This is a genomic window from Arthrobacter sp. C152, from assembly GCF_054890965.1.
On sequence record NZ_JBTZSU010000035.1, the window covers coordinates 1 to 44,160 of the forward strand.

Annotated in this window: 42 protein-coding genes, 1 tRNA gene, 1 pseudogene and 2 riboswitches; of the genes and pseudogenes, 19 read left to right on the forward strand and 25 right to left on the reverse strand. The window is 67.8% G+C overall.

Going from position 1 to position 44,160, the window contains the following annotated elements:
- Window positions 1–256 (forward strand): annotated as a pseudogene (locus ACYSM9_RS18070) (HNH endonuclease); the annotation flags it as partial.
- Between the two features lie 43 nt (window positions 257–299).
- Here the strand turns inward: ACYSM9_RS18070 and ACYSM9_RS18075 are convergent.
- Complete coding sequence (locus ACYSM9_RS18075; protein WP_461858335.1) at window positions 300–1,130, reverse strand: inositol monophosphatase family protein; 831 nt, start codon at window positions 1,128–1,130, stop codon at window positions 300–302.
- Between the two features lie 32 nt (window positions 1,131–1,162).
- On the opposite strand from ACYSM9_RS18075, the gene ACYSM9_RS18080 reads away from it, so the two are divergent.
- Window positions 1,163–1,783: a hypothetical protein gene (locus ACYSM9_RS18080; protein WP_461858336.1), complete on the forward strand. Its 621-nt coding sequence runs from the start codon at window positions 1,163–1,165 to the stop codon at window positions 1,781–1,783.
- On the opposite strand, the gene ACYSM9_RS18085 is transcribed toward ACYSM9_RS18080, so the two are convergent.
- Window positions 1,780–2,547 (reverse strand): DUF998 domain-containing protein, encoded by a 768-nt coding sequence (locus tag ACYSM9_RS18085; RefSeq protein ID WP_461858337.1) that lies wholly within the window; start codon window positions 2,545–2,547, stop codon window positions 1,780–1,782. The two genes, ACYSM9_RS18080 and ACYSM9_RS18085, sit on opposite strands and share 4 nt — an antisense overlap.
- A gap of 82 nt (window positions 2,548–2,629) precedes the next feature.
- Here ACYSM9_RS18085 and ACYSM9_RS18090 point away from each other — a divergent pair.
- The 3 genes from ACYSM9_RS18090 to ACYSM9_RS18100 all read left to right on the forward strand — a co-directional run bounded on the left by ACYSM9_RS18090 (window position 2,630) and on the right by ACYSM9_RS18100 (window position 3,611).
- Window positions 2,630–2,702: transfer RNA gene (locus ACYSM9_RS18090), tRNA-Arg, on the forward strand.
- Between the two features lies 1 nt (window position 2,703).
- Complete coding sequence (locus tag ACYSM9_RS18095) at window positions 2,704–3,189, forward strand: DUF6314 family protein (protein WP_461858338.1); 486 nt, start codon at window positions 2,704–2,706, stop codon at window positions 3,187–3,189.
- Window positions 3,186–3,611, forward strand: a complete 426-nt coding sequence (locus ACYSM9_RS18100; protein ID WP_461858339.1) for an NUDIX hydrolase — start codon at window positions 3,186–3,188, stop codon at window positions 3,609–3,611. Before ACYSM9_RS18095 ends, ACYSM9_RS18100 begins: the two co-directional genes overlap by 4 nt.
- On the opposite strand, the gene ACYSM9_RS18105 is transcribed toward ACYSM9_RS18100, so the two are convergent.
- Entirely contained in the window at window positions 3,608–5,521 is a 1,914-nt protein-coding gene (locus tag ACYSM9_RS18105; protein ID WP_461858340.1) for an ABC transporter ATP-binding protein, read from the reverse strand. The two genes, ACYSM9_RS18100 and ACYSM9_RS18105, sit on opposite strands and share 4 nt — an antisense overlap.
- Window positions 5,518–7,185, reverse strand: a complete 1,668-nt coding sequence (locus ACYSM9_RS18110; protein ID WP_461858341.1) for an ABC-F family ATP-binding cassette domain-containing protein — start codon at window positions 7,183–7,185, stop codon at window positions 5,518–5,520. Before ACYSM9_RS18110 ends, ACYSM9_RS18105 begins: the two co-directional genes overlap by 4 nt.
- A gap of 187 nt (window positions 7,186–7,372) precedes the next feature.
- On the opposite strand from ACYSM9_RS18110, the gene ACYSM9_RS18115 reads away from it, so the two are divergent.
- Together ACYSM9_RS18115 and ACYSM9_RS18120 are read left to right on the forward strand one after the other, a co-directional pair.
- Complete coding sequence (locus tag ACYSM9_RS18115) at window positions 7,373–8,107, forward strand: hypothetical protein (RefSeq protein ID WP_461858342.1); 735 nt, start codon at window positions 7,373–7,375, stop codon at window positions 8,105–8,107.
- Window positions 8,104–8,841 carry a hypothetical protein gene (locus ACYSM9_RS18120; protein WP_461858343.1) on the forward strand — a complete coding sequence of 246 codons (738 nt, stop codon included), beginning with the start codon at window positions 8,104–8,106 and terminating at the stop codon, window positions 8,839–8,841. Before ACYSM9_RS18115 ends, ACYSM9_RS18120 begins: the two co-directional genes overlap by 4 nt.
- A gap of 199 nt (window positions 8,842–9,040) precedes the next feature.
- Here the strand turns inward: ACYSM9_RS18120 and ACYSM9_RS18125 are convergent, their stop codons facing one another.
- The 10 genes from ACYSM9_RS18125 to ACYSM9_RS18170 all read right to left on the reverse strand — a co-directional run bounded on the left by ACYSM9_RS18125 (window position 9,041) and on the right by ACYSM9_RS18170 (window position 20,128).
- Window positions 9,041–12,073 (reverse strand): alpha-mannosidase, encoded by a 3,033-nt coding sequence (locus ACYSM9_RS18125; protein WP_461858344.1) that lies wholly within the window; start codon window positions 12,071–12,073, stop codon window positions 9,041–9,043.
- 113 nt (window positions 12,074–12,186) lie between these two features.
- Entirely contained in the window at window positions 12,187–13,065 is an 879-nt protein-coding gene (gene fdhD / locus ACYSM9_RS18130; RefSeq protein ID WP_461858345.1) for a formate dehydrogenase accessory sulfurtransferase FdhD, read from the reverse strand.
- A 51-nt stretch (window positions 13,066–13,116) separates the two neighbouring features.
- The gene (locus ACYSM9_RS18135) at window positions 13,117–14,499 is read right to left on the reverse strand and encodes a molybdopterin molybdotransferase MoeA (protein WP_461858346.1); all 1,383 of its coding nucleotides are present in this window, start codon (window positions 14,497–14,499) and stop codon (window positions 13,117–13,119) included.
- Window positions 14,496–14,789: a DUF6457 domain-containing protein gene (locus ACYSM9_RS18140; RefSeq protein WP_461858347.1), complete on the reverse strand. Its 294-nt coding sequence runs from the start codon at window positions 14,787–14,789 to the stop codon at window positions 14,496–14,498. The genes ACYSM9_RS18135 and ACYSM9_RS18140 overlap by 4 nt, the downstream gene beginning before the upstream one ends.
- Complete coding sequence (gene mobA, locus ACYSM9_RS18145; RefSeq protein ID WP_461858348.1) at window positions 14,786–15,460, reverse strand: molybdenum cofactor guanylyltransferase; 675 nt, start codon at window positions 15,458–15,460, stop codon at window positions 14,786–14,788. The genes ACYSM9_RS18140 and mobA overlap by 4 nt, the downstream gene beginning before the upstream one ends.
- A 59-nt stretch (window positions 15,461–15,519) precedes the next feature.
- The gene (locus ACYSM9_RS18150) at window positions 15,520–16,020 is read right to left on the reverse strand and encodes an HNH endonuclease (protein WP_461858349.1); all 501 of its coding nucleotides are present in this window, start codon (window positions 16,018–16,020) and stop codon (window positions 15,520–15,522) included.
- Window positions 16,021–16,288: 268 nt separating this feature from the next.
- Window positions 16,289–17,041 carry an NlpC/P60 family protein gene (locus ACYSM9_RS18155; protein WP_461858350.1) on the reverse strand — a complete coding sequence of 251 codons (753 nt, stop codon included), beginning with the start codon at window positions 17,039–17,041 and terminating at the stop codon, window positions 16,289–16,291.
- 161 nt (window positions 17,042–17,202) lie between these two features.
- Window positions 17,203–17,868: a C40 family peptidase gene (locus ACYSM9_RS18160; RefSeq protein ID WP_461858351.1), complete on the reverse strand. Its 666-nt coding sequence runs from the start codon at window positions 17,866–17,868 to the stop codon at window positions 17,203–17,205.
- Between the two features lie 70 nt (window positions 17,869–17,938).
- Window positions 17,939–18,115: riboswitch (cyclic di-AMP (ydaO/yuaA leader) on the reverse strand.
- A 143-nt stretch (window positions 18,116–18,258) separates the two neighbouring features.
- Window positions 18,259–19,074 carry a M23 family metallopeptidase gene (locus ACYSM9_RS18165; protein WP_461858376.1) on the reverse strand — a complete coding sequence of 272 codons (816 nt, stop codon included), beginning with the start codon at window positions 19,072–19,074 and terminating at the stop codon, window positions 18,259–18,261.
- A gap of 10 nt (window positions 19,075–19,084) precedes the next feature.
- Window positions 19,085–19,297: riboswitch (cyclic di-AMP (ydaO/yuaA leader) on the reverse strand.
- 135 nt (window positions 19,298–19,432) lie between these two features.
- Complete coding sequence (locus ACYSM9_RS18170) at window positions 19,433–20,128, reverse strand: metal-dependent transcriptional regulator (RefSeq protein WP_461858352.1); 696 nt, start codon at window positions 20,126–20,128, stop codon at window positions 19,433–19,435.
- 269 nt (window positions 20,129–20,397) lie between these two features.
- On the opposite strand from ACYSM9_RS18170, the gene serC reads away from it, so the two are divergent.
- Window positions 20,398–21,528 (forward strand): phosphoserine transaminase, encoded by a 1,131-nt coding sequence (serC, locus tag ACYSM9_RS18175; protein ID WP_461858353.1) that lies wholly within the window; start codon window positions 20,398–20,400, stop codon window positions 21,526–21,528.
- A 65-nt stretch (window positions 21,529–21,593) separates the two neighbouring features.
- On the opposite strand, the gene ACYSM9_RS18180 is transcribed toward serC, so the two are convergent.
- Entirely contained in the window at window positions 21,594–22,175 is a 582-nt protein-coding gene (locus ACYSM9_RS18180; RefSeq protein ID WP_461858354.1) for a DUF3027 domain-containing protein, read from the reverse strand.
- Between the two features lie 6 nt (window positions 22,176–22,181).
- Window positions 22,182–22,565: a cold-shock protein gene (locus tag ACYSM9_RS18185; protein WP_461858355.1), complete on the reverse strand. Its 384-nt coding sequence runs from the start codon at window positions 22,563–22,565 to the stop codon at window positions 22,182–22,184.
- A 215-nt stretch (window positions 22,566–22,780) separates the two neighbouring features.
- Between ACYSM9_RS18185 and ACYSM9_RS18190 the strand changes: the two genes are divergently transcribed.
- The 7 genes from ACYSM9_RS18190 to ACYSM9_RS18220 all read left to right on the forward strand — a co-directional run bounded on the left by ACYSM9_RS18190 (window position 22,781) and on the right by ACYSM9_RS18220 (window position 30,398).
- Complete coding sequence (locus ACYSM9_RS18190) at window positions 22,781–23,014, forward strand: hypothetical protein (protein WP_461858356.1); 234 nt, start codon at window positions 22,781–22,783, stop codon at window positions 23,012–23,014.
- 10 nt (window positions 23,015–23,024) lie between these two features.
- Window positions 23,025–25,499 carry a helicase-associated domain-containing protein gene (locus tag ACYSM9_RS18195; RefSeq protein ID WP_461858357.1) on the forward strand — a complete coding sequence of 825 codons (2,475 nt, stop codon included), beginning with the start codon at window positions 23,025–23,027 and terminating at the stop codon, window positions 25,497–25,499.
- 13 nt (window positions 25,500–25,512) lie between these two features.
- Window positions 25,513–27,156, forward strand: a complete 1,644-nt coding sequence (locus ACYSM9_RS18200; protein WP_461858358.1) for a DNA repair helicase XPB — start codon at window positions 25,513–25,515, stop codon at window positions 27,154–27,156.
- 30 nt (window positions 27,157–27,186) lie between these two features.
- Complete coding sequence (locus ACYSM9_RS18205; protein ID WP_461858359.1) at window positions 27,187–27,687, forward strand: DUF427 domain-containing protein; 501 nt, start codon at window positions 27,187–27,189, stop codon at window positions 27,685–27,687.
- Between the two features lie 90 nt (window positions 27,688–27,777).
- The gene (locus tag ACYSM9_RS18210) at window positions 27,778–28,491 is read left to right on the forward strand and encodes a response regulator transcription factor (RefSeq protein WP_461858360.1); all 714 of its coding nucleotides are present in this window, start codon (window positions 27,778–27,780) and stop codon (window positions 28,489–28,491) included.
- Window positions 28,492–28,493: 2 nt separating this feature from the next.
- Complete coding sequence (locus ACYSM9_RS18215) at window positions 28,494–30,005, forward strand: sensor histidine kinase (RefSeq protein ID WP_461858361.1); 1,512 nt, start codon at window positions 28,494–28,496, stop codon at window positions 30,003–30,005.
- Window positions 30,006–30,110: 105 nt separating this feature from the next.
- Window positions 30,111–30,398, forward strand: coding sequence for a WXG100 family type VII secretion target (locus ACYSM9_RS18220; RefSeq protein WP_461858362.1), 288 nt, complete (start codon window positions 30,111–30,113; stop codon window positions 30,396–30,398).
- A 7-nt stretch (window positions 30,399–30,405) separates the two neighbouring features.
- Here ACYSM9_RS18220 and ACYSM9_RS18225 read toward each other — a convergent pair whose 3' ends face one another.
- Entirely contained in the window at window positions 30,406–31,380 is a 975-nt protein-coding gene (locus tag ACYSM9_RS18225; RefSeq protein WP_461858363.1) for an RNase H family protein, read from the reverse strand.
- 231 nt (window positions 31,381–31,611) lie between these two features.
- Between ACYSM9_RS18225 and ACYSM9_RS18230 the strand changes: the two genes are divergently transcribed.
- The gene (locus ACYSM9_RS18230; protein ID WP_461858364.1) at window positions 31,612–32,922 is read left to right on the forward strand and encodes an ABC transporter substrate-binding protein; all 1,311 of its coding nucleotides are present in this window, start codon (window positions 31,612–31,614) and stop codon (window positions 32,920–32,922) included.
- 82 nt (window positions 32,923–33,004) lie between these two features.
- On the opposite strand, the gene groL is transcribed toward ACYSM9_RS18230, so the two are convergent.
- From groL to ACYSM9_RS18255, 5 genes are all read right to left on the reverse strand, one after another.
- Window positions 33,005–34,639: a chaperonin GroEL gene (groL, locus tag ACYSM9_RS18235; RefSeq protein WP_461858365.1), complete on the reverse strand. Its 1,635-nt coding sequence runs from the start codon at window positions 34,637–34,639 to the stop codon at window positions 33,005–33,007.
- 288 nt (window positions 34,640–34,927) lie between these two features.
- Complete coding sequence (locus tag ACYSM9_RS18240; RefSeq protein WP_461858366.1) at window positions 34,928–36,217, reverse strand: ABC transporter substrate-binding protein; 1,290 nt, start codon at window positions 36,215–36,217, stop codon at window positions 34,928–34,930.
- Window positions 36,214–36,420 carry a cold-shock protein gene (locus ACYSM9_RS18245; protein WP_461858367.1) on the reverse strand — a complete coding sequence of 69 codons (207 nt, stop codon included), beginning with the start codon at window positions 36,418–36,420 and terminating at the stop codon, window positions 36,214–36,216. Before ACYSM9_RS18245 ends, ACYSM9_RS18240 begins: the two co-directional genes overlap by 4 nt.
- Before the next feature lie 157 nt (window positions 36,421–36,577).
- Window positions 36,578–37,219: a LytR C-terminal domain-containing protein gene (locus ACYSM9_RS18250; protein ID WP_461858368.1), complete on the reverse strand. Its 642-nt coding sequence runs from the start codon at window positions 37,217–37,219 to the stop codon at window positions 36,578–36,580.
- 44 nt (window positions 37,220–37,263) lie between these two features.
- Window positions 37,264–37,593, reverse strand: a complete 330-nt coding sequence (locus ACYSM9_RS18255) for a DUF3263 domain-containing protein (RefSeq protein WP_461858369.1) — start codon at window positions 37,591–37,593, stop codon at window positions 37,264–37,266.
- 93 nt (window positions 37,594–37,686) lie between these two features.
- Here ACYSM9_RS18255 and ACYSM9_RS18260 point away from each other — a divergent pair, with 93 nt between their 5' ends.
- Together ACYSM9_RS18260 and ACYSM9_RS18265 are read left to right on the forward strand one after the other, a co-directional pair.
- Entirely contained in the window at window positions 37,687–38,457 is a 771-nt protein-coding gene (locus tag ACYSM9_RS18260; protein ID WP_461858370.1) for a uracil-DNA glycosylase, read from the forward strand.
- A 14-nt stretch (window positions 38,458–38,471) separates the two neighbouring features.
- Entirely contained in the window at window positions 38,472–39,311 is an 840-nt protein-coding gene (locus ACYSM9_RS18265; protein ID WP_461858371.1) for a siderophore-interacting protein, read from the forward strand.
- On the opposite strand, the gene ACYSM9_RS18270 is transcribed toward ACYSM9_RS18265, so the two are convergent.
- The 3 genes from ACYSM9_RS18270 to ACYSM9_RS18280 all read right to left on the reverse strand — a co-directional run bounded on the left by ACYSM9_RS18270 (window position 39,308) and on the right by ACYSM9_RS18280 (window position 43,412).
- Window positions 39,308–40,798: a threonine/serine exporter family protein gene (locus tag ACYSM9_RS18270; RefSeq protein WP_461858372.1), complete on the reverse strand. Its 1,491-nt coding sequence runs from the start codon at window positions 40,796–40,798 to the stop codon at window positions 39,308–39,310. The genes ACYSM9_RS18265 and ACYSM9_RS18270 overlap by 4 nt on opposite strands.
- A 35-nt stretch (window positions 40,799–40,833) precedes the next feature.
- Window positions 40,834–42,150: a peptidoglycan bridge formation glycyltransferase FemA/FemB family protein gene (locus ACYSM9_RS18275; protein WP_461858373.1), complete on the reverse strand. Its 1,317-nt coding sequence runs from the start codon at window positions 42,148–42,150 to the stop codon at window positions 40,834–40,836.
- A 128-nt stretch (window positions 42,151–42,278) separates the two neighbouring features.
- Complete coding sequence (locus tag ACYSM9_RS18280) at window positions 42,279–43,412, reverse strand: lipid II:glycine glycyltransferase FemX (RefSeq protein ID WP_461858374.1); 1,134 nt, start codon at window positions 43,410–43,412, stop codon at window positions 42,279–42,281.
- Window positions 43,413–43,533: 121 nt separating this feature from the next.
- Between ACYSM9_RS18280 and ACYSM9_RS18285 the strand changes: the two genes are divergently transcribed.
- The gene (locus ACYSM9_RS18285) at window positions 43,534–44,070 is read left to right on the forward strand and encodes a TspO/MBR family protein (RefSeq protein WP_461858375.1); all 537 of its coding nucleotides are present in this window, start codon (window positions 43,534–43,536) and stop codon (window positions 44,068–44,070) included.
- Window positions 44,071–44,160: the final 90 nt, after the last annotated feature.

Consider the following 44,160-nt stretch of genomic DNA (forward strand, 5'->3'; position numbering starts at 1 on the left):
CACCAAAGAAACCCCCGGCTGGACCGCCAAGCCCGTTCCCGGCCTGCGCCACACCGTAGAAACCACCACCACAACCGGACACACCTACCACTCGATGTCGCCGCCCCTGCCGGGAACAGCACCGACTGTCACACGGTCATTCGCCAGCACATCACCACTACCCGGCACCGCTCCGGCCATCGGATTCGACAGGGTAAGTACGGTCAGAAAAGGGATCCGCAAACGGTCCCGCGTCCAGCAGCCGCTGTTGTGGTGACGCAGCCGGTGTTGTGGGGCCGCTCCGGGGAGTGCGGTGCTGCCTACGCCACGGACGCAGACTGCAAGGCTGCACGCAGCTGGCTTACCGCCGCCGTGCCTCCTGCGATAAACCACTCAAGCCCGTTGACGGTGACTGTATCCACCGCGCCGCCAGCCGCAGTGACGATGGCCTTGCCCGGCAGCCAGTCCCACTCCGGGCAGCTGTGCTGGAACCAGCAGCCCAGCTGCCCGTCCGCCACACGGCCCAGGTCACAGGACCCGGATCCGAGCATTCGCAAGGAGGCGGCGGAGGTGGCTGCCGCGTGCCAGGGCATGGCGCACATGGGATCCCTGAGCCAGGTGGGGTGGATGTAGGTGGCTGCGCCGAGCTCGGCAACATCGGTGGCGTTCCGCTTGCCGTCATCGTCTGTGAAGACTTTGAGCTGTTCGCCATTGAGCGTCGCCGGCCTGCCCCGGCCTCCGATCCAGAGCTTGTCCTCCTCCGGCTGGAAGATGGCGCCCAGTACCACACCGCCGGCGTCCTTCAGGGCAATGGCCGAGCACCAGTACGTGGAGCCGTGCAGGAAGTTGTAGGTGCCATCCACTGGATCGATCACCCACGTGCGGCCGCTGGTGCCCGCGATGGAGGCGCCTTCCTCCCCCAGGATGCCGTCGTCCGGCCGGCACCGCCGCAGCTGGGACAACACGTAGGCCTCGGCGGCATGGTCTGCGGCGGTGACAACATCGGAGACGGAGGTCTTCTGTTCCGCCTGGAGGCCGGCCATCCGCATGAGGAGGGCCAGCTGTCCGGCCTCCTTCACCAGCGCCGCGGCGAGCTGGTAGTCGTCCAAAGCAGGGTCAAGTTCAACGGCGCTGTGCCGGCCAATGGTCATGGCTTCAGTGTATGGGGCGGGATAATGGTGCCATGGCCAAAACCCCTGCCCAGCGGATCAAGAAGCACGGCGCCAACGCGGCTGTGCCGCAGCACCACCTGCCACCGGTAGTGAATCCCACCACGGAGCGCACGCCGGAGAAGGCGCAGGGCAACAGCAACCTGATCGTGATTGCGGGCGTGGTGGCCAGCCTGTTCCTGTTCTGGTACCTGCACCTGTTGACCCTCGTCCAGCTCACCCAGCTCTCCCAGGGGATGGCCATGCCGGATTCGCTGGTGGGCGGTTTCGATACCGGCTACATCGGCCGGCTGCAGGCCGTGATGAACGGCGACGCGCTGGGCCAGCTGAACTACGTCCACAAGACCGCCGGAACGCTGTTCCCGCTGATCTTCGGGTTCACATGGCTGCTGCTCATCGGCACCAACGTGGCCCGCAAGGCGCTCCGCTGGGCACTGTGGGCGCTTCCGCTGCTGTTCGTCGTGGTGCGGCTCTGGGGCAATGTCGCCATCGACACCATGATGTCCACGAGCGGTCCCGACGCCGGCCAGGTGGTCCTGGCGTCCGGCCTCACCGTCGCTGGCTGGGTGCTGTTCGTCCTGAGCCTGCTCGCGGGCGCGGCGGCGGTTCTGCTGCGGGGCCGGAAAGGCAACTAACGGCTGGCCGCCCCGGCATCGGCGCGGGCCAATGCCCTCCGTTCCTTACGGTGCCGGTGCACCCGGCTGGCCACCACGAGCCCGGCCGCGGCCATCCCCACCGTCACCGGATAACCCATCAGCCGCTCCAGCGTGCCCGGTTCCGGCACCTGCATGCGGGTCAGGCCGCCGGTGGCGAGGGCGGCCAGTGATACCGAGCCGCACGCGAGGATCAGCCATGCCATGCCGGTCTTCCGCAGCCACAGCAAGCCCAGCACCAGCAGGGCGGCCGCGCCGGCAAGGAAGTACATGACGGCGCCGGTGTAGTGCCACGGGGAGCCCACATCTTCGGGAACGAGCCCCACAATCACGGTCCCCGCCCCCGCGGCGCCGGTCAGCAGCCGTACCCATGCGGCGGCGATCCAAGGTTTTCGCCGGCCCCGTTCCACCCGGGCGCCGGGCCGGGCGGCCACGCACAGCAGCCCCGAGGTCAGCAGCACCGCACCCAGCAGCATGCCCAGGCCCTGCACCACGAACGAGGTGTTCATCAGCCAGTGCAACGGCGAGCATACGTCCCGGCCGGAGTACACACCGCAGTGGAGGGCGCCGAGATCGCTGATGTAGCCCGTCCGGAGGTCGTAGGGACGCGCACCGCCCCAAGCCATCGCCACAGCCGCCTCGGCGGCAAAATACTGCAGCACGCTCAGCGTCGACCAGGCACCGATGTAGTGCCGGGTGGACGCGGTGTCCGGAATGTAGGCGGCGGCAGTCGGGACTGGGCTCATGGGTTGAGCGTAGTACGCCCCCGCACCTTGTATGCTTGTAACCGTGTCCGGACGGACCGGTCCCGCCGGCCCCCGGATGCGCGCCCTCGTAGCTCAGTGGATAGAGCACGGCTCTCCTAAAGCCGGTGTCGTTGGTTCGATTCCAATCGAGGGCACTTGAACCTTCGTTCCCCGGAGCCCGATCTCCGCGCCTACCTCCTCGGCAGCGCCCCGGACGGTCCTGCGCCCGAACGGCCGGGCCGCTGGCAGGTGGAACGCGACCTGCTGGACCGGACGGACGGCACCCGCGGAACCTTTTCCGGCGTCGTACTTTTCACGCCAACGGACGACGGCGGCCTGGTCCTTTCCGAGGAAGGCACCATGCGCTGGCCTGCTTTCACCGGCCCGGCCTCACGGACCTACGTGCTGCAGCCCTCGGGACAGCCGGACGCGCTGGACGTGTACTTTCCGGACGGCCGGCCGTTCCACCGGATGAGCTTCGCCCCGGACGCCAACCTGGACACCCACTGGTGCGACCCCGACACCTACCGCGTGCTGTACACGTGGGAGGGACCAGACGCGTTCAGCTACAGCTGGGACGTGTCCGGACCGCGCAAGGACCTGCTGCTGGTCTCGTGGCTCCTGCGGAGGAAGGACACATGAAGCACCGGATCGTGGTGTCCGCCGTCTGCGTCTTCGACGCCGCCGGCCGGCTCCTGACCGTGCGGAAGCGCGGCACGGACATGTTCATGCACCCCGGCGGCAAACCGGAGCCGGGCGAAACTGCCGTCCAGGCAGCCGCCCGCGAGCTCGCCGAGGAGGTGGGCATCGTCGTCGATCCCCGGGACCTGACCCTGATGGGGGTTTGGATCGCGGACGCTGCCAACGAGGCCGCCACAGACATCGAGGCAACGGTCTTCCTGGCCCCGGGCACGTGGGAGGCCCGGCCTGCCGCCGAGATCGCGGAGGTCCGCTGGCTGGACCTCGGCCTTCTTGCCCGCGGCGCATCGCTCCCCCAGGACCTGGCGCCGCTGCTGACAGACCACATCCTGCCGGTACTGGCCGCGCGGCCGCCCCGCCGCTAGAACTCGGGGACGGCTTCCTGCGCCACAGCGGTGGCCTCGGCGAACTGCGTCCGGTACAGCTCCGCGTAGCGTCCGTCGGCGGCCAGGAGCTCCGTGTGGGTTCCGCGCTCGACGATCCGGCCGCCCTCCACCACCAGGATGGCGTCGGCGGCCCGGACGGTGGACAGCCGGTGGGCGATCACGACGGCGGTCCTGCCCTCGAGTGCCGCGCCGAGGGCTGCCTGGACGGCGGCTTCGTTCGTCGAGTCGAGTGCGGCGGTGGCCTCGTCCAGGATGACGACCCTCGGCTGGGCGATGAGCAGGCGGGCGATGGTGAGCCGTTGGCGTTCACCGCCGGAAAGCCGGTAGCCGCGCTCCCCCACCACCGTCTCCAGGCCGTCGGGCAGGGACCGGATCATGGCCTCGAGGCGGGCCTGCCGCAGGACGTCCCACATGTCCTCGTCCGTGGCGTCGGGCCGTGCCAGGCGCAGGTTGGAGGCGATGGTCTCGTGGAAGAGGTGCCCGTCCTGGGTGACCATTCCCAGGGTGTCCCGCAGCGAATCGAACGTGGTGTCGCGGACGTCGAGGCCGGTCCCCGGCCTGGTGCCGCCCAGGCGCACGGCGCCCGAGTCGACGTCGTACAGCCGCGACAAAAGCTGGGCGATGGTGGACTTGCCGGCGCCGGAGGAGCCAACCAGCGCCACGGTCTGGCCCGGTTCCACCCGGAAGCTGACGCCGTGCAGCACTTCCTCGCCGCCGCGGGTGTCCAGGGTGGAGACTTCCTCCAGCGATGCCAGGGAGACTTTGTCCGCGGACGGGTAGGCGAACCGGACGCTGTCGAACTCCACGGACACGGGCCCGGGGGGAACGGGCACGGCGTCCGGTTTCTGCTGGATTAGGGGTTTCAGGTCCAGGATCTCAAAGACCCGTTCGAAGCTGACCAGGGCGCTCATGACTTCCACCCGGGCATTGGACAGCGCCGTGAGCGGGGCATACAGGCGGGTCAGGAGGAGCGCCAGGACCACCACGTCGCCGGGCGCCAGCTGGCCACCCAGCGCGAGCCAACCGCCCAGCCCGTAGACCAGCGCGAGTGCGAGCGCCGAGACCAGGGTCAGGGCCGTGACAAACGTGAACTGCAGCATGGCCATGCGGACGCCGATATCGCGGACGCGGCCCGCGCGGGCAGCGAATTCCCTGGATTCCTCATCCGGGCGGCCGAACAGCTTCACCAGCGTGGCGCCGGGGGCGGAGAACCGCTCCGTCATCTGGGTGCCCATGGCGGCGTTGTGCGCGGCGGCTTCGCGGCGCAGGTCCGCCAGTTTGGAGCCCATGCGGCGGGCCGGGATCAGGAAGATCGGCAGCAGGACCATGGCGAGCACGGTGACCAGCCAGGACTTGTTGAGCATCACCACCAGGGTCAGGGCCAGCGCCACCGAGTTGCTCACCACGCCGGAGAGCGTGCCGGCAAAGGCGGACTGCGCTCCGATGACGTCGTTGTTGAGGCGGCTGACCAGGGCTCCGGTCCGGGTGCGTGTGAAAAAGGCGATGGGCATGCGCTGCACGTGGTCGAAGACCCTGGTGCGCAGGTCAACGATCACGCCTTCGCCGATCGTCGAGGACAGCCAGCGGGTCAACAGCCCCACGCCCGCTTCGCCCAGCGCCACGATGGCGATCAGCACCGCCAGCCAGATCACGGTACCGGCATCCGTCTTGGCGATGATGGCGTCAACCACCTGGCCGGCAAGCACCGGGGTGGCGACCGCCAGGAAGGCCGCCGCGATGGATGAGAGGACAAAGGCGATGAGCTTGCCCTTGTGCGGAGCGGCGAACCCCAGCACCCGCTTCAGGGTTTCCTTGGAGAACGGCTTGGAGCCGCTCTTGGCGGTGCTGATGTTGTACAGCGAGCTCCAGGCCACGCGGTCCATGCTCATGGTTGGTTCTCCTGGCTTGCAGTGTGGTGGAGTTCCTGGACGTTGCCGTCCTCCAGGTGCCACCGTGAGTCGAGTCGGACATTTTCCAGCAGCCGGCGGTCGTGGGTGACCAGCAGCAGCGCGCCGTCGTAGCTTTCCAAAGCCTCCTCCAGCTGCTCAATGGCGGGCAGGTCGAGGTGGTTGGTGGGTTCGTCCAGCACCAGCAGGTTCACCCCGCGGGCCTGCAGGAGCGCCAGGGCAGCCCGGGTCCGCTCCCCCGGTGACAGCGAATCCACGGTCCGCGAGGTGTGGTCCGCCTTGAGCCCGAACTTGGCCAGCAGCGTGCGGACGTCGGCGCCGGTCCAGTCGGCCAGCACCGCTTCCACGGCATCGCCCAGCGCCCTGGGCCCTTCCAGGAGCCCGCGCGCCTGGTCGATTTCGCCGACGGCGACCGAGGCACCCATGGAGGCCTCACCGTCGTCCGGTTCCTGCGTCCCCAGCAGCAGGCGAAGGAGGGTGGATTTGCCGGCGCCGTTGGGTCCGGTGATGCCGATGCGTTCACCGCCGTTGAGCTGGAGGTTGACCGGTCCCAGCGTGAAGTCACCCTGGCGGGCGACGGCGTTGCGCAGGGTTGCGACGACGGCGCTGGACCGGGGCGCGGCACCGATGGAGAACTGGAGCTGCCATTCCTTCCGGGGTTCCTCCACCACATCGAGCCGGGCGATGCGCGATTCCATCTGCCGGACCTTTTGCGCCTGCTTTTCGGAGGATTCCGTGCTGGCCGCGCGCCGGATCTTGTCGTTGTCGGGGTTCTTCTTCATCGCGTTCCGGACGCCCTGCGAGCTCCATTCCCGCTGGGTGCGTGCCCTGGACACCAGGTCCGCCTTGGTGGCGGCGAACTCCTCGTATTTCTCGCGTGCGTGCCGCCGGGCCACGGCACGTTCCTCGAGGAAGGCGTCGTAGCCGCCGTCGTAAACGGCCACGCTGTTCTGCGCCAGGTCCAGTTCGACCACCCGGGTGACGCAGCGGGCCAGGAATTCGCGGTCGTGGCTGACCAGCACCACGCCGCCGCGCAGTCCCTTGACGAAGGCTTCCAGCGTGGCCAGGCCGGCAAGGTCCAGGTCGTTGGTGGGTTCGTCCAGCAACACCACGTCGAACCGGCTCAGCAGGAGGGCAGCCAGGGCCGCGCGGGCGGCCTGGCCGCCGGAGAGGCCGGTCATCAGCGCGTTCGGGCCCGCCTCGAAGCCCAGGTCGGCCAGGACTGCGGGCATGCGGTCCTCCAGGTCCGCCGCCCCGGAGGCCATCCAGCGGTCGAAAGCACGCGAGTACGCGTCGTCGGCACCGGGGGCTCCTGAACCAAGGGCCTCCGCTGTGGCCTCCATCTCGGCGGTCGCTTCCGCACAGCCTGTCCGGCGGGCGATGTAGCCGGCTACGGTCTCGCCGGGAATGCGGTCGTGCTCCTGCGGCAGCCATCCCACGAACGCGTCGGCGGGAGCCAGGCTGACAGTGCCGCCCTGCGGCTGGTCCACGCCGGCCAGCAGGCGAAGCAGTGTGGACTTTCCGGCGCCGTTCGCGCCGACCACGCCCACCACGTCGCCGGGAGCGACGGTCAGCGAAAGCGCGGAGAAGAGCACGCGGTGGCCGTGGCCGCCGGAGACATCCTTGGCAACAAGGGTCGCAGTCATCGATGTGGTCCTTTCGCGAACCGCCCCGGGCTGCAGGGCATGAAAGAACCCGCTGGTCCGGACTTGGGGGGTGTACGGACCAACGGGCTCGACCATCAACTATAGACGAACCGTCCGGCATGGGCAAAATCACGCGGTCGCGGACGCGGTAAAATTGACTGACCACCCGTTCTGCAGAGAGCCCTTCATGACCATCCCCGCCAAGGCGTTCCAGCGCTGGCTGCAAGGCATTGCCCCGGATGTCAGCACGGCAGATATCTGCAGGGTCTCAGGGATCAAGCGGACCACGCTCGCCCAGCAGCTGGTCCGGGGAAAGGTCTCCGTGGGCACCGTGGTCAGTATCAGCCGGGCCTACAACCTCAATCCCGTCGCGGCGCTGGCCGGCTTCGAGGCCTACAGTGTCCTCGGGACGCCGCAGGCACCTACGCGGTGCGAGCTGGTCAGCCAGATCTCCACCCCTGACCTCCTGCGGGCCGCGCTGGCCCGCCCGGCGATGGACCCTGCACACAGGGCGGGTGCCCCGCCGTTCGTCCTCAGCCCGGCCCCGCACGCCACCTCCGTCAAGAACTGGGTGGACGCCATTGACGACGGCGAGGTCCGCCACCGCGTCTCGGCGGCCACCGGCGTGGCACCGCAAAACTACTCCGCGCAGCTGACGGCCAACCGGCTGTCCCCCGAACTGGCGGTTGCCACGGCGCTGGCGGCAGGGGTGGGCCCCGCGGGCGGGCTGGTGGCAACCGGGGTCATCACCGAAGAGGAGGCCGGGTGGCCCCCTGGTGCCCGGCAGGCAGCACTGGACAGCATGTCCGACGGGGAGCTCACCGCCCTGGCCGGTGACAGGCTTCAGGCACTGGGCAAGACATTGCGCCGGCAGGAACAGGACCAGGCGCAGACGGAAAAGATTTGGGAGAACCTGGGATGATCGAAATCCTGCAATGGACAACGCTGGCGGTCTGCGGCCTCATCGCCGTCGCCCGCATCCCCAGCGCGCTCCGCGGCGAGAACCGCTCCCTCTTTGGCATCTTCGCGCTGATGACCCTCGCGATCCTGCTGAGCATCCAGGGGCCCTACCTGGTCATCGACCACGTCCTGGGCGGCACCAACATCGCCAACCTGTTGCTGCGGTTCGTGGTCTTCGGGGCCATCTTTTTCCTGGGCGTCCGGGTGTCAAAGGGCTTTGGCGCGGATGCCGCCTACCGGCTCATCACGGGACGAGCGGGAATGGCCGCGCTGCTGGCGGTGTCCGTGGTGCTGGTTGCCGTGTTCCTCGCTATGGACACCGAAGGCTCCTCCGCGGGGCTGTCGGCAATCTCCGGCAAGGACGCCCGCAACTCTGCGCTGGTCGAATACTACGGCGCAGCGGGCCGGGCCTACCCCGCGTTCGTAGGCCTGGCATTGCTGCCGGCCATGGTCCGCGCCGTGCAGGACCGGCTGCCGGCCCTGGTGCGGATCGCCGCGGCGCTCCTTGCCCTCGGCGGGGTGGCCGTTGCCCTTTCGCTGCTCTTCCCGGTGATCCCGCCGGACCTTGGGGCACTGGAGTTCATCATCAACTACACGGCAGTGCTCTGCTATGTGGTCGGCCTGGCCCTGATCTGGGCCGCCAGGGTGCGGTTCCGGCGTGCGTCCACCGTACGGAAGACATCTACCGAAATGTAACCTTTGGGGCTTTCACAAAATCATTAGAATGTGAAACAATCATAAAAGTGTGAAGGTGGGGCCGCCAAGGGTTCTCGAACGGGGATAAATTCTTGGACGCGGGCCGCCCCGGGGGCCTTTGCACGCATTGGGGGGATGAGTGGTGGCGGCCGTTGGGGACCGCCCCCACTCAGCCTATTTAAGGCCCCTTCCGCCCCGCCTACGCCCGGGTGAACCGCAGGGTTACCAGCTGGAACGGCCGGAGGTTCAACGCTGCCCCCTCTTCCGCGCCAACCGCTCCGGGTGCCTCGACCGGGCGCTCCAATAGGTCGGTGGCGAGGACATCCCTTACCGGGAAATTGGCGGAGATCCGTGCCGCGGAGCGCTGCCCCAGCGACTCGTAGAGCCTGACCACGACGTCACCGGACCCGTCCTCGGCGAGCTTGACGGCCTCAACCACCACTGCGGGATCGGAGACCGAAAACAGCGGCTCCACCGGCGCGGCCCCACGGACCAGCCGCGGCGCAAGGTTTGTCCGGTAGCCCTCTTGGACCGCAGCCGCGATGTCCGCGCCCGGACGGATGGTCACCGTGAGTTCGTGGCGTCCCCGGTCCGCCTGGGGGTCGGGGAATTTCGGGGCACGCAGCAGCGACAGGCGCACTGTGGTGGTGCTCCCGCCGTCGGAATCCCTGATGCTCCTGGCCACGTCATGGCCGTACGTTGAGGCGTTGGTGACAGCCACGCCGTAGCCCGGTTCGCCCACGTGGAGCCACCGGTGGGCGCAGATCTCAAACTTCGCCGCCTCCCACGAGGTGTTGGTGTGCGTGGGCCGGAAAACGTGCCCGAACTGCGTTTCCGCTGCGGACCGGTCCGCCCGGACATCCAGCGGGAACCCGAGCTTGAGCAGCTTCTCGCGCTCCTGCCAGTCGACGGCGGTGGTGATGTGCAGCGACGGGCTTCCTGGCGCCAGCGTGATGCGCTGGACCAGGGGTGATGCACCCGCCAGGCGTTCCACCACGACGACGGCGCTGCCGCCCTCGCTTTCCAGCCGGACCGATTCCGCCCGGTCCAGCTGCGTGACGTTGCGCCGGTAGAACTCGTCAATGTCCCACGCGTCCCATTCGTTGGGGGTATCGCGGTGCAGTTCCAGCAGGTTGCCCCGCTGGCCGGGGGCGATGGCTTCCCGGCCGGTGGCGTAATCGCGCAGGGAGGTGAGGAGCCCGTCGCCGTCCAGCACGGCGCGGATGATGCCGTTGTCCAGGACGTAGCCGCCGTCGGACGGCGTGGCCCGTACCGGCCCCGCGGCAGCCGCGGGTTCCCCCGCCGCCAGGGGGCGAACCCCTTCCCGGGCGTGTGGCGCGGCGTTCAGCAGGAACTGCCGGTCGCCGGGGCCGAGCATGGCTGCCGCGGCCTGGCCAATGATGTCCTCGAGCGCTGTTTCGATCGCCTGGTAGTTGCGTTCGGCGTCCTGGTGGACCCAGGCGATGGCGCTGCCGGGGAGGATGTCGTGGAACTGCTGCAGCAGCACGAGCTGCCAGAGCCGCTTAAGCTCAGCGGCGGGGTACTCGTAGGCATCCCCGCACCGGACGGCCGCGGTGGTGCACCACAGCTCCGCTTCGCGCAGCAGGTGTTCGCTGCGGCGGTTGCCCTTCTTGGTCCGGGCCTGGCTGGTGTAAGTGCCGCGGTGCAGCTCCAGGTACATCTCCCCCACCCAGACGGGGAGTGCAGGATAGTCTTCCTCGGCCTGCCGGAAGAAACTCTCCGGTGAGCCGATCCGGACCTTGGGCGATCCTTCCAGGTCGGCCGTGCGGGCAGCGGCAGCCAGCATCTCGCGCGTGGGGCCGCCGCCGCCGTCACCGTAACCGAAGGGCACCAGCGATACGCTTCCGCGCCCGTGGTCGCGGTAGTTCCGTTCTGCGTGGGCGAGGTCTCGTGCGCTGAGGTCGGAGTTGTAGGTGTCCACCGGCGGGAAGTGCGTGAACAGCCGGGTGCCATCGATGCCTTCCCAGTTGAAGGTGTGGTGCGGCATCCTGTTGGTCTGGTTCCAGGAGATCTTCTGGGTCAGGAACCACCGGCTGCCCGCGGCCTTGACGATCTGCGGCAGAGCCGCGGAGTACCCGAACGAGTCCGGCAGCCAGGCCTCCCGGCACTCGACGCCGAACTCGGCCAGGAAGAAACCCTTGCCCTCGACGAACTGGCGGGCCATGGCCTCGCCGCCGGGCATGTTGGTGTCGGATTCGACCCACATGCCGCCCACCGGAACGAACTGGCCGGCCCGGACCTTCTCGCGGATCCGGCCGAACAGCTCCGGGTAGAGCTCCTTGATCCAGGCCAGCTGCTGCGCGGACGAGCAGGCGAAGACGAAGTCCGGGTTTTCGTCCATCAGCGCCACGACGTTGGAAAACGTCCTGGCGCACTTGCGGATCGTCTCGCGGACCGGCCAAAGCCAGGCGGAGTCGATGTGCGCGTGGCCGGTGGCCACCAGCTGGTGGGCCGACGCATAGGCCGGCCGGGCCAGGACTTCGGCGAGCGCCTCGCGTCCCGCCGCTGCGGTGCCGGCGACGTCGTCCGGGTCCATGACGTCCATCATGCGTTCGAGGGCGCGGAGGATCTCGTGGCGGCGGGGAAGCTCCAGGGGCAGCTGCTCCATGAGCCCGGCCAGCGTCCAGACGTCCTGCTGGAGTTCCCAGACCGTCCGGTCCAGTTCGGCGATGGCGATGGTTCCCAGCCGGTACTGCGGCGCGTCCCCGGCGGTGGACTTGTCTCCCAGCGGGGTGGCGGCAAAGGTCCAGCCCTGTGCCATGTCGGGGTTGGCGGCCGCCTCGACGTAGAAGTCCACGGCCATGCCGCCGCCCAGGAGCTTCAGCGGGATGTACTGGTTCCGGGGTGAGATGGCCTTGATGATCGTGCCGTCCGGCCGCCAGGCGATGCCCTCGCACTGGAATCCGGGGGCTTCGGTGGTGAAGCCGAGGTCCACCACCACCTCCACGGTGGTGTCCGGCTCGGCGCCCCAGCCATCCGGCACCTCCCCCTGCAGGCGCAGCCATTTGGTTCCCCATGGTTTCCCCCAGGCGGCCCCATGCTCCTGGGGCCTGAATTCCTGAAGCATCGCCTCGAGGGCGGGGACTGGTTCGCCCGGCGCGTCCCAGCTGCTCAGGGCGAGGGGAACGGTCCTGCTGTAGATGGCAGGGGTAAGGCGTTCACGCACAAACCTCTGCAGGCGGACTTCCGTGATCCGGCGGTCGTCATGCAATGTTGGTCCTCTTTAACGCTTGAGACTGGATCATCCTGTCCATTCGATGGACAAAAATCTACCCGTTAGTAGCTTGATAAACCACCCCTGGGCCAAAGACGCCGCGCCGGCTTTCACGCACCGCGTGCAGCACCCACCGGCCGCAGGATCCGGTTCTCGCCGGCATAGACGTTGAAGCTGGCGCCACGGCTGAAGCCCGCCACTGTCAGGCCGTTCGCTTCGGCAAGTTCCACGGCCAGGCTCGACGGTGCGCTCACTGCGGCCAGGACGGGGATCCCCGCCAGGGAGGCTTTCTGGACCAGTTCGAAGGACGCCCTGCCGGACACCTGCAGGACGGTTCCGGCCAACGGCAGCAGCCCTTCGCGCAGGGCCCACCCCACCACCTTGTCCACGGCATTGTGCCGCCCCACGTCCTCGCGCAGGCACAGCAGGCGCGCTCCGCCGTCGTCCCCGATTGTGAACAGGCCGGCCGCGTGCACTCCCCCGGTGTCGTCAAAGAGGCGCTGGGATTCGCGCAGCAGCCCGGGCAGGGAAGCCAGGACTTCGGCGTCCACCGTCAGGGGGTCCGCCTCGGGACTGTAATGGGAGGACTTCCGGACCGCTTCGATGGAATCGGTGCCGCAGATGCCGCAGGAACTGGAGGTATAGACCCTGCGCCCAGTGTCGGGGAGCGGAACGTCCGGCCGGAGCTGGGCCTCCACAACGTTGAAGGTCTGGACGCCGTTCTCGTCCTCGCCGGCGCAGAACCGCAGGGACACCAGCTGTTCGGGCGCCCAGATGACGCCCTCGGACACCAGGAACCCGGCCACGAGGTCGAAGTCATCCCCGGGGGTCCGCATGGTCACCGAGTAGGAGAGGTTTCCCAGCCGGATTTCCAGTGGTTCTTCAACGGCAAGGACATCTTCCCTGTGCCGGACCGGGTACTCCTGGGCGCTGGGCGAACCGTCCAGAACAAATTTGTGCACCTTGCGGCGCTGGGTTAAGCGTCCCATGTCCCATCCTGCCTGTTCATAACTCCATCATGGCACCATCCAGGGGACGCCTCAGCCGAGGAGCGCACTCCAGTCCACGGGGCCGGCGGGCGCTGGCTTGTCCTTGGGCGGTGCGGTCCTTCCCGTGCGGGGCTTCGGCTTGCCGGGCGCTTCCGGGGGTGGAATCGGCGGCCCCCACGGAAGGGCGAAGGCCGGGACAGGTTCGCCCAGCTGCACCCCGTGCGGCGGCACCACCAGGACACCGTCGGCAGACGCCAGTCCGCGCATCATGCCGGGACCCGTGTGCTGGGCCGGGGACGCCATCCCGAACAGCAGCCGGAACGGCATCAGCCGCGTGCGCCCGGGGTCGGGTTCGATCAGGGTTCCGCAGGGCACCTCCTGCACCGCCGGTATGGCCGCGTGTCCCAGTGCGGCGAGCAGCGGGCCGCCCACCGTGGACAGTGCCATCATGGCGGCGAGCGGGTTGCCGGGCAGCCCCAGCACGAAGCGCCCGTCCGGCAGTTCGGCCAGAACGGCGGGATGGCCTGGCCGCATGGCCACGCCGTCAATCAGCAGCCGGCCGCCCAGCTCGGCCACGGCACGCCTCAGGTGGTCCGTGCCGGAACGTCCGGTTCCGCCGGTGGTGATCACGACGTCGGCGGGCTGGCCGGGTGCGTCCGGCGCCTCGGGCACCACGTCTTCAAGCGCGGCGAGCCATTCCCCGTAGGAATCGCCGATCCTCTGGCTGCCGCCGGGTATGCCGCCCAGCATCGAGACGACGTCGGGAAGCTGCGGGCCGAAGGTGTCCCGGACCTGGCCCGGGGCGGGTGTGCCCTGTTCCACGACTTCGGCGCCGGTGAGGACCAGGCGCACCACGGGTTTGCCCTGGACGTACAGTTCGTCGTGTCCCGCCACGGCCGCCAGTGCCAGGTGGGCCGGGTTGAGGGCCACGCCGGCCTTGACCAGGACGTCGCCTTCCAGGGCTTCTTCCCCAGCCTTGCGGATGTGCTCGCCCGCCCGCGGTTCCCCGGGCCGGGCGCTGCCTCCGAGCATCAGGATGGGGAGCCCTTCATCATCCTTGCCCAGCAGGGCGCTCTCGGTACGGAGTACTGCCTTGGCTCCGGGCGGGATCAGGCCGCCCGTGGCGATGGGACTTCCCTGGTGCGGTGCCAGGCGTGTTCCGGGGTCCACCGGGATCCACGGCCCGCTTCCGTTGACTGCCCAGCCGTCCATGGCTGAGGAGGCATAGTGCGGCATGTCCTGCAGGGCGACGATGTCCCGGGCGAGCTTCCGGCCGAGGGCCTGCCGCAGGGGAACCGGGCCGGGAGGAATGGGCGTGGCGGCGTCGAACGCTGATTGCCTGGCCTCTGCCCAGCTGTGGGCAAGGTGGTGCGGGGTGTGCTGTTCAGTTGTGCCCGGGGGCGTCCCCGCGTCGCTGTGGGGTTCCTGCGTCATTCGCCGGGAGTCCCGGCGGCTTCAGCATCGTAGTCGGCGGCAAGGGAACGGGCCACGGCCAGGGCAGCATCCATGGCGGCGCTGTCCACTTCCCGTCCGGGGGCGGCCGCCTGGCCGGCGGCAAATCCGGCAATGAAGGTGGTCAGCGGCGCTGCCGGCCGGACCACGGAATGGGCGGCAACGCCGGCGAGGGCCAGGACAGCATTGATGTCCACCTGGACGTCCTCCAGCTTGTATGCCTGGAGCAGGGCCCTGCACCACTCTTCCAGTGTTTCGTCCTGGCTTTTCACGACTTGCCTCCCACGTTAGCTCCGCCCGCGCCGGTCCTGGTTTGCGCCCGGTTCCCGGCGGCAATCCCCAGTGCGGCAGCGTCGTCCCAGGTATCCACGTCGGAGGTGGCACCGGCGGGGACTGTGACAAGCTGCACGTCCAGACTAGCAAGAAGCGCCCGCACGGAGCCGTTGACCAGCGCATTCCGTTCGGCCAGCCGGCGCGCGGCTTTTCTTAACTCTGCCGTGCTATAAAGACCAGCCAACGGTTGGGCCCTTCCGTCCGGGCCGGCGGCCATCACAGCCGCCACGCCCGGTGAGGCCGGCAGGGCGGCGCGCAGGAGGGGGACCGCCTCGGAAACCAGCGGCATGTCGCACGCCAGGACCAGAGTCCAGGGCGCGGCAGCGCCGGCGCCGGCGAGGGCGTCCAGGCCGGCAGCGATGCCGGCGGCAGGGCCGGCAAAGACGGGCTCCTCCCGGCAGGCCAGCACCCCGGGCGGCAGGGTTCCGGCGGGAAACGAAGCGGCGTCACCCACCACCACGGTGCGGCCCGCACCGGATGCCGCGGCAAGCGCCCGCTCGAGAAGGGATGCGCCCTGGAACACCAGTGATTGCTTGGGCACCCCGCCCAGCCGCGAGGAACGGCCGCCGGCCAGGATTACGGCGTCAAAGTCAGAGCGGCTTTCTTCCACTCCCCCACTCTAGCCAGCACTGAAGGCCACAGGACACCGGCAAGGAACGCAGGATGCCGTCAGGCAGCCCGCTCCGGAAGGAGGAAGGGATCCCAGGCCGGGGTCGGCTTCTCCAACTCCTTGATCTGCCAGATGGTGCCATGGGGCGGTTCCGGGACAAACCGCAGCGCCCACCCCATCTCTGCCGGGGTGTGGTCACCCTTGACGTTGTTGCAGCGCAGGCACGCCGCCACCAGGTTCTCCCAGGAGTCGGCACCGCCACGGGACTTTGGGTGGACATGGTCGATGGTATGCGCGGCCTTTCCGCAATAGGCGCATTTGTGTCCATCGCGCCGAAGCACACCCCTGCGGCTCACGGCGGTGGAGTGGTTGTAGCGGGGCCGGATGTAGCGGTTGAGGAGGATCACGGACGGGCGGCCCAGAACATCCGTGGGGCCCACGACGGGGTCGTCCCCTTCGGCCACCACGCTCGCCTTGCCCGTGAGCACAAGCACCAGCGCCCGGCGGAAAGTAATAACCGCCAGCGGTTCATATCCAGCATTCAGAACGAGAGTGCGCATGCACTTACCTCTTCACGGCCGCACCCGTCAGGGGCACGAGGGCCGGCTGCCCTCGGCATGTCCGGGCTATGGATCGACACCACAAGAGTAAACAGAGAAATGCGATATCAGGTAATCGGCGCCACAGCCGGGGCCGGGAGTGCCCGGCCGCGCCCGGCGGGGACCCCTGCGGAACGGCAGCAATTAAAAGGCAAGGACCCCCGCCAAGAGGCGGGGGTCCTTGGGCGCCCTCGCGGCCGGATTAGGGCCGGACCGGCGCAGGGAGTGGCTAGCTGACGCGGATGAAGACGGGCCCGGATCCGACGTTCGCGCTGAAGACGACAGTCTGGTTGCCGTTGTAGCCGCCGTGGACGGCCATGCCGTTGCCTGCGTACACAGCGATGTGGGCCATGCCCGCGCCGCCGTCGGCGTAGTAGATCAGGTCACCGGGCTGCGCCTCGGCTGCGCTCACGGTGCGGCCCAGGGACAGGTAGCCGGCGGGCCAGTCGTGGAAGTGGATGCCGACGGCGGCCAGCGAGTTGGTGACCAGCATGGTGCAGTCCTGCATGACACCGAGCTGCGCGTAGGCGGCAGACAGGATGGCTGCGCCCTTGCCGCTGGCGGATGCCTGGGAAGCCGGGGCCACGGCGGTGGAGGCCGTCTTGGCGGTGACCTTGGGGGCGGCCGGAGCAGGGGCTGCTTCCTGGACCTCAACCTGGGGCTCGGGTTCGGCGACGGGAGCCGGCGTGGTGGTCACGGCGGGCTTCTCGTAGCTGATGGCGATGGTGGAGGCGGCCGAGATCGGGGCGTCCACAGCCGTTTCGACTTCCAGCGCGGAGGCGGGGGCGGAATCGCGCTTGACGTTGGCGTCGGCAGCATTGGCCGCGATACCGCTGGTCAGGACCAGGCCGGAAGCGGCTGCGATGACCGCGGCCTGGCGGCCCACGCCGCCGGCGTTGTCGCTGACAGCCTTGGCAATGACAGCGATTGAATTGGTCTTAGTGACCTCGGCGCGGTGCCGTGCGGTAGCACGAGTCGTCATCAGTTCTCTCTTTCGTTTTCCTCAGGACCGCTGTGGCATGTCCGAGGGGTGTGGACGCGCCGGCATCTTGGGGGTACGCCGGCGCATCCCGAACGGGGATTGGTGTTGAGCGAAAAGCTGGGGGCAAAAGAAAAAGTTCTTGGACCCGGGGGTCCGAAGAACTAGTTCATGGTGAAGAAGGAGGAGGAGCCGGTGGCTGCCACGGCGTGCAGCAAGGTTCCCTGGGAGGGGTTGAGGGCGCTGATCATCATGCCGTTGCCGACGTAGATGCCAACATGCGCGCCGCCGTTCTGCATGACAAGGTCACCCGGCTGGGGGGTGGAGGTCGGCTTCATCACGGTCCACGCGTTCGTGCGGGGGATGCTGATGCCGGCCTGCGCGTAGACCCACTGGGTGAAGCCGGAGCAGTCCCAGCCGGTGACGGGGCTGGTGCCGCCCCAAACGTAGGAGTGGCCGATGCCGGTGTAGGCGATGGCTGCGATGCCGGAGGTGGCTGCAGCGGAGATGGCCGCCCCCGCCTTGCCTGCGGTGGAGCCCTCGTCGCCGGCCGTGCGGTCAGCCGCGGTGGACTGGGTCCGGATGGTTTCCGCCTTGGGGGCAGCGGTGGTCTTCACCACGGGACGCTCGAAGGAAACCGTGGCGGTGGGGGCTGCAGTGACCGCGAGGGCGGTCTGCGAAGAGCCGGATTCGGTGGAGGCAGAGACGCCTGCCGTCGTGTCCGCTGCGGTGGCCGGCAGTCCCATGCTCAGGATGAGGCCGGAAGCGGCTGCCACAACGGCAGCCTGGCGGCCCACGGTCCCGGCGTTGGCACTAACGGCCTTGGACACTGCATCCAAGGGGTTGGTGCGAACCGTTTGCGCACGGTGGCGCGCAGAAGTGTGGCGTGAAGACACGAAGGTAGCCTCTCCCAATGCCTGCGAGGTGAGCTGTCGGATTCGGATGGGAGTCACCCGGCCACGTGCTTCCTGGGAAGCTCGCGACTTAACCCCAAGGCCTTCGACGTGAAGGCCAAAATTGGTTCCCCCGCCCCTGCCAGACGATGAAATGCGAACGGACCTTGAGCGGTGGCAGAGTTAGGCAATCCACTCAAGAGCGTCAACTTCGGAAAAGTTGACGCGAGTTAAACGCTACAGGAGTTTGGACCGAATGTCACATTCAGGTCACGGCGCGTTACCTGAAACTGAGAGCGGACGGTCATTTCACTCGCAAACATCGGGTCAGAGCCAGCCCATGGGGTCGACCACTTCGCCATTGACCTGCACCTCGAAGTGGAGATGGCAGCCGGTGGACGCGCCGGTGGTCCCGCTGAGGGCGACGACGTCGCCGCGGGACACAGTCTGGCCCACCTTGACATTGAACGAGGAGAGGTGGTTGTAGGTGGTCTCCAGGCCGTTGCCGTGATCAATCACCACGCGGTTTCCGCCGCCGAACTCGTGCCAGCCCGCGAAGGTCACGGTGCCGGTGGCGGCCGCAAGGACGGAAGTCCCGCATTGCGCCACGAAGTCCTGGCCGCGGTGGAAGTCGCCGGAGCCGCCGGTGATGGGGCTCACGCGGTACCCAAACGGCGAGGCGGTGGTGAGGGAGGCCAGGGGGGCCGCAAGGGTGCCGGCCGAGGCAGCGCGGCTGACCGAACCGGCGGACTGGGCACTCAAAAGCTGCTTCAGTTTCCCGTCCGGATCCGCCTGGGTCACCACGGCGGAGCGGCTGAAGTCGATCTGGGCGCCAACGTCCGCGGAAATCTGGGGGCTCACGGCGGAGGCCGCAACAGGCGTGCCGCCGGCCGGGCCGGTGGCCACGACGGGGCTGGTGGCCGGCATGGCGACCGTCAACGCGATGCCGCTGGCGGCAAGGGCGATGCCTGCCTTCTGTCCGATGCCACTCGCGGAGGCAAACTCGGTGACTTGCCGAAAGGGACCACGGCGCCGGCGCGCATCGCGGTGGAAATCACGGGGGCGCTCCGCTGCGAGAACCTCGACGACCCGGGGTGTCGAAGCGGGACCGGACGCGCGGCGGCGGCCCCGGGAGGTCTGCATGGTCAAGTGGGGTTCCTCTCTGGGTTAGCCTGCGGAGTTAGCTGTCGGATTCGGGTCAGAGAGATCAAAGACCCGGTCCGCCGTAAGCAAGCTTCCGCGCAGAGAGGTATCCATGGAGGATCCTTCACTGGAGAGGCTTGCTGCTGACGGACTTCACCCCAAGGCAGTCCCCCGCTGCCGGTTGTGGTTCCCCCGCCTCTGCCAGTAACGACTCGTACTCCTGATCCGCTGGCAGAGCTCGGCTCCGGATCAGGTAACGCTTAAGTATCAACGCTTGGTTCAACTATAGGGGCTTAAGACCCTAAGTAACAATTCCGTTATCTTTGCGTGATTGCACGCCCGTGGGGTAAGCGCAGGCCTATTTGACGGCAACGAAGACGTGCGCCGCAACTTCCGGCGGCAATTCCAGCGCGCCTTCGATTCCGGGCACGCGCACCGAAATGTAGTCACCCACGCGCTCGAGCGCCACGACGGCGCCGGGGCGGATTCCGCCTTCGTCCAGCTGGGCCAGAAGTTCCGGTTCCACTTGGATCGGCTCCGCAAGGCGGCTGATGGTCACGCCCGAACCGGGGCCGTAGCTTTTCATGGCTTCCAGCAGGCTGATGGCGCCGTCGGCAAAGCCGGGAGCAGGCCGGCCGCCGAGTTCGGCGAGGCCGGGAATCGGATTTCCGTACGGCGACTCGGTGGGATGGTCCAGCAGTTCGTAGATGCGGCGTTCCACGCGTTCGCTCATCACGTGTTCCCAGCGGCAGGCTTCATCGTGGACATACGCCCAGTCCAGCCCGATCACGTCGGCCAGCAGCCGCTCGGCCAGCCGATGCTTGCGCATCACTTCGGTGGCGCGCTTGCGCCCCGCTTCCGTGAGCTCGAGGTGCCGGTCGCCGGACACCACCACGAGGCCGTCGCGTTCCATCCTGCCAATGGTCTGGGAGACGGTGGGCCCGGAGTGGCGCAGCCGCTCGGCAATGCGGGCCCGGAGTGCGACGATGTTCTCTTCCTCGAGTTCCAGGATGGTCCGGAGGTACATCTCCGTAGTGTCGATCAGATCCGTCATCCAGCTCAGCTCCTCGAGCGCAGTACCTTGCGTTGTCCCACCGTATCGCCTCTTCCCGCGGTGTGGCCCGGAGGAAAGCTTAGCCTATTTTGACTTTGTCCGAATAGCCGGCCCCGGACGTCTCAGTGGCTGGACTATGACGGCGCCGGCTCCCGCCCTTACCGCTGTTCAGGCAGAATGGGGAGGGCCAAGTGCTGCCGTCCGGCAGCCACCAGCTGCCGGGGCCAGACCCCCGACCGAAGCAAAGTCACCGCCGAATTGGAGTACCTGTGAGCGAAACCAGCATCACGATTCCCGCCGACCTCCTGCCCAAGGATGGGCGCTTCGGGGCCGGCCCGTCAAAGGTCCGGCAGGAACAGATCGATGCGCTGGCCGCAGCGTCCAAGACGATCCTTGGCACCTCCCACCGGCAGGCACCGGTCAAGAACCTCGTGGGCTCTGTCCGCGAAGGCCTGGGCCAGTTCTTCCGCGCACCCGACGGCTATGAAGTGGTCCTCGGCGTGGGTGGCTCCACCGCGTTCTGGGACGTCGCGAGCTTCGGCCTGGTTGAGAAGAAAGCGCAGCACCTGTCCTTTGGCGAGTTCGGGTCCAAGTTCGCTTCGGCCACCAACAAGGCGCCGTTCCTGGACGCTTCTTCGATCATCAAGTCCGATCCCGGCACCCGGCCCGCAGCGCAGGCCGAAGCCGGTGTAGACGCCTACGCCTGGCCGCAGAACGAGACATCCACCGGTGTTTCCGCCCCGGTGAAGCGCGTGGACGGTGCGGATGAGGGTGCCCTGGTGCTGGTGGATGCCACCTCCGCGGCCGGTGGCCTGGATGTGGACGTCAGCGAGAGCGACGTCTACTACTTCGCCCCGCAGAAGAATTTCGCCTCCGACGGCGGCCTCTGGCTGGGCCTCTTCTCCCCCGCCGCCATCGAGCGTGCCGCGCGGATCAAGGAAAGCGGCCGCTGGATTCCGGATTTCCTGGACCTGCAGACCGCCATCGACAACTCCCGCCTGAACCAGACCTACAACACCCCGTCGCTGTCCACCCTGGTGACCCTGGATGCCCAGGTGCAGTGGCTGAACTCCAACGGCGGCCTGGACTTCGCCGCCGCCCGCACGGCCGATTCAGCCGGACGCATCTACACCTGGGCAGAGGCATCGGACTTTGCGACGCCGTTCGTTGCCAACCCGGATGAGCGCTCCAACGTCATCGCCACGATCGACTTCGACGATTCGGTTGATGCCGCCACCGTCGCCAAGGTCCTGCGCGCCAACGGCATCGTGGACACGGAGCCGTACCGCAAGCTGGGCCGCAACCAGCTGCGCATCGCCACCTTCGTGGCCATCGATCCGGACGACGTCTCGGCGCTGCTGTCCAGCATCGACTTCGTGGTGGGCGAACTGCGCAAGTAGCCCCGCGTTAATAGACGACGGCGCCGCCCGGGTCATCCCGGACGGCGCCGTTTCGTCTTGCCTGGCTAGGCCTCGGCTTCCGCCTGCGGGCCGTCGTCGTCTGCCGGCCCGTCGTCGTCTTTGTCAGTTTCCGGGGCATCTTCGGCAGCCGGGGCAGCGACGTCAGCGGCCGGTTCCGAAGCCTCCACCGTCCCCGGGGTGCCGGCTTCGGATTCAGGCTCCTGCTCCGGCTCCTGTGCGTCCTCGGGCCGGACGCGCTCCGCCCACGGCACCCATTCGGGGGCCAGGATCGAGTCCTCGGAGGGCAGCAGCCCCAGCTCGTTGACCGTGACCACCTTGGAGCGGGAGTTGCGGGTCAACACGGCATACCATTGCCAGCCCGCGTATCCCGGAAGCCGCGACTCGAACAGGTGCGTCACCAGGCGGTCGCCTTCGCTCTTGGCTGCCAGGTGCGGGCCGATGGTGGCGGCGGGGGTGATGCCCTCTATCGCGGTCCGGGCGGCGTCCACGGCGGCGGCCAGGAAGGCATCAGGCTTTCCGGTACGCCAGACAGGCACACCGGCCTTGCGCTTGGCGGCAGCCTTGGCCGGTGCCTTGGCAGCCTGGCCCTGCACGGGTGCGCCCGGCAGATCAGCTTCGGGGTTCATAGGCGGCTAAACGTCCAGCTCGTCGGCAACCTTGCGCAGTGCGGCCGCGATTGCCTTGCCCTTGTTCCCGTCCGGGTACTTGCCCTTGGACAGGGTCCCGGACAGGTTGTCCAGGACGCTCACCAGGTCCTGCACCAGCGGCGCGAGGTCCCGTGCTGCCGGACGTTTCGCCTTGGCGATGGACGGCGTCTTGTCCAGGACGCGCAGCCCCAGGGCCTGGGCGCCCTTGCGTCCGTCAGCCACGCCGAATTCGACGCGCGTGCCGGCCTTGAGCTCAGTTACGCCCTCGGGCAGCGATGACTTGGGCAGGAATACCTCCTGGCCATCCTCGCCCGCGAGGAACCCAAATCCTTTGTCCTTGTCATACCACTTGACCTTGCCGGTAGGCACGTAATCAACCTTCTTCGTTCTGCTGTCTTGAGACACGGCCAGCTGCCACCGCGTCCGCCCTGTTGTGCGGGTTCAAGGTATGGCAACTGCAAACCGTGTTGGTCTGTATCCTTCAAGGTTACCTGCCGGGTGGCCCAATCACGCGTACGGCGGCCCTGTTCACCGTCGACTGGACAGTTCAGCCTTGGACTGGCCTGCGCTGTACCGTTACGTCCATGACTCTCTCACGATACCGGCGGCCGCTGACGATCCTCGCAGCCGTGATTGCCGTGCTTTCCCTCGCAGCCGTGGGAGCGGTCATGGCTTGTGCCTTCGCCGGGGCAGTCGCTCCCACCTGGGTCACCTATGGTGCACTGTACGGCCTGCCCGCAGCATTCGTCCTGATGCTCCTGCTGGTCCTGGACGGAGTCGCCGCCCGGCGCAGGGCGGGAAAGCCACAGCGGCGGTAACGTTGGACTGATGTCCCTTATACGTGCGCTTGGCAAGGACCTGGAGGCACGCAGCGACGATTCGTTGCGGGCGCTGTTCGCCGCGCGGCCGGACCTGATCTCCCCCGCCGTCCCGGACTTCCCGGCCCTGGCCGCACGGGCCAGCTCCCGCGTCAGCGTGCAGCGGGCGCTGGAGCGGCTCAACCGGCCACAAATGCAGGTCCTGGAAACGCTCCACCTGTGCACGAACACGGACACCGGTCACAGCGCCTCGGCAGAGGGCCTGTGCAGGCAGATCAAAGACTCGTCCGTCGCCATCATCGGGCAGCTCCTGGCTTCCCTGCAGGAGCTCGCGCTGGTGCACCCCGCCACTCCCCCGCACGGCACACCACCCGCGGAGGGACATAGCTACTACCTCCCGGTCGGGTGCCTCAAGGACGTCGTGGGGATCTACCCGGCCGGCCTCGGCCGCAGCTACACCGAACTGGTCCGGCTCCAGCCCGCCTTCGCCCAGCGGGCCGTGCAGCTGGTCACCGAGCTGCACGCCAGCGGCACCGCGATCCAGGACGCCACCACCCCCATGGACGCGGCCCTGGCACTGCAGCACTGGACCTCCTCGCCGGAGGCCTTGCACGCCATCCTCGCCACTGCACCGGAACGGACGACGGCGCTGCTCGCCAGGTTCCGGAACTGGGCCATGGGTGCCGTCCCCCAGGCGCAACGGAAGGCCTCCGTCACGACCGAAGGGCCCGACGTCGGGCCTGTTGACTGGCTCCTGGCGCGCGGTTTGCTGGTCCCGCTGGACGCCGCCCATGTCGAACTGCCGCACAGCGTGGGGCTTGCCCTGCGCGGTGGGGCCATCATCAACGACTTCACGCTCGAGCCCCCGGTCCCTGAACTCGGCAGGACCACGGCCGCTCTGCGCCGGAACGCCGCCCTGAGCGCCATTTCGGAAACCCTCCGGCTGGTGGCCGAACTGCTGCACGCCGTCCGGGACCAGCCGCTGGGGACGCTGCGCAGCGGCGGCGTGGGGGTCCGGGAGATGCGGCGCCTGTCCGAACTGCTTCGGATCGACCAGGGACGGGCCGGGCGGTTACTGGAACTGTGCGGCCTCGCCGGACTGATCCGCCTTGACGTCGATTCGTCATCGTGGGTCCAGCCTCCGGAGCTGGAATGGCTCAGCCTCCCCCGGCAGGAGCAGTGGCTGTGGCTGGTCAACGCGTGGCTGGCCAGCGAGCGGGTCCCGTCGCTGGTTGGCCAGCCGGTAAATGCCTCCCCCGGATCGCCGGCGGCACGCTCGGCGTCAGGGAGCACCATCGCCGCGCTGTCCGCCGGCGCGCAGCGGCCGGACGCCCCCGTGGTGCGCAAGCGCATCCTTGAGATCCTGCACGAGCTCACCGCCGAAGCGTCCGCCGCAGACGGCGCCGCGCCCGTCCTCGACGCCGCCGCGGTCCTCCAGCGGGCGGAGTGGTCCCAGCCGCGGATGGCCAGGCGGTTCAGCTCCCTGATCCGGGGCGTCCTCGCCGAGGCGGAGATGCTGGGGCTGGTGGGTTCGGGGGCACTGAGCCAGCTGGGCAGCGCCGTCGCCGAAGACGAGCCCGATACTGCCCTCGCCATCCTGGGCGAGCACCTGCCGGCGGCGTTGAACCATGTGCTGCTGCAGGCTGACCTGACTGCCGTGGCCCCTGGCTACCTGGCGCCGGCGCTGACCGGGAAGCTCCTGGTGATGGCCGACGCCGAGGGCCAGGGACCGGCCGCCATCTACCGGTTCTCCGCTGCCTCAATCAAGCGGGCGCTCGACGCCGGCTACGACGCCGCGGCCCTGCTGGACTTCCTGCGCGAGCATTCAGCCACCGCCGTGCCCCAGCCGCTCGAATACCTCGTGGCGGATACCGCTTCACGGCACGGCAGGCTGCGCGTGGGCCAGACGGCCAGCTTTATCCAGAGCGAGGACGAAGCGGCGCTGCAGGAGCTGCTGGGCGGCCCGATAGCCGCCGAACTTGGCCTCGTCCGGCTCGCGCCCACCGTATTGGCGTCGACGGCGGCGCCCCGGGAAACAGCCGCAGCCCTTAAGCGGCTGGGACTGTCACCGTCCGTGGACGGGGCCGAACCGGCGGTTCACGTCCGGCGGCTCGCCGCGCCCCAGGACACCATCCGCCCCGTCTATACGGCCCCGCGGATGGCGCCCGGGGCTGAGGAAGTGGATGCCCAACTGGAGGTCCTGCGCAGGGCCGGCTCCGCCGGCGGACACCACCCTGCAGCCGTATCCGGCGGTGAGGCAGCCACGCAACTGGGGCTTGAGGCGCTGCAGCGCGCCATCCGGCTGAAGCAGCGGATCAGCATGAACGTGGTGGACAGCCTGGGGAATGCCACCCTGGAAGTTGTTGTTCCGCTATCAGTCAGCGGCGGCCGCGTCCGCGTGTTCGATCCTGCGAAGGAAACCGAACGCGTCCTGTCCGTCCACCGCATCATCGATATCGAGGCCGCAGAGGAACTGCGCCAGTGAAGGACTCCCCCGCGTGAACGACGGACCACTGATCGTCCAAAGCGACAAAACCATCCTCCTCGAAGTGGACCATGAACTGGCCACGGAGGCGCGGCACGCCATCGCGCCCTTTGCCGAGCTCGAGCGGGCGCCGGAACACATGCACAGCTACCGGCTGACCCCCTTGGGACTGTGGAACGCCCGGGCCGCGGGGCTGGACGCCGAGAAGGTCCTGGACGCGCTGCTGAAATACTCCCGTTTCCCGGTTCCGCACTCGCTGCTGATCGACGTCGAGGAAACCATGTCCCGGTACGGCCGGCTGCGCCTTGAAAAGGATCCCCGCCACGGCCTGGTCATGCGGACCGATGACTACCCCGTGCTGGAGGAGGTCATCCGGGCCAAGAAGATCGCCCCGCTGCTCGGGCCGCGGATCGACGGCGAGACCGTGGTGGTGCACGCATCCCAGCGCGGGCAGCTGAAGCAGTTGCTGCTTAAGCTCGGCTGGCCGGCGGAGGACCTGGCCGGCTACGTGGATGGCACCCCGCACCTGATCTCCCTCAATGAGGACGGCTGGCAACTGCGGCCGTACCAGCGCCTGGCCAGTGAAAACTTCTGGGCGGGCGGCAGCGGAGTGGTGGTGCTGCCGTGCGGTGCGGGCAAGACCCTCGTGGGGGCCGCGGCCATGGCCACCGGCTCCACCACCACCCTGATCCTGGTCACGAACACTGTGGCCGCCCGGCAGTGGAAGGACGAGCTGCTGCGGCGCACCTCCCTCACCGAGGACGAGGTGGGCGAATACTCGGGTGCGCTCAAGGAGGTGCGGCCGGTGACAATCGCCACCTACCAGGTCCTCACCACCAGGCGCGGCGGCATCTACCCGCATCTGGAGCTGGTGGACGGCCACGACTGGGGCCTGATCATCTACGACGAGGTGCATCTGCTGCCGGCCCCGATCTTCCGGATGACCGCCGACCTGCAGGCCCGCCGCCGCCTGGGCCTGACCGCCACCCTGGTCCGGGAGGACGGGCGCGAAGGCGAGGTGTTCAGCCTGATCGGCCCCAAGCGCTACGACGCGCCATGGAAGGACATCGAAGCCCAGGGGTACATCGCCCCGGCCGACTGCGTCGAAGTGCGCGTGGACCTGCCCAAGGATGAGCGGGTGGCCTACGCCATGGCAGAAGACGCGGACAAGTACCGGTTGTGCGCCTCCTCCGAGTCGAAGACACGGGTGGTCGAACAGCTCGTGGCGCAGCATGCGGGTGAACAGTTGCTGGTGATTGGCCAGTACATCGACCAGCTGGACGAGCTCGGCGAGCGCCTGGATGCGCCGGTGATCAAAGGCGACACCTCCGTCAAGCAACGGCAGAAGCTCTTCGACGCCTTCCGGGCCGGCGATCTCCAGACCCTTGTGGTGTCGAAGGTGGCCAACTTCTCCATCGACCTTCCCGAGGCGTCGGTGGCCATCCAGGTCTCGGGCTCCTTCGGCTCACGCCAGGAGGAGGCGCAGCGGCTGGGCCGGCTCCTGCGGCCGAAGAAGGACGGCAGGGCCGCGCGCTTCTACTCCCTCGTGGCGCGGGACACCCTGGACCAGGACTTCGCGGCGAAGCGCCAGCGTTTCCTGGCCGAGCAGGGATACGCCTACCGGATCATGGACGCCAAGGACGTGCCCGCGGCGTAGGACCGGCACCTGGAGAGGAGCCAGTAGGCCATGCGAACTCGAATCATCCCGGCCGTCCCGGGTCCCGGCCAGGAATCGGTGTGGGACTACCCCCGCCCGCCCCGGGTGGAACCTTCCACCGAACGGATCCGCATCGTGCTCGGCGGTGAGGTCGTCCTTGACACCACCGATGCCCTGCGCGTCCTGGAGACCAGCCATCCTCCCGTGTACTACTTTCCACGTTCGGCATTCAGTCCCGGCACCCTGGAAGCGGCCCCGGGCAGCAGCTACTGCGAGTTCAAGGGGGCGGCGCGCTACCTGACGGTGCGCGGCGGCGGCACGGCCGCCGAAGGGGCCGCCTGGTACTACCCCGAACCGGCACCCGGGTATGAATCCCTGGAAGGCCTGGTTGCCGTCTACCCCGGCAGGATGGACTACTGCGAAGTGGATGGCGAAGTTGTACGGCCCCAGGCCGGCGGCTTCTACGGCGGCTGGATCACGAGCCGCGTTGCCGGTCCCTTCAAGGGTGGGCCGGGGACCATGGGCTGGTAGGAACCTGGCCCACCACGCCCATGCGAAAGCTCCTGTTTCCTTTCATGGAACATCCAGACAACTCCCAGTGTCTGGGAGCATGATGGGAACATGAAGAAGAACGGCCCAGAAGCGAAGCTCCTCGTTGTGGACGACGAACCCAATATCCGTGAGCTGCTCTCCACCTCCCTGCGGTTCGCCGGATTCGAAGTGGTCTCCGCGGCAAACGGCCGCGACGCCCTTGCTGCCGCCGACACCCACACTCCCGACCTGGCCGTGCTGGACGTCATGCTTCCGGACATGGACGGTTTCACGGTGACGCGCCGGCTCCGCGCGTCCGGCAAGCACTTCCCTGTCCTGTTCCTCACCGCCAAGGACGACACCGAGGACAAGGTCACCGGCCTGACCGTCGGCGGCGACGACTACGTGACCAAGCCGTTCAGCCTGGACGAGGTGGTGGCCCGGATCCGGGCAGTGCTGCGCCGGACGCAGCCGCTGCTCGATGACGACGACGCCATTATCCGGGTGGACGACCTGGAGCTCGACGACGACGCCCACGAGGTGCGCCGCGGCGGCACGGTCATCGAGCTGTCCCCCACGGAGTTCAAGCTCCTGCGCTACCTCATGCTCAACCCCAACCGGGTCCTGTCCAAATCCCAGATCCTGGACCACGTCTGGGAGTACAACTTCAATGGGGATGCCTCCATCGTCGAGTCGTACATCTCGTACCTGCGGCGGAAGGTGGACATCGATCCTGCCGCCCCTGCCCTGATCCAGACCAAGCGGGGCGTCGGCTACGTGCTCCGGACGGCAGAAAAGCGCTGACCTTGCTCAAGCGGTGGAAGGCGGCCTCACTCCGGTCGCAGCTGGTGGCCATGATCATGGGGCTGCTGATCGTGGCACTGACGGTGACCGGCGCCGGAACGCTGACCCTGCTGCACAGCTACCTGCAGGCACAGGTGGATGACAAGCTCAACGCCGCGGTGGAATCCGCCAAGAAGCAGCGCTCGTTCACGCAGCTGCAGGCCCCCAACCCCACCGTTCCCACCGACTATTCGTTGATCCTCTTCGCCCCCGGGGAGGAACCGTACCCGTTCGGCGGGAACCCGGACATCCATCCCGACATCAGCTCCATCAGCGTGGAGCAGGCCCAGGCGCGCGGGGCTGTCCCCTACCAGGTCCGCGGAACGGACGGCGAAAACTGGCGGGTTGTGGCGGTGACGGTCCAGAACGGCCAGAGTACCGCCGTCGTGGTCATCGGCCTGTCCCTCGAGAGCGTCGACGACGTCCTCCAGCATGCCACCCTGGTGGTCACCGGGGTGGGGCTGCTGACGCTTCTGCTGGCCTCGCTCATCGCCAGCTGGACTGTTTCCCGGGCCTTCCGGCCCCTGGCCAGGGTGGAGAAGACCGCCGCCGCCATCGCCGCCGGGGACCTGTCCCGCCGCGTGGAGCTCGAGAACCCGGCGACTGAGCTCGGCCGGCTCAGCAGTTCGCTGAACGCCATGCTGGCCCATATCGAGACCGCCTTCGCTGCCCGTACGGCCTCCGAATCGAGGATGCGCCGGTTTGCCGCCGACGCGTCCCATGAGCTGCGGACGCCCCTGGTGACCATCCGTGGCTTCTCCGAGCTTTACCGGCACGGTGCGCTGACCACCGATGAGGACGTGGCCACGGCCATGGGCCGGATCGAAAGCGAAGCCAAGCGCATGGGTTCCATGGTTGAGGACCTGCTCCTGCTGGCCCGGCTTGATGAACAGCGGCCGCTGCAGCAGAAGCCGGTGGACCTCCAGTTGCTGGCCCACGACGCGGTCGTGGACACCCAGGCCAGCGACCGTTCCCGGACCATCTCACTGACAGGGCTCGACGGCGGCCCGGCGGCGCCCGCGCCCGTGCTGGGCGACGAAGCGAAACTGCGCCAGGTGGTGGGCAACCTCGTCGGCAACGCGCTGCGCTACACCCCCGAAGGCAGCCCCATCGAAGTGGCCGTCGGCGTCCGGGAAACGGACGGGACGCCGAGGTCTGTCATCGAGGTCCGCGACCACGGACCGGGAATCTCCGAAGAGGACGCCTCAAAGGTCTTCGAGCGTTTCTACCGGGCGGACACCTCCCGCACGCGCGAAACGGGAGGCAGCGGCCTGGGACTCGCCATCGTGGCTGCGATCGTGGGTTCCCACGGCGGGTCGGTGCGGGTGGAGAAGACCGACGGCGGCGGAGCGACGCTGGTGGTCAGCCTTCCGCAGCGTGACGAGGCACCACCGCCCGGCGAAAAGGCACAGGAAACAACGGTCATCGACGCCGGACAGGACGCCGAAGGCAGCGGGAAGGTTTTCCACATATAGCTTCCCGCCGTGGCACCCCGCCCCGGCCGCTCCATAGGCTCATGGCAGCAACCCGGATCCGCCGGGCCGGAAACCGGCACCACCACCGTATCGAAAGGCAGCGCCATGAGCATCATTTCCGTCGACACCGAACTCCTGCAGCTCAAGTCCGCCAACGTCCAGGCGACAGTGGACAGGATCAGCGCAGACGTCCAGGCCATGAAGTACGGCCTGGACGAGCTGCAGGGCTCCTGGCGGGGATCGGCAGCCACCAACTTCCAGGCACTCATCGCCGAGTGGACCATGACGCAAAGCCGGGTGGAGGCATCCCTGGCATCGATCAACGCTGCGCTGGCATCCGCCGCCGCCACCTACGCCCAAGCCGAGCTGGGCAACACGCAGCGCTTCAGCTAGGGCCGGACTACGCCTCGGGAGTGCCCTGGTGGAACCGCAGCCGCCACCGGCCTCCGTCCAGCACCCACAGGGAGCTTCTCAGGGTGGTGCCGGAGCGTGCGAAGCTTCGATAGGTCAGCAGGACGGCGTCGGTGCCCACACGGTCGGAGCCAAGGATCTCGATCTCCGTCCGCTCCCCCGGGTCCTCCTCGAGGGCCATCATCATGGCGTCGCGGGTCCACATCCGCCCGGAGCTGCCGATCTCCATGAAATCCGGGTGCAGCAGGACAGCCGTCCGGCCGATATCGCCGCGCACCAGCGGGCCCAGCAGCTCGCGTTCCAGTTCCTCCACCAGTGATTCCGGCGGCACGCCGCTGCCCTGGCGGGTAGCTTCTGCGGTTTCCAGGGCTTCGTCGCCGAGTTCACTAAACAGGTCCAGCTCATCAAAGGCGGAGACGGGTTCCGGGACGGCCCGCGGGGTGCCGGCCGCCGGGGCCTCCTGCCCCGCTGCGGCTCCGGTTGCGGGCGCGTGGTGGCTGCCCGGGAATCCGGGTCCGGACCGTGCGGCCACGCCCTGCTGGTAGGCCGTGGCTGCCGCCCGGGCGCGCTCGTCCGCTGCCTCATTCAGGTCGTGCCCGGCGTGGCCCTTGACCCATTCGAAGGTGTAGATCCGGCCGGCCAGTGCCCGGTCGAGTTCCTTCAGGAGTTCCACGTTCATGACGGGCTTGCCGTCGGCCTTGCGCCAGCCCTTGCGTTTCCAGCCCGGCATCCACTTGGTAATCGAGTTGATCACATACTGGCTGTCGCAGAGGATCCGCAGGTCCTCACCCGGCAGGTGCGCGGTGGCGCGCAGGAGATCCAGGACGGCCATCAGCTCCCCCTGGTTGTTGGTCCCATGGGGCCAGCCACCGGCGCGCCAGCAATCGTCATTCACATACCAGGCCCAGCCGGCGGGGCCGGGATTCCCCAAGGCCGAGCCGTCAGCCGCTGCAGTAATCGTCACCGGTCCATCCTGCCAGACGGGGGCGACAATGGAAGTCGGCAGCGGCACGGCCCGCCAACTGAACTGCAACCACCAGCGCGCCCTTCACTCGGAAAACGTTTACCCACACCCCTTGACGCCATCCCGGAATTCGCGAAACAATCGCTGAACAAGTCAGAAAACGCTTTCTCAGCCTAGCGGCAACGTTGCCGCCTTCGAGGACGCGGTCAATCTTTTCCGGAAGGAACATCCATGACGATTCCAGTCGTAAGCCGGCGCAGGTTCCAGCTGGGCGCCGCCGCACTGGCCCTCTCCATCCTGGCCACGGGGTGCGGGGCCCCCGGCGGTTCAGGCGACAACGGGCAGGTGACCCTCCGCTTTGCCTGGTGGGGCAACGAATACCTCAACGCCCAGACCGATAAAGTGATCGCGGCATTCGAGGCCTCCCACCCGAACATCAAGATCAAGACGGAGCCGGGCGAATGGTCCAGCTACTGGGACAAGCTCGCCACCAAGACAGCCGCCAATGACGCGCCGGACGTCATCCAGATGGACCAGAAGTACATCGCCGAATACGGCGGACGCGGAGCCCTGATGGACCTTTCCAAGCAAAGCGGCATCGACACCTCCAAGCTGGACAAGGAAGCACTCGCCTCGGGCCAGTACGACGGCGCCCAGTACGGCCTCAGCACCGGCCAGAACGCCTACGTCATCATGGCCAACACCAAGGTTTTCGAGGCAGCCGGCGTCCCGCTGCCCAACGACAAAACCTGGACCTGGAAGGACTTCGTGGACACGGCGGCGAAAATCAGCGCCGCCGGCGACGGGAAGAACTACGGCGCCGCCTACGGCAGCAACGAGGCGGACCTCATCATCTGGCTGCGCCAGCACGGCGAGAACCTCTACTCCCAGGACGGCAAGCTGGACTTCGACACCGCCACGGCCGCATCGTTCTGGGAGCGGCTCAAGGAGCAGCGGGACAAAAAGGCCAGCCCGCCGGCGAATGTGGCAACGGAAGACGCCGGCGCGAGTCTGGAGCAAAGCCTGTTCGGCACCAACCGCGTGGGCATGGCCTGGTGGTGGACCAACCAGCTCGGTTCGCTCGAGTCCACTACCGGCAGCAGCATCAGGATGCTGCGGGCGCCGAGCACCGATGGGTCATCGGCCAACAATGGGATGTATTACAAGCCCACCATGTTCTGGTCCGCGTCCTCGCGGTCCAAGCATCCGGAACAGGCCGCGGAGTTCATCAACTACCTCACCAACAGCCCCGAAGCCGGCGGCATCCTCATGACGGACAGGGGCGTTCCCACAAACGCCGACATCGTCAGCGGGATCTCCACTTCGTTGAAGCCGGCCGATACCACCGTTGTAGGGTTCCTCAAGGACATCGCCCCCGACATCAAGGGCGCACCGCCGGTCCCGCCGGTGGGTGCAGGCAGCGTCCAAAACGTCATCAAGCGCTACACGGACGAGGTCCTATACGACCGGCTGACGCCGCAGGCAGCCGCCGAAGCGTTCACGAAGGAAGTCCAGGGGATGCTCGACTCGGCCCGGAAATAGCCCCGCCCCGGCAATAAAAATGCGGCCCCCTCCGTAGAGGGGGCCGCATTTCGTTTCAGCGGGGCAGGCCCGGCAGGATGGCTTAGAAGCCGCCCATGCCGCCCATGCCGCCCATGTCGTCTCCACCGGCGGGGGCAGAAGCCTTCTCGGGCTTGTCTGCAACCACAGCTTCGGTGGTGAGGAACAGGCCGGCAATGGAGGCCGCGTTCTGCAAGGCAGAGCGGGTCACCTTGACGGGGTCGTTGACGCCGGCGGCCAGCAGGTCGGTGTACTCACCGGTGGCTGCGTTCAGGCCGTGGCCGGCGGGCAGGCCGCGGACCTTGTCGACGACGACGCCCGGCTCCATGCCGGCGTTGAAGGCGATCTGCTTCAGCGGAGCGTCGATGGCAACGCGGACGATGTTCGCACCGGTTGCTTCGTCGCCGGAGAGCTGGAGGTTGGCGAATGCCTTGGCACCGGCCTGGATCAGGGCAACACCACCACCGGCGACGATGCCTTCCTCCACAGCAGCCTTGGCGTTGCGGACAGCGTCCTCGATGCGGTGCTTGCGTTCCTTGAGCTCAACCTCGGTGGCGGCACCGGCCTTGATGACTGCAACGCCGCCGGCCAGCTTGGCCAGGCGTTCCTGCAGCTTCTCGCGGTCGTAGTCGGAGTCCGAGTTTTCGATTTCGGTGCGGATCTGGGACACGCGGCCGGCGATCTGGTCGGCGTCGCCTGCACCTTCAACGATGGTGGTCTCGTCCTTGGTGACAACAACCTTGCGTGCCTGGCCCAGGAGTTCCAGGCCGGCGTTTTCCAGCTTGAGGCCAACCTCTTCGGAGATGACCTGGCCGCCGGTGAGGACGGCGATGTCGGCCAGCTGCGCCTTGCGGCGGTCGCCGAAGCCCGGAGCCTTGACGGCCACGGACTTGAAGGTGCCGCGGATCTTGTTGACGATCAGGGTGGCCAGGGCCTCGCCCTCGATGTCCTCGGCGATGATCAGCAGCGGCTTGTTGGACTGCATGACCTTCTCCAGGACAGCAACCAGTTCCTTGACGTTGGAGATCTTGGAGTTGACGATCAGGATGTACGGGTCCTCAAGGACCGTCTCCTGGCGCTCGGCGTCGGTGACGAAGTAGGCGGAGATGTAGCCCTTGTCGAAGCGCATGCCTTCGGTGAGCTCGAGCTCCAGGCCGAAGGTGTTGGACTCCTCGACCGTGATGACGCCTTCCTTGCCCACCTTGTCGAGGGCTTCGGCGATGAGGGCACCGATCTCGTCGTCACCGGCGGAGATGGATGCCGTGGCGGCGATCTCTTCCTTGGTCTCGATTTCCTTGGCGGAGTTCAGCAGTTCGGCGGTGACGGCCTCAACGGCCTTCTCGATGCCGCGCTTGAGGGACAGCGGGTCGGCGCCGGCGGCAACGTTGCGCAGGCCTTCCTTGACCAGGGCCTGGGCCAGCACGGTGGCGGTGGTGGTTCCGTCGCCGGCGACGTCGTCGGTCTTCTTGGCAACTTCCTTGACCAGCTCGGCGCCGATCTTCTCGTAGGGATCGTCCAGCTCGATCTCCTTGGCGATGGAAACACCATCGTTGGTGATCGTGGGGGCGCCCCACTTCTTTTCGAGGACGACGTTGCGTCCACGCGGGCCGAGGGTGACCTTAACGGCGTCGGCGAGGGTGTTCAGGCCACGCTCAAGGCCGCGGCGTGCCTCTTCATCAAATGCAATGATCTTGGCCATAACGGCAGTAGTCCTTTCGGGACAGTCGTTAAGAATGAACCTTCGCTGCAGTGCCCGCGACGGACGATCCTTTGACGGCGGCCTCTGTATGCCCCCGGGCAGGGATCTCACTGAAGTGAGGTGTTTCCTTCGCTCCTCGACCGGTGCCCGCTCCGCCGGCCGGAACCAGGCTTTGCTTTAGCAGTCGGTACGTCAGAGTGCTAAGTCAATAATTAGCACTCCCCAGGTGAGAGTGCAAGCGAAAAGAGGCTGCGGCGGCCTCCAGCCACGGTACTTCGCCCAGGGCGATCAGCCTGCGCGGCCCGCCGTCTCCCGGCCGGTGGGCGTGGGGTTGTTGTCCGCGCCGTACGTGAACACAGTGAACGTGGCCGCGGTGATGTCGCCGTGCGCGTCGAAGGCAACCGGGCCGGATTCGCCGTCGTAATCCACTTCTGACCCCGCGGCAAGGCCGGACAGGCACTCCTTGTACGTGCGGCACGGGGCAGAGGGCTGCGCCGCTCCGCCCGCCGTGGCCGTACCGGAAGCCGCGGTCCCGCCCGAGACCGGGATCAGGTTGGCGGCGATGGACCGCCCCGCATCGTCCTGCGCGCGGGCCGCCGCCAGAGCCGCGAGCGTCACCGCGTCGTAGGTTTCCGCGGCGTACGAGACGTCCTTCAACGAACCGTCAACGCCAAGCAGCCTTCCCTGGAAAACCGCGGTGGGAAGCTGGCCCGGGACCACGGCGCGCGCCCCCTCCAGGGCGCGGGAGCCGAGCCTGGACCCGTAACGGCCAAAGGCGCCGTCGCTGAGGAGGATGCGGGCTCCGCCCACCCTGGCATTGTTCAGTTCCGCCAGCGCGCCCTGGGCACCCTCCCGGGCTATCAGGACGACGGCGTCCGGCTTGGCCTTGGCCACGGCGGCCGCCGCGGTTGCGGCGTCCCCGGGCTTGAAGATGCCGCCCGGCAGGACAGTGAGGCCGGACTGCCGGGCCGCTTCGGTCACCGCCTCCGAGAGTTCCTTGCCATAGGCGCCGTCCTGGGACACCACGCTGACGGAGCCGGCTCCGGCGTCCTTGGCCAGCTTGGCCAGCACCGGCCCCTGGGCGATGTCCGCCGCCGCCGTGCGGAAGTAGTAGCCCTCGCTGTCGATCCCGCTCAGGGCTGCCGCGGTGTTCGCCGGTGAAATCAGCGGTGTCCGGGCGCGGGACAGGACCTCAACCGCGGCGGCGGCGTGGCTGGAGTCGGTGGGTCCTATGACCACATCCGCCTTGGCAGCCACCAGCCCGCGCGCCTGCCCGGCCGTGTCCTGGCCCTGGTCCACCGGCAGCAGTTCCACCGGCCGGCCCTTGTGGCCACCGGCGGCGTTGATCTCCTGCACGGCCAGTTTGGCGGCGGCCAGCTGTGGTGCATTCAGGAAGGCGTTGGTCCCCGTGTTGTCCAGGATCAGGCCCACGCGGAGGATCCCGTCACCGGACGCGTCCACCCCTTCCACCCGCGCGTTGCCGGTGACCCCCGAGCAGCCTGTAAGGGCGAAGACAGCGGCAGCGGACAGGGCTGCGGCCGGACGGGAAAAGACGGTGGAACGGATGGCCAGCTTCACTCGGCCGGCCGGACGTTTTCGGCCTGCGGGCCTTTTTCGCCTTCGCCCACTTCCAGCTCCACGCGCTGGCCCTCGTCGAGTGCGCGGTAGCCCTCGCCCACAATGGCTGACCAATGGACAAAGATGTCATCCCCGGAGCCGTCGACGGTGATGAAGCCGTAGCCCTTCTCGGCGTTGAACCATTTGACGGTTCCCAATGCCATGGTGACCAACTCTTTCCGTTAAGACCGGGCGGGTCCGTGCTGTCGCGTGCAGTCCGGCCGGGCCGGTTGGAAGCCACTCTAGCCAATGCCGGTAGCTGCCGCAGGCGCGCACCGGCGCCGGAGGAGGAACGTTATGGAGGCGTGACGAGGAGTGCGGCTACCGGTAGCCGGGGCCGAGCACCACCACCAAGGGCACCTGGAACTCGGAGCTGTCCACCACCGTGGGAATGTTCAGCAGGGCCGCGAGGGCCTGGGCGCTGGCCAGCTGCTGTTCACCGGCATAGAACACCACCGAGGACCTCTGCGGGGCGCCGGCCCAGTTGCCTACCTGGCCCAGCCGCCAGCCGTCAGCCTGGACGGTTCCGCCCACCCGGTTCGCAAGTCCGGCCGTGCCGGTGGCGTTGTACACCGCCACTGCCTGCGCCTTGTTGACCACGGCCTGCCCGATGGCCGACGCCGTGGGCCCGGCGCTGCTGCCGGCGGAGGGCTCCGCGGAGGCCGGGGGCGCCGTGGCAGTGGCGGAGGCAGCCGCAGACCCGGACGCCTGGGCCGAAGGGGTGGATCCGGTCACCGCGAGGGGGCTGGCCTCCATGCTTGCCGATGCCTGGCTTTCGACTCCGCCGAAGCCGAGCTTCGGAAGGATCAGGAAGGACACCAGCCCGATGGCCAGGGCGGCCACCCCCACCGCCAGGATGGGCCACAGCCGTACCCGGGCCGGAGCCGAAGCCGTCCGGTGGACACCTTGTCGCGAGCCGGTTTCCGGAATCTTGTCGAATTCATCGCGGGCGTATTTGGTCATGGATGCATCCTTGGGAATTGCTGCGGGGGGCCGTGGCGGGGGTCTTAGGCGTCGGACCCCAGGCGCCGGGCGGTACGTGCACGGTGACGCGACGTACGTAGTCTACGCAATCTCTTCACCAGCATGGGGTCGTGGGCCAGTGCATCCTCGCGGTCAATCAGGGCGTTGAGCAGCTGGTAGTAGTGGGTCGCGGAGAGGTCGAACAGCTCGCGGATCGCCTGTTCCTTGGCTCCGGCATACTTCCACCACTGCCGTTCCAGCGCCAGCATCTGCTGCTCGCGCTCGGTAAGGGAAGAGTCACGGAGGGAAAAGTCTGCCAGGAGGGACTTCCGCGGTTCCTGCTCCGGCAGGTGTTCCCGGGCCGGTTCCGCCACGCCACACTCCTTCGCTGGTTACGGTCAATGTCTGACCCCTATGCTACGGGCGAATAACAGACATGTCATTTGGGCTCCTGCCAGAATGGGACGATGGTTGAATCCGACGCGCTGTTCGAACTGCAGCAGGACCCCGCGGACACCGTCAGGTTCGCGGACCTCGCAGAATTACCGCTGGCAGGGCTCATGGCCCCCGACTGGGCGGCGGCCCTGGCCGGCGTCGAGGAAAAGCTGCGCGGCGTGCTGTCGTTCCTCGCGGCGGAAGAGGCCGCGGGGCACCCGCTGTTGCCGCCGCCGTCGAACGTCCTGCGTGCCTTCCGCCAGCCGCTCGCGGGCGTGAAAGTCCTCATTGTGGGCCAGGATCCGTACCCCACGCCCGGCCACGCCGTGGGGCTGTCTTTCGCGGTGGACCCGCGCACGCGGCCGATCCCCCGCAGCCTGGCCAACATTTACCGGGAACTCGAGTCGGATCTCGGCCTTCCGCCGCGGGTCCACGGGGACCTTTCGGCCTGGGCGGGGCAGGGCGTGCTGCTCCTGAACCGTGTCCTCACGGTCCGGGCGGGCGAGGCGGGCTCGCACCGTGGCAAAGGCTGGGAGGAAATTACGACGGCGGCCGTCACCGCCGTCGCCAACCGGCGGGACGCGGACGGGGCCAGGGTGCCGCTGGTGGCCGTTTTGTGGGGCAAGGAGGCGGAGGGCGTGCGGCAGTACCTTGGCGGCACCCCCGTGGTGGCGAGCGCGCACCCGAGTCCGTTGTCAGCCTCCCGCGGATTCTTCGGCTCAAAGCCGTTCAGCCGGGTCAACCAGCTGCTCCGGGAACAGGGTGCGCAGGACGTAACCTGGGAGCTCCCGCCGGTGGCCTAGCTTAGGCTGGCCTGATGAGCATTGTTCCCGCCGATACCAGCGCCACCAAGAAGAACCGGCCGCAGGTCAACCTGACGGTGCTGCGCACGGAGCAGCTTTCGCCCCACATGGTCCGGATCGTGGCCGGCGGGGACGGCTTCGACGGGTTCGTCAACAACGGCTTCGTGGACCGGTACGTGAAGATCGTCTTTCCGCAGCCCGGCGTCGAGTACCCCTCCCCGCTGGATCTTTGGGCCGTGCGTGAGACCATGCCGCGGGAGCAGTGGCCGTTCACCCGCACATACACCCTTCGCTGGGTTGACGAGGCCGCCCGGGAGCTGGCGATCGATTTCGTGGTGCATGGCGACGAGGGGCTGGCCGGTCCGTGGGCGGCGAAGGCGCAGCCCGGTGATGCCCTGACCTTTACCGGTCCCGGCGGCGCCTACAACCCGGATCCTGACGCGGACTGGTACCTCTTCGCCGGGGACGAGGCGGCCTTGCCGGCCATCGCCGCGGCCATCGAGTCGCTGCCCGCCGACGCCAAGGGACTGGCTTTCCTGGAGGTCGGTTCCGACGCCGACATCCAGCCGCTCGCCGCCCCCGCCGGCGTCACTGTCTCCTGGCTGACCCGCAAGGGCGCCCCTGCCGGCTCGAGCGGGCTGCTGGTCAACGCCGTGGCGGACGCTGTGTGGCCGGAGGGCACCGTGGATGTCTTTGCGCACGGCGAACGCGGCTACATGAAGGCCCTGCGGGAGGTCTTCTTCAAGCAGCGCGGGCTGGACCGCCGGCAGGTTTCCCTCTCCGGGTACTGGGCCCAGGGCCGCGTGGAGGATGTCTTCCAGGCGGAGAAGAAGCTGCCCGTAGGCCAGATCTAGCGGCGCCGGGCGACTCGGCGCCGTTCGTTGCTCGCCAGGCTCCGCGTCAGCGGCCGCGCCAGCACGTCGCCGAGGACGATGCCGCCGGCCGAGCCCAGCACAATGGCGCCGGCGCTCAGCATCCCGCCGGCCCCCAGCAGGATCTCGGATTCCTCGACCGTGAGCACATACATGGAGCGGAAGATGGTCAGGCCGGGCAGCAGGATCAGGGCGGCCGGGACCGCCACCACCAGCTGCGGGGCGCCCATCCGCAGTGCCACCACCCGTGCCAGCAGCCCGATGACGACCGCGGCGAGGGCGGGTGAGAAACGGTCGCCGATCCCCAGCAGTCCCGCGCCGAGCAACACCAGGTAGCCTGCCACGCCGACGGCTGCCGTGGGCAGCAGGAGCTTCCAGCTGGTCTGTTCGGTGATGGCGATGGCCATCACCGCCGCGGCCACGAAGAGGATGAGGACCCACAGGTCGTAAGCCGGCGGGAAGGTCTGGGTGACGTCAATGCGCTGCAGCCCGGTCAGTTCCCCCACCACAAACGCCACGGCGATGCCGGCGACGATGGCGCCGAAGGTCAGCAGCGTTGAGAGGAACCGTCCGGCGGCCGTGACCGGGAAGCCGTTGATGGCGTCCTGCACGGAGGACACCAGCCGCCCCGTGGGCAGCAGCAGCAGGATGCCGCCCACCACCACGATGGACGGCGAGTTGGTGAGGCCGAACTGCCAGAGCAGCAGGGCGAGCATGGTCACCACGAACGAACAGCTGGCCGTGATGAAGAAGTCCGGCACCCGCCACCGGCCCAGTTGCCGGGCCAGCAGGCTGATGCCGATGTTGGCCGCGAACGCGATCACCGAGGACACCGGGCCGCCGCCCAGCACTCCAACGAACACGGCGGCGAAAATGCCGAAGGCCACCGTGACCATCCAGCGCGGGAACGGTTTGGGGCTGGTGATGGCCTCGTTGAGGCGGCGGATGGCCTCGTCGCGGCCCACTCCCCCGGCCACGATGTCGGTGACAAGTTGGTGGACCTTGGCCAGTCCGGCGTAGTTGTTGGTCCAGGAGCGAACCACCCGCAGCAGGGCGATCGGCGTCTGGTCCTTGGGAGCGTAGTTGATGCCGACGGACTGGTTGGTGATGTCCACTTCGATGTTCTTCAGGCCCAGCGCGGCGGTGACGGCGATGATGCTGGTCTCCACCTCCAGGGCACCGGCACCGTAACGGAACATCGTTTCGGCAAGGTGCAGCGCGAAGTCCAGGGTTTTCCGGGCGGAGGTGTCCACGCCGCCCACCTGGATGGTGGGGTTGGCGTAGGGGCTGCCTGCCAGCCGGTCCACGATGCTCAGGGGCGCCGTGGGCGGGTTCTCGCCCTGCACCAGGCGGCGCAGCATCCTTTTGGCGGCGGCGTCCTGCCGAAGCTGCGCGGGGGTCAGCGGTTCCGTCTTGGGCAGGCCGTCAGTCTTCGGCCTGCCGCCGTGGTGTTCTGGCCGGTCCGTCATTGGCCGCCTCCTCCCAGTGCGCGATGTACGTTCAGTCAGGCTTTCCGCTTCAGCGGCAGCTTGCCCAGGATGGTGCGGGCAGCGGCGGCCGCGTTCCTGGCGAGCCGGTTGGCGTGGAAAACGGCGGGCCGGACGGGCAGCACGAAGTCGCCCACGAGCTGGACCACCTCCCCGCCGAAGCCCTTCTTGAACTCGTAGCCGCCGTGCCCTTCCTCGTCCTGTCCGGAGATGCCAAAGGTCCCGTAGAAGTTGTACCGCGGGTAGCCCTTTTCCAGGGCGTGCAGCATCATCCCCCAGTACAGGGAGGTGGCGCCGTTGAAGTAGATGTAGTCCTGGACGGTGCCGCCGATGACGCACACCACCTCGTCGCCGTAGCAGACGAAGTGGATGGCTGCCACGGTGGCGGTGCCCACTGAGTCGGGGAACCGTTCAATGTCCTTCAGGCTGCGTTCGTAGCTGTCCACGAGGTCCTGGACCACCTTGAGCCGGTTGGCTTTCTTCTTGCTGCCTGTTTCCTCCACCTCGCGGCGAAGTCCGTCCGCCGTGGCCGATTCCGCGGCCAGGCGTTCGGTGATGGACTTCCGGTAGGCCGGGATGTCGATCTTGGCCATCATGAGTTTGGTGAACTCCGGCGATGTGGTCCGCAGCAGGTGCTCGTAGTAGGCGCGTTCGCGGTACACGAAGCCCTTTTCGTCGCCGGCCCGGCTCAAGGCACCGTAGAAGTCGTCCAGGGTTTCCAGGGTGGCCTGTTCCAGGAAGACGCCGTTCTTCTCCGCCTTGCGGATGGCCTTGCGGGTCCGGTAGCTGGTGCTCATGATCAGTTCCTCGGCGTCCTGGACGCCTTCGAGGTTCTTGATGAACATCCAGTTCACGTTGACGAAGTTCATGTCCAGGCCCTGGTGCTGGAATCCGAGGCGTTCCAGCCCTGCCACGAGTGGCCGGTTGTCCTCGATCTCCGGGTGCTCGGCGCCGTCCTCGTCCCGCGCGATGTAGTGGATGTTGGGTGAGATCCGCAGCTCGGCAGCTTTGCGCCCGGCCGCGTGTTTGCGGAGAAGTTCGACGACGGCGGGCAGCAGGTCGGCGTCGGCATAGTCCAGGAGGGGGCCCTTGGCGCATTCGCAGACGGTGTAGCCCAGGCGGGTGGTGGTGTAGTTGAGCTTCCCGGCCGCCACGAGTTCGCCGTCGCGCCGGACCCCGAAGAGTTCCACCTGCTGTCCCCGCGAGCGCTGGAACCGGGCAAAGTCGATGGACTGGAGGAAGCTGTTCTGCGGATGCTTCAGGGCGAAGGCCTCGAAGTCGGCGTCGCTGAGCATGGCGTACTCGAGTTCGGTAGCGGCGGGAACTGTATTCAAGGGATGACCTTCTTTTCGAACTCTGCACGGCCGGACGGGCACGCGCTGGGCTTGACGTGTTCGGAGGGAAGCCGCGCCGGGGCGCGGCACTGGCGGGGGCGGCAGCGGGTGTGCGGCCGCAGCGGCGGTCAGTAGAACTGCTGGCCCGTCCGCGCCGTCTCGATCCGGCGGAACACCTTTTCTCCGCCGCTTAGCCAGATCCGGTTCCGGAGCGGGGCCAGGACGTAGTCGTGGCAGCCCACAAAGTCGGTCACGGTCTTGGTGAAACTGGTTTTGAACATGCCCATGCCGTACAGGTTGTGGCTCTTGTCCTTGATGCGGGAGGCCGGCGGCGTGCCGCAGAAGTCGTATTCGGTGCAGCCAAGTTCCTGCATCCGGCGGATTGCGGCCCACTGCACCAGGTGTGAGTCGCCGTACTGCTTGCGGTTCTGGGTGGACCCGCCATCCTTGTACGTGGCCTTGGCGCCGTAGTTGATCACGAAGGCCCCCACGCTGGGTTTGCCGTCCTCGTAGGTGAAGAAGAAGTTTCCCTGGCCGCGGTCGCAGAATTCGTCCCAGAAGCGGGCGTAGTAGTCGTAGCTGCGCAGCGGCATGGAGCCTTTGGCATTGACGGTGTTGGCCATCAGGTCATAGAGGGCCCGGTACGTGTCGGGCCCCTGTTCCTGCCGGACCACCTGGCAGCCCTCGCGCTCGGCCCGGCGGATGGCGTTGCGGGCCCGGGAGGAGATCGCCTTGAAGACTTCTTCCCCGGTACCGGAGATATCCAGCAGGGCGGTGGAATCGTTGGATTGGATGTTGGGGGCCTTGGCCAGGCCGGCCGCGGCGAGGTGCGCCTGCGCCTCCGCGGAGTCCACAACGTCCGGTTCGATCTTGATGGTGAAGACGTTCAGCTTCTGGCTGCGGACCAAGGCGGCGCAGGCTTCCAAGGCAGGTTTGAGGTCCTGCGCGGTCTGCAGGTCGGGTCCCTTGATCAGGTACCAGAGCCTGCCGAGCAGCGGGACCTTCTTCTCCAGGACCAGGTTGTAGCTGGAGGTTCCCGCTCCCTCCAGCACCAGGAAACGGACTTTCCAGCCGCTGCCGTTCTTGACCGATGCGTAGGCCGCAGACTGCAGCATGTTGCCGCCGTTCGGGTTGGCCGTGACGTGCTTGTCCCAGTTCTCAATTTCCTCGGCTGTGGCAAAACGTGCGGTGAATTCTCGCAAGGGGGCCGTGTCCAATCGGGTGTGTGCGCGGTTTCGGTGGTTCTGGATGCGTGCGGACATGCAGCCTCAAGTCTAAAGCCTCGGCCACTGCGGCCTTCTCCCCCCGGCTGCCTGGCATGGCGCCGGCCGGGTGCGGAGCGGCGCCTTGACGGGGCTGACGGGGTTCGGCAAGGGTTGGAGAATGACGCCGGATGGGGAACAGAGCACCGCCAGGAGTGGGGAGCCGTACGGTGCAGGGATCCAGGCCGCCGCGCTTGCCGGGTTCCTGGTGGCGTCCCTGGTGGTGGCAGGACTGGGCGGCCTGGCGTCGGCCAGCAACGTCAACGGCTGGTACGCCACGGCGGACAAGGCGCCGTGGTCCCCGCCCAACGGCGTGTTCGGCCCGGTCTGGACTACCTTGTATACGGCGATGGCCGTTGCCGCCTGGCTGGTGTGGCGCAGGCGGACGGACAGGACGCGGCCGGCCCTCGCGGTGTACGGGATCCAACTGGTGCTCAACCTGGCCTGGACCCCGGTGTTTTTCGCCCTCTACCCGTCCTGGGGCACCACAGCCTTGTGGCTCGGTTTTGGCATCATCATCGCCCTCATTGCCGCCGTTACCGTAACGGTACTCTATTTTGGCCCCATCAGCCGGACGGCCGGGCTGCTCCTGCTGCCGTATGTCTCCTGGCTGGTTTTTGCCGCCTCCCTTAACTGGTGGGCGGCCGCACACAACTAGGGAGCTGCGGGCGGCGGTCCGGCAGGGCAGCCGTCAGCATTCGACGACGTTGACGGCGAGGCCGCCCATCGCTGTTTCCTTGTATTTGTC

What these genes read in the sequence shown, in the direction of transcription:
- ACYSM9_RS18075 (WP_461858335.1), bottom strand. Translation starts at nt 1,130, where the DNA reads ATGACCATTGGCCGGCACAGCGCCGTTGAACTTGACCCTGCTTTGGAC.
- ACYSM9_RS18080 (WP_461858336.1), top strand. Translation starts at nt 1,163, where the DNA reads ATGGCCAAAACCCCTGCCCAGCGGATCAAGAAGCACGGCGCCAACGCG.
- ACYSM9_RS18085 (WP_461858337.1), bottom strand. Translation starts at nt 2,547, where the DNA reads ATGAGCCCAGTCCCGACTGCCGCCGCCTACATTCCGGACACCGCGTCC.
- ACYSM9_RS18100 (WP_461858339.1), top strand. Translation starts at nt 3,186, where the DNA reads ATGAAGCACCGGATCGTGGTGTCCGCCGTCTGCGTCTTCGACGCCGCC.
- ACYSM9_RS18105 (WP_461858340.1), bottom strand. Translation starts at nt 5,521, where the DNA reads ATGAGCATGGACCGCGTGGCCTGGAGCTCGCTGTACAACATCAGCACC.
- ACYSM9_RS18110 (WP_461858341.1), bottom strand. Translation starts at nt 7,185, where the DNA reads ATGACTGCGACCCTTGTTGCCAAGGATGTCTCCGGCGGCCACGGCCAC.
- ACYSM9_RS18115 (WP_461858342.1), top strand. Translation starts at nt 7,373, where the DNA reads ATGACCATCCCCGCCAAGGCGTTCCAGCGCTGGCTGCAAGGCATTGCC.
- ACYSM9_RS18120 (WP_461858343.1), top strand. Translation starts at nt 8,104, where the DNA reads ATGATCGAAATCCTGCAATGGACAACGCTGGCGGTCTGCGGCCTCATC.
- fdhD (WP_461858345.1), bottom strand. Translation starts at nt 13,065, where the DNA reads ATGGGACGCTTAACCCAGCGCCGCAAGGTGCACAAATTTGTTCTGGAC.
- ACYSM9_RS18135 (WP_461858346.1), bottom strand. Translation starts at nt 14,499, where the DNA reads ATGACGCAGGAACCCCACAGCGACGCGGGGACGCCCCCGGGCACAACT.
- ACYSM9_RS18150 (WP_461858349.1), bottom strand. Translation starts at nt 16,020, where the DNA reads ATGCGCACTCTCGTTCTGAATGCTGGATATGAACCGCTGGCGGTTATT.
- ACYSM9_RS18155 (WP_461858350.1), bottom strand. Translation starts at nt 17,041, where the DNA reads ATGACGACTCGTGCTACCGCACGGCACCGCGCCGAGGTCACTAAGACC.
- ACYSM9_RS18165 (WP_461858376.1), bottom strand. Translation starts at nt 19,074, where the DNA reads ATGCAGACCTCCCGGGGCCGCCGCCGCGCGTCCGGTCCCGCTTCGACA.
- ACYSM9_RS18170 (WP_461858352.1), bottom strand. Translation starts at nt 20,128, where the DNA reads ATGACGGATCTGATCGACACTACGGAGATGTACCTCCGGACCATCCTG.
- ACYSM9_RS18180 (WP_461858354.1), bottom strand. Translation starts at nt 22,175, where the DNA reads ATGAACCCCGAAGCTGATCTGCCGGGCGCACCCGTGCAGGGCCAGGCT.
- ACYSM9_RS18190 (WP_461858356.1), top strand. Translation starts at nt 22,781, where the DNA reads ATGACTCTCTCACGATACCGGCGGCCGCTGACGATCCTCGCAGCCGTG.
- ACYSM9_RS18195 (WP_461858357.1), top strand. Translation starts at nt 23,025, where the DNA reads ATGTCCCTTATACGTGCGCTTGGCAAGGACCTGGAGGCACGCAGCGAC.
- ACYSM9_RS18205 (WP_461858359.1), top strand. Translation starts at nt 27,187, where the DNA reads ATGCGAACTCGAATCATCCCGGCCGTCCCGGGTCCCGGCCAGGAATCG.
- ACYSM9_RS18210 (WP_461858360.1), top strand. Translation starts at nt 27,778, where the DNA reads ATGAAGAAGAACGGCCCAGAAGCGAAGCTCCTCGTTGTGGACGACGAA.
- ACYSM9_RS18220 (WP_461858362.1), top strand. Translation starts at nt 30,111, where the DNA reads ATGAGCATCATTTCCGTCGACACCGAACTCCTGCAGCTCAAGTCCGCC.
- ACYSM9_RS18230 (WP_461858364.1), top strand. Translation starts at nt 31,612, where the DNA reads ATGACGATTCCAGTCGTAAGCCGGCGCAGGTTCCAGCTGGGCGCCGCC.
- groL (WP_461858365.1), bottom strand. Translation starts at nt 34,639, where the DNA reads ATGGCCAAGATCATTGCATTTGATGAAGAGGCACGCCGCGGCCTTGAG.
- ACYSM9_RS18245 (WP_461858367.1), bottom strand. Translation starts at nt 36,420, where the DNA reads ATGGCATTGGGAACCGTCAAATGGTTCAACGCCGAGAAGGGCTACGGC.
- ACYSM9_RS18250 (WP_461858368.1), bottom strand. Translation starts at nt 37,219, where the DNA reads ATGACCAAATACGCCCGCGATGAATTCGACAAGATTCCGGAAACCGGC.
- ACYSM9_RS18260 (WP_461858370.1), top strand. Translation starts at nt 37,687, where the DNA reads ATGGTTGAATCCGACGCGCTGTTCGAACTGCAGCAGGACCCCGCGGAC.
- ACYSM9_RS18265 (WP_461858371.1), top strand. Translation starts at nt 38,472, where the DNA reads ATGAGCATTGTTCCCGCCGATACCAGCGCCACCAAGAAGAACCGGCCG.
- ACYSM9_RS18270 (WP_461858372.1), bottom strand. Translation starts at nt 40,798, where the DNA reads ATGACGGACCGGCCAGAACACCACGGCGGCAGGCCGAAGACTGACGGC.
- ACYSM9_RS18280 (WP_461858374.1), bottom strand. Translation starts at nt 43,412, where the DNA reads ATGTCCGCACGCATCCAGAACCACCGAAACCGCGCACACACCCGATTG.
- ACYSM9_RS18285 (WP_461858375.1), top strand. Translation starts at nt 43,534, where the DNA reads ATGACGCCGGATGGGGAACAGAGCACCGCCAGGAGTGGGGAGCCGTAC.